Origin of the sequence: Ottowia thiooxydans DSM 14619, assembly GCF_000422885.1 — a bacterium.
GTDB classification, from domain to species: domain Bacteria; phylum Pseudomonadota; class Gammaproteobacteria; order Burkholderiales; family Burkholderiaceae_C; genus Ottowia; species Ottowia thiooxydans.
The window spans coordinates 1-54,735 of record NZ_AUGX01000038.1 but is presented as its reverse complement, the minus strand read 5'-3'; the positions used below and the strand labels follow the sequence as shown (position 1 = coordinate 54,735).

Here is a 54,735-nt window from a genome sequence, read left to right as displayed (position 1 = left end):
CTGTATTCCCGCAAGATCGTGGGTTGGGCCATGTCACACGAGATGCCGGCCACACTGGTGTGCGATGCGTTGGCGATGGCCATCGCGCAGCGTCGCCCTGCTGCAGGACTCATCGTTCATTCCGACAGGGGCAGCCAGTACGCCAGCCGCGAGCATCAGCAGTTGCTGGCACGCCATGGCCTGCGCGCGAGCATGAGCGGCAAGGGCAACTGCTGGGACAACGCCGTGATGGAGCGCTTCTTCCTGAACCTCAAGATGGAACGTGTGTGGCAGCGCGACTACGCCAACCACGCTGAAGCCGCCGCCGACATCTGCGACTACATCGTCGGCTTCTACAACAGCCGCCGTCTGCACTCGAGCCTGGGCTATCTGCCTCCCAATGTCTATGAACGGCACATGGCAGAACGTGCCCTTATCTCGGTGTCCGAAATTACTTGACCAGCACACATCCGGGCCGTCACTGCCGTAAGCACCGGCAATCACCGGGAGGGGAGGCAGACGAGGTATTGCCGGAGCTGCCTGGTGGTCGCGTTTGCGAGCATCTCAGGGTGGAAAAACTCCGTGGATGAATTAAGGTCACTCTAAAACTGGCTTCCCAGCCCTCTATGAGCGGCCGCGATACGAGTTTCTGCCGCAACAAGCTTCTACCGAACCAATCCAGAGCCACGTCCGGTTAAAGCAGCTTAAATGACCGCATTCGGATAAAAACCAAGTCTGTCGACTGGCACTTAGCGCGTCAAGGCTCCCGTTGTTGATCGACCAATGTCAACGAGCCACATCGCCTCTCCGCTTACCCGTATCACGTGATTGAAAGTAGGCGCCGCACAGCCAACCTTTTGCAACCACCGGAATTTCGCCATGGTTCCCAGTGGTTTTACATATGCAATTTGTTTTCTCCGTGACGACCTTGTAGCCCCTGGCATTCTCTTCTTGGATCTTCCGTGAGATCACATTCAGGACAGCTTCGCATGCTGCGGCACGGGTTTCTGCAAATCTGGAGTCTCCGCTCCATGGGGACATCGGCACGTCCCAAGAGGAGAAGTTCCGATGAGAGTCCCGTACATACGGATTGGTTTCCATCACCGGCGGAAATGCTGGTGGAGAAGATTGCTCACCAGGAGCAACTGCCCGTGGGTTTTGTGGATCCGAACGAGCAATCAACTGCAGGCTTTGCTGTCCAGTACCACCACCAGTAACCGGCAGCGACTGCTGGTTTTGTGGTGCAGCGCGAGTAGCCGGCTGCTGGATTGCTTGTTCGGTACGAGTAGCCAGCTGCTGCTTGTCCTGTTCAAGACGAGCCTGCCGCTGTTGTCTATCTTGTTCAGCACGCGCAAGTACCTGCTGATTCTCCTGGCGTGCTCTTTCTGCGGCCAAGGCTGCCCGCTGCTGTTCAGCAAAGCCTTGCTGCGTATTGATGGGCATTGATTGAATGTCTCGAGTTGCGCTCTGTATGCCACCCGCTTGGCCGTTAGTCGCCACGTCAGCAATAAATCCGCCTGCCATACGCAACTTTGCAGCACTTCCAATTCCCTGCGCGCTTCCAATGACGGCTGTACCGATCAAGCCAGCGATGAGCTGGGAGGTATTGCCTGAATTTTGTCGTTCGCGCGCCTCCCGCTGTTCAATGCGGTCTACGCGTTTGCCTCCTCGCCATTCTCCGGCATACCTCTCTCCATCTGCGTAACGCATCTCGCCCCAACCCTCGAGCGCCCCTTTCAAAAAGGTACCTTCGTATCGTTGGCCTGAAGGCCAGGTATGAACTCCCTTTCCGGACTCGTCTCCATCCAGGAATTGCCCCTCATACCGTTGCCCATTTGAGTATGTAAAAACCCCATGCCCATTCCGCTTCTCGTTGAGGTAGTCGCCTTCATGGCGGGCCCCAGATGGCCAAGTGAAAGTGCCTTTTCCCGCTATTTTTCCATTTAAAAATTGACCTTCGTAGCGCCGACCGTCGGCGTACACAAGCAACCCGCGTCCACTCTGGTTGTCATCCAAGAATTCGCCCTCGTAGCGTTGCCCATCCGCCCAGGTTAAAACCCCTTTTCCCGCTCTTTTTTCTTCTAAGAATTGACCTTCGTAACGTTGTCCATTGGGGGAGGCCATCGTTCCCTGGCCGTGCATTTTCCCATCAAGAAAATCGCCCTCGTAGCGGTGACCATCCGGCCAGGTTAAAACCCCTTTTCCCGCTCTTTTTCCTTCTAAGAATTGACCTTCGTAACGTTGTCCATTGGGGTAGGCCATCGTTCCCTGGCCGTGAGCTTTCCCATCAAGAAAATCGCCTTCGTAGCGGTGACCATCCGGCCACGTATGAAGTCCCTTCCCAGTCCGATTTCCATCTAAAAACTGCCCTTCAAAGCGTTGCCCACTCGCCGAAACGAGCACCCCATAGCCGGTTCGCTTGTTGTCAACATAGGCTCCCTCAAAGCGTTGACCATTAGGCGAGGTGACTACGGCGTGCCCGTGGAATTGCTTGTTACGCACGCCTCCTTCGTACCGTACGCCGTTCTCAAAAACATAAATTCCTTTTGAACTGGCTTCGTCATACATGAGCCAGTTGGCCTGGGCGTTTACGCAGAAAACAAGGCCAAGTGCCGGTAAAAGCATATGGACTGCATGAGTGAAGAGGTTTTTAGTCATGTGCTGCGGATGAATTTTCAAAGTGGTTACGAGCTTAAGCTGGCGCCGGATGCCTGTCTATCACCTGTTTGGGTGACATGAATGGCAGTAGAGTGCCGAAATCCCTGATAGAAGAGAGAAGGGCGGTCCGGGATAGCGAGCCACAAGCTCAAGAACGGAGTAAACGAACTTGGCGCGGCCCCAAGGGCCGTCAGAAGCTACCCGACGATGGAAAAAAGCGCAGGTGTAGCTCCGGAGGTGCTTGATGTCGAGAACTATGCGAGACGAGGTGCTCAGCTGGAGAGAACCAAATGACATCGATGATTGATAATTCTTTCTGACGAATGGTTGGCGCCATTTGTCGAAGTCAATCGGTAGATGTGAATCTGAGGATGGAAAAATGTTCTCGCATGTTTTTGTTGGGATCTCTGACTTCGACCGATCGTTGAATTTCTATCGCCAGATTTTTCAGGTATTGGGTTTCAAAGAGCGGTTCTGTGACCCTGAAAAACCATGGGCAGGATGGGAGTCAACTCCCGGTCCACGCCCGCTATTCGTTATTGCCAAACCGTTCAATACCGAAGCACCGAGCCCCGGAAACGGCACCATGGTGGCCTTCATGGCTTCATCGCGAGCTAAAGTCGAGCGAGTGTATGAACTCGCGTTGCTGCTTGGTGCTGCACCCGAAGGCGCTCCAGGACTCCGGCCTGAATACCACGAGCAATATTTCGGCGCGTACTTTCGTGACCTCGATGGGAACAAGCTGTGTGTAGCGTGCCATGTTGCCGCATGAAGCGCAGATGCAGTCGCATCACAGCTTGAGCGTGGCGAACGGCGTCCAAGTTCTGTAGGCCGCGCTTGGTGACATGAAGGAACTTCGCGCAGTCGGCCCTTGACCAGCCCAGGCTGCGATACAACGAACGGAGCTTGCGGCCTTGGCTGGCGCGGGTTTCCCGCACGTGCAGGGGTATCTGCCGTGTTGGTCTTACTTCATACGATGTGTATTATGTTAAGTATCGAGAATGTGGGGATGCTCTCAGCAACCGTCGCGTCCTCTCGTTGACGCCATACCTCATGACCATTGTCCTCTGCAAAGAGCTCAACCTTAGGTCGTGCACATGACATGTCTACATGTGAGATTACAACTTTGCGGCCTATGCGTTGAGTCGCACATGTTGATGTACGGGAGCGCAGCTTCACTCATGTCAGAGCTAACGCCCAACTCTCCGAGCTCATATACCTAGAGATGCCAGCGTGACACGCACCGAGGGAACCCCCTGAAATCTACTTAACCCCCTGAATTTTGGCCAACTAGGGTCTGCAATGAGTGAATTCACGCAAGGTGCAATGAGTAAGGTCGGCTCTTATGAGAACGTGAGAGCCAGTTATGCGTCCACCCTCCTTTGGAGCCTATAGAACAGAGGTTTTTCTTTACTTAAAAAGTTCAGCTATCTCTTCATATCCATTTTTGAGAGCAAGATCCAGCGGCGTAAGGTTGTCCCATGCCTTTAAATCTCTTATCACACCGGAACTTAAGAGAATTTTGACAGCCTCATAATGCCCGTGCCACACCGCGTCATGTAGTGGCGTATAACCGTTAGTAGGCCCTTGTTTATCTTTAATTTCGTCAAAATCCGGAAGTCTACATATCAACTCCAAGATGTCTGCGTGACCGTTATACGCTGCCTTGTGTGCGATGTTGGCGAGCATATATTCGTCGGTTGCTAGGATATCTGCTCCATCCGCCAGCAATTTTTTTAAGAGCGCAATATCCCCATTTCTTCCGGCCACCAATGCAGAAGTATGGTAATCGTTGCCATTGATGCCATTGGGAATCCGAACGTTAATATTTCCACTAGGCTTTGGTGTGACTTCGTCTTCCTCAAAATGGTGTGTTATAAATATATTTCTATTTTTGAAAAATTCATCGAATATTCCGATTATTTCTCTATCGGCCCTATTCTGTGAAGCTTCATCTTTCTCATTGATGAACTCTCGAGCTGTCATTCCGAATAAATTCTTCATTAAAGGATTTATCCTTTTTTGCTCTAACAAAAATTGGACCATTTCCGGATTTCTATACCAAACCGCGACCATTAATGGCGTAAAGCTGTTACTTGCAGCTTGCAAATTGATTAGGGCACCTGCACCGATCAGGAGACGGGCAACTTCGATGTTCCCTCCTTGAGCCGCAAAATGCAAAGGTGACGTCCCAGTAAGGCTATCAAGTAAAAAGGGAGAATCTCCACCCGCGAGGAGTTTTTTTACTTCCTCCGCTTCACCGTTGCCTGCGGCGATCATTAATGGACTTAGATGTTGATTCTGAATTATGTTTTTCATAGTCGAATGACGCTGGGAGATTTATTGTCCAAGAAAAAATGACTGTTATGCCACTCCGCAGGCAATGCAGTACCGGGGCTCGTTGTCCTGAATGTGCTCACGCAGCAACCCCGTGGCAGTGGTGACATCGTCCCCAGCAATTGCGTCCACTAGGATCTGGTGACTTGACACCGCGTTCGAGATGGGCGAACGGTGGCGCAGAGCGTTGAGCTGGTAGCGCAGAAGCTCATATCCGGCACGCAGGTAGTCGTTCTCGCATAACGCCAAAAGCGCCCAATGGAAGTCCATGTCCAACTGCGCCAACGCAGACATATCCTGCGCCTGTTCGGCCGTCCTCATTGACTTCACGAGCACTGCCAATCGCTTGACTAGTGCCTTCGGACGCGCGTGCATGGCTTCTCGTAGTGCTTCCGTTTCTATCATGGCTCGGAATTGGCATAGATGCGCTACTTCTTTAGTGGACAAGCGGAAGACGAAGGTCCCGCGCTGTGGGTGAATCTCCACCAGCCCTTCGGATTTGAGGCGCAGTAGGGCCTCGCGCACAGGCGTTTTGCTCACGTTCATCAATTGCGCAAGCTGCGCCTCTGAGACCTGTTCGCCCAGTTTTAGGTCACCATTGATGATTGCTTCCCGCAGGCGCACACCCACCACGTCGGTTAACAAGCGAGGGCGTTCGAGTTCTAGAGCTTTGCTCATGGAGCGCGGCGCTTCCAAGTCTGTTGAACAGTGCAGAGCAGAAAATTCATCTAGGCAAACTGATATCTGAGATATCTGAGATATCAGATATTTTGACATTCATTCAAAAATGCGTCAACGAGACAAACGAGGAGGCGAAACGCGAGGACAGGATTCTTGACTGCAGTTGTGGTCCTTTGCCAAGCTGCTCATGGTCGTCGCGTTGACAGCCCAGATGTGGCCGGACATGAAACGAGCGTAGCTCGCCTGGATCCAGGAGTCATCGCGCCCGGCTGCGCAATCAGTTTGCGTAGGTCGCTCGAGCCTTTGCCGTGGATGCGGGCCTCCCGTCGACTGACGTGTCGCTAGTTGCAGGCGGCTGGGCTATGACCAATGAGCGGGATCGGGTCAGGCTTGCGTGGTCGGGACGTCATCAATCGGTTGCAGCCAAGCCTCCCGCCCTGCCCCCCACCTTTTGCACTCCACGCCGCAATTTGACTAGGCTTTGGTTGAATTGACGTGGAAGGTCAAGGTTGGCGCACTGAAATCGGAAAACGGTGCGCCCAGGGCCATCTCGCCGCTCGAATGCAGCACGCACTGGTTGCGGCGCAGTTGGGTTTCCGAGCCGTCCTTGCCAGAGAAACGCACCCAGGTTCCGTAGCTGCTGAGGTCGGTCAGCACAAAGGCTCCGTTGATCCACTCAATGCTCGCGTGTTTACGGGAAACACGCTGGTCGCTCACGACAAAGGCGCCACTAGGCGCGCGGCCGATTTCTATCGGCATTTCGCTGTTGGGAAAAGCCTTTTCGGTGTCAAGCCAGGACAGCAGGATCTTGCTTTCCGGCTCCGCTGCTTGGGTTTGACCGAACTCGCTAAGGTTTCCGCGGACGGTCATGAGGTCCGTCGGAACCTCATCATTCCATTCAATTTGGAAGACTGAGTGCGGCTCTGTGATTCCCCGGATATTGATCGTACCCAAGGTACGGTAGCGCACTTGGTCCAGCACCCCTTCACGACCATTCGCGGACACGGTTTCGCGTTCGCCCTGCAATTGGCCAATGACAGATTCGGTGGCCCAGATCGAATTGGAGCCGCTCATGTCTGACAGGCGAGATGCCAAATTAATGGACTCTCCATAAGCATCGTCGCCCATACGTACTACCAAGCCCGAAGCCAAGCCAATCTTCAATCCCATCCGCAACGGTTTCGGCCAAGGCCGAATTCGAGCTGTGTGTTGTTGTTGAAGAAATACGGCAGCGGCGGCAGCCGTGGCCCCATTGTCGAATTCGGCAAGTACGCCATCGCCCAGGAACTTGACTATTCGACCATCATGGGCTTCACACACCCTTCCAATCCACTGCGTGAGCTTGGAGATCACGCCCGCGACCTCTTCATTGCCCAACGCTTGGAAGGCTGCAGTGCTATCAGCGAGATCGATGAAAACGATGGTCTGCAGAGGGTTTTCCATATGCGGCAAGACGGGTTGCGTGGGCGTGGGTTCAGCTACAACAGTCGCTGAACCGCTTAAAAGACGCCCCCTTATATATGCCCAATACTTGGCAATGATGGGGTTGAAACGGAAATTCAACACGCGTGGTCTGAGTCTCTGAGCAGTTTTTCAGTCATCCGTCGTACTTGGGCAACGAATGGATAAGTTAACTGGAAAATTTTTCCTCCACACATCTCGTAGCTGGAGTAGCATTAAGAATTACAAAATTACTTCTAACTACGTTCAATCTTCGCATGAGTTGGGCCGTTACAAATATTTTTGCAGAACTGTATGGAAGGTGGACAGGTCTGCAACCACATTCCAAGCCACTGGCGCAGCGGCAGTCAGATCGGATTGAAGACATCCGACTGACCATGCTTGATATGCTGGGACCAGACGGTGCCAAGGATTTCCCGGGCGTGGTGCGCCGCATTCACCTTAGCGGCGATGCACAGGCCCTCTGGTATGCGCGTGCAGAGCTTATGGCCGCTTTGGCCGGTCTGCATGGCGAGCAGGTTGCCCATACAAAAATGATCAGTCTCTCTGTGTTGTTCGATGGCATGCTGCCCAAAGGAATGATGTCTCGCGCCACCACTTTGCGCATGTAAATTGAACGGGAGAACGTGCCCTTAGTGAGCGTGGTCCCCGTGGACGTGGCCCCAGAGCAAGAGAGCTTCACGGTCTTCCAACAAGAGCTCAACCTTAAGACCTACCGGCAGGAGCACTTTGGTTGGAACGTGGCCAAACGGCAGTCCGGTCAAAACCGGCACTTTCACGTGTCCGCGCAGCCACTCCACCACCTTGGCCAAGCTGTAGCCTTTGTCGTGCGAAGACAATGTGTAGTCAGTGAATTGACCCAGCACGATGGCCTGCTGACGAGCAAGTACCCCAGAGAGCAATAGTTGGCTCAACATTCGCTCTATGCGGTACGGGTGTTCGCCCACATCTTCCAGGAAGAGCACGCCTTTCTTGATATCCGGGAAATACGGTGTACCTAAAAGAGATGTCAATACGGCCAGATTGCCACCCCAGAGCGGAGCCTGCCGCGCCTTGAATCCCTTTAGCGAGAGTTTGGCGGAGTCTGCTGGGAGTCGCCAACCGGTGCCCTCCCCTATGCCGTGGATCAAATCGTCGAAGCAGGCCAGCATGATGTCGTCCGGGCCATCTGGTTCGGATTTACCGCCCTCGCCTGCTTTGTTTGAGCTATCGCCGGTGCCAAAGCCTTCACATAGCGCCGGACCCGCCCAGGTGACTGCGCCCGTCTTGGCCAACAATGCCAGCTGAAAAGCGGTGAAGTCGCTGAAACCCACAAAACGGGTGCCCTTTTCTACAGCCTTGGCGATCTGGCGGTAGGGTAAATCAGGCAGAAGGCGAGCAATGCCAAAGCCGCCTCGGGAGATCAGGGCGACGTCTGCGCCGCTGGCAGCCGCGCGACCGATGGCGGCTAAACGTGTGGCATCGTCGCCCGCGAAGCGCTGCCAGCTATCGAGTGCAGCAGCGTCTATCTCGACTTCGTGACCAAGTGACTGCAAGCGTTTGACGCCGCGCCGAAATGCGCCGCGGTCGCGCACTGCGCCCGAAGGAGAGTAAATATAGATATGAGCCATGACGATCGGTGATTGGTTATTGTTGGAGTTGACTGACTGCAAGCGCCTTGGTGAGGGGCGCTGGCTCCAAATCGACCTTGTTTTCCCAAATTTGGGATGGCCACACCAGGCGAGGCCGACTCTGAGGCAGATGAATATATTAGAAACGAATAAAACCTTGTATTACTGAGGCTTCAGTTTTTCTCGAAATAATCTAGCGCCCGCTCTGCAATGGGTTTGCCCAGTTCCGGCACGAAATGGCCGGCATGCTCGATGACCCAGGGTGCAGGACACCCTTGGATATCGGCACGCAACGCCTGCATTTCCGCGATGCCAATCACTGGATCCTGGCCGCCCACTACCATCAGGCTTTGGCCGGTCCATTGATGGCTCCAGTACTGGCGGGCAACCCGCGATATGACGGCAGCCTCCTCATCCACGGATTCCGGCACCATGGCGGGAAATGCACGTGTGGCGGCCCGGTAGCCAGAGTCCGGGAACGGAGCTTCATAGGCTTTGCGCTCTTGGGCCGAAAGCTGAGGGGTACTGCGTGCCAGAAGGCGCCCAATATCAAAGGCCGGCTTGTTTGCGCACATCCGGCGCCACTCCATGACTCCGGGGGAAAGTGGAGCGTTCGCGGTGCCCAGCATGGTGTTCATGACGAGCAAGCCTTTGTAGCGATCAGGCGCGGCCATAGGCAATGTCAAGCCCAGCAAGCCACCCCAATCTTGGACCACCAAGATGATGTTCTTCAAATCCAGTCTCTCTATCAGCTCTAACAGCACCTGCCGGTGCCACACGAAATTGTGAGCGGATTCGCGCTTGGGTTTGTCGCTCTTGCCGAAACCCGGCATGTCTGGTGCCACTACCCGGTCCCCAGCGGCCGCAAAAACGGCGATCATGTGGCGATAGAGGTAGCTCCAGCTTGGATTCCCATGCAAGCAGAGCCAGGTACGTGGTGCGCTCTTCTCCCCTTCGTCCACGTAATGCATTCTCAGACCCGCCAAGCTGGGCAGGTTGCTCACGTAATGGGGGTGCCATGAGTAACCCGGCAGAGCAGCGAATGCGGTGTCTGGGGTACGCAAAGCGTCTTCACGCAAAGGACTGGGGTTGCTGCGCTTTGGCCGGAAAAACTCACGCAACATGGCGCCGCACTCTGGTGCGAGCACACCACCTGCGAGCTGGGTCTGATGGTTGAGTTGCGGCTCTGCAAACAAATTGAGCACCGAGCCCGCGGCACCGGTTCGAGGGTCTGGTGCGCCGAAAACGACGCGTTTCAGACGGGCGTGCAGCATGGCTCCAGCGCACATTGCGCAAGGCTCCAGCGTGACGTAGAGCTCGCAGTCGTCAAGCCGGTAGTTCCCAAGTTTTAACGCCGCGGCACGCAGTGCTGCGATTTCGGCGTGGGCCGTGGGATCATGGCCTGCAATAGGGGCATTGCTGCCTGTGGCAATCAACTGGCCCTGCCGCACGACCACAGCACCTACGGGGACCTCGCCGCGTGCGCCAGCTTCTTGGGCCGCAGCCAAGGCTTGCCGCATCCAATAAGCGTCGTCCGTGAGCTCCTGCAGGTTATTCATTTCAAGCGAGGAAACATGGACATAAGTGAGCGAGACGGAGGACTATAGAAAACTGGTGCATGGAAAATGCGTTGGAATCCGCATAATCGTAGCGCACACCTCATTTTGAGCGCGAACTGGGGTCCTGGTCGTTTTCATGAGTCCTCGCAGATTTCCGCTTACAGCGATATGCCCGTTCCACTTGACCAAGCTTCACTTTTTTCCGGTGAATTGCCCGCGGAGACGAAACCCGAGGAAGGCCTGCCTGTCTCTGCCAACCCGCCCGTGGAGCGGCGTGCCCGTACGCCGCGGCGCATTGCCGGCGTGCAACCGGCAGAGCCTTCTCCTGATCTCCTGGAATTGGCCAAGAGCTTGCCTTCCCATTTGTGGCTTGGTACCTCGTCCTGGAGTTTTCCTGGTTGGTCCGGGCTGGTCTGGGGCGGACAGTATCCGGATGCCAAGCTATCGAAAGAAGGGCTGCCGGCTTACTCAAAGCACCCTCTTTTGCAAACGGTCAGTCTCGATAGGGCTTTTTATCGGCCCCTGAGCGTAAGCCAATACGCCCAGTATGCGGCGCAGGTTCCTGATGGTTTTCGATTTGTGGTCAAGGCGCCTAGCTTGGTGGCTGATGCTCAGGTTCGATCTGAAACTGGACGCGGAATGACCCTCAATCCGGCATTTCTGAGCCCGGATCTGGCTATTCGAGAGTTTATGGAGCCAGCGTTGGAGGGATTGGGCGCCAAGGTAGGTGCATTGGTCTTTCAGATCAGCCCCCTGCCCCACCAGCTTTTGTCTCGTATACCGGAGGTCATCGAGAAAATTGGGATCATGCTGGCCGCCCTTCCCTGCGTTACGCCAAGGGCTCCAGATGGAGTGGTAGCGATAGAAGTGCGTGATGCCGCATTTCTCACCGCCACCAACGCGCCATTGCTGGCTCGTATGCTCAGGCAAGCCCGCGCCACCAATCCCACCACGTACTGCCTTGGGCTGCATGCCAAGATGCCGCCTATTGAGGATCAGTTGCCCCTATTGCGCGCGCTTTGGCCTGGTCCGCTGGTTTGTCGTTGGAACCTGCATCGCCGCCATGGCGCCTATGGCTACGAGGCAGCCCGGCAAACCTACGAGCCATTCGATAGGCTTGTTGACCCCGATCTCCAGACACGAGAGGCGCTGACCCGCGTGATCAAGGGGACCACGGGTGAGAAGCTGCCGGCGTATATCACTATCAATAACAAGGCAGAAGGTTCTGCGCCGCTCTCGGTGGTTGAGCTTGCTAAAGCGGTGAGAATGAATTCCCATCAGCGCCAATCACCCAGCGCGTGACCAGCACGCAGGCACTTAAGAAGTCGCCTGGCGGAACAGCATATTTCCATATTGGCGCTGGTGCCCGGTCAATACAGGCAGCTTTTCCAGAGTCAATGTGCGATATCAAGTACTTTGAGGCACAGCTTCATGCTCTTTATGTTCGGATGAACTGTATACCCAGGAGCGAATCAGGAAAGTCGGGTAGTACTGGACGGTCAGGTGGCGCTGCATCATCCTCTTCCAACACAGACAAGAGAGCTAAAGGGAGATGACTTTGAATAATTTTCTATTATTAAGTGACTCTGAGCGGAAAAACGCTTTTGCAGGTTTCTTTATTTCAGACTGCTCAATTAGAGATAGGTCAACCTTTTCTTTTTTGCTTGCTCAAGATATCGAGAAATCAGATGAAGGTTTGAAAAGAATTCTTAATTACTTTTCCATGGATTCTGTGGGAGAAAGATTAGACTGGACTGAGTATTACGGATTTAAGGGAGCTCGGTTGGTATCAAGTAAGGTCCCTGTGAATCAAGCAGTTATGACTTCTCGGGAGTGCGATGTCGCTGTGCTTGGAGGGGGAGAAGACCGCATGGAGGACTCGATACCTCAAGGAAAGTCAGGCCATGATTGTGTTCTTTGGGGATGCATGAATCAAAAAAGCATTGATGGCACTATTTATGCGGTAGGGCTCTGGCGTACCGTTGCAAAAAGAGTGGAGGCCAATAAATGGCAGTCTCTAGTTGGTGATCGCAGTACATTGCCACTTCCACAAAATATTGGAAAAAATAATGATGCTGGATTCGACGCAATAGATGGCTTCAATTCAACGGATATCTACTGCGTAGGTGGCAAAGGCGATGCGTGGCGCTATGACGGGCAGCGTTGGTACCAATGTGTGGTCCCCACCAACATGTATTTTCGTAGCGTCTGCTGTGCAGGCGACGGCTATGTCTACATCGGGATGCAGAGCGGATCGGTTATGCGTGGCCGCGAAGACGCTTGGGAGATCATCCACCGCGATGAAATGACCCTGGCGTTCAAAGACATGGTCTGGTACGACGGCAAGGTGTGGTGCACCTCGGACTATGGCCTATGGGTCATCGAGAACGGCAGACTCAAAGAGGCCGATGTGCCGGTAGATGTGAAGGCCTGTTCAGGCAACCTGTCGGTGGGCGATGGCGTGATGCTGCTGGCGGGCATGCACGGAGCCACGGTATACGACGGGCGCGAATGGCAGACCATTCTTTGATCGCGGAGGCGCCTCCTGAATCCCTGCCGACCCTCTGGAAGGACCGGCACTCCAGGAGCACGCGGAGAACGAGCCTCTGCTTATGATTCAATCCACGTGTTTCTCTCCTGAGCATTCACTTTGTCTTTTTTCCCGTCTGTGCGCGCATTCATTGATTTCATCTCTCCGCGAGCGGGTGAACCACCGCTTCGGGCTTCATTCAAATCACCCATCAAGGTACTTGAAGCCACGGAGCTCCACCAAGTCCGAGAGGTAATCGATACCGCACACGCGTATGCGAAGACGGGATCGTGGTGCGTGGGCTTCGTTTGCTATGAGGCGGCAGCGGCGTTTGATGAAGCTTTCGTCACGCACCCCCTCCCCTCTGGTCCGTTGGCGTGGTTCGCTGTGTTCGACGAAGCGGGTTCCTGGGAAGACACCGACAATGACCAGGCAGTGGTTGAATGGCATGCTCCGTTAAAGGCAGATGACGCGCGCGCTGCCATTGACGATATTCACAGGCGCATTGCGGCAGGTGAGGTCTATCAGATTAATCACACCGCGCGCATGCGAGGAACGCTGCGTTCTGGCACTCCACTCGCACTGTTTTCGGCACTACAGCGCGCCCAACCTGGTACTTACGCTGCGTTCATAGATACTGGCGATCAGCAGGTGCTTTCCGTATCACCGGAATTGTTTTTTGATTGGCAACCTGACGAAGATGGGCGGGGCCAAATTCTGGCTCGGCCAATGAAGGGCACCTGCGGGCGTGGCGCCACTCCCCAGGAAGACGAGAAAAATGCCGCAGCTCTCTCTGCCAGCCTCAAGGAACGAGCAGAGAACGTGATGATTGTGGATTTGATCCGCAACGATCTCTCTCGCATTGCAGAGCTCCACAGCGTGAAGGTGCCTCGCCTATTTCACATAGAGGCGCTGCCCACGGTATGGTCAATGACCACAGATGTGGTGGGGTGCACTCGGGCGGGCACTACGCTCACGGACGTTTTTTCAGCGCTTTGCCCGTGCGGCTCTGTCACAGGGGCGCCCAAGGTCCAGGCCATGCGCACGATCCGCGAACTTGAGCCGGATGCTCGCGGCGTTTACTGCGGTGCCATTGGCATAATCCGGCCGGGTGGCGCCACCACCTTTAACGTGGCCATTCGCACTCTGGAACTGAAGGGCCAGGAGGTTCGTTGCGGAATTGGAAGTGGCATCACGATCGATGCCAAGTTCGACGGCGAGTGGAAGGAATGGCATCACAAGGCGGCCTTCGTACAGCGCGCAAGTTCGCCATTTGCACTACTGGAGACTTTGCGCATTGAAGGCGGCGTGGCGCGTCATATGGACGCGCATCTGGACCGTATGGCGACCAGTGCTTCGCATTTTGGCTATCCATGGGATCGGTCACTAGCCGTGCGCGCGCTTTCAGATTTAACCGCCGCACATCCGCAAGGCGTTCGTCGCGTTCGCCTCTTGCTGCATGCTGATGGCAAGCTGGAGGTCGAGGCGCCTGCAATGGCCGATGTGGAAGGACCTGTGCAGGTCCAGCTTGCATCCAAACCTTTGGCAGAGGCATACGGCGAGTTTGTGCGTTTCAAAACCACGCGCCGGGGTCACTACGATGCCTTCGCGCCCGGTCCGGGCGTGTTTGATACGCTGCTTTGGAACGAAGCAGGCGAGCTGACCGAGTTCACTCGAGGTAACGTGGCCGTGAAGCTGGATGGACGCTGGCTGACCCCCCCTTTGAGCAGCGGCTTGTTGCCTGGCGTTGAACGGGCCGTCGCGATCGCATCGGGAAAAATAGAGGAAGGTGTCGTGTGTGTGGAAGACTTGGCACGCGCAGAGTCGGTCGCGTTTTTCAACAGCTTACGTGGGTGGATTCCGGTTCAGTTTGTTAACGAGTAATCAGAGGTTTTTGCGATTTGTGCTCTCCTGACGCGCGCCGCAATCGAAAGCGTTGATACACGGTTGGCACATCAGTAATCGAGTTGTGCCGCATCATGCGTGCGCTAGGGCGCGTGTGGTGGCAAGATCCACGTATGGAACTCAATTCAGATGCTGATCGCGACGCCGCTGTAGACGCCGAAGCGGCCTGGGAATACGCGCTTCAAGTTTATGCAAGGCCAGGTGTGGCTACTGCCTGTCTTCTCTTGCAGAACGAACTGGATCTCGACGTCCTGGTCTTGCTGCATCTCGCCCATGTGTCTAGCCCAATCGGTGCGGCAGCCATCACCTCGTCTGATGTTGAAGCGGCCGATACCTGCGTGCGCAATTGGCGCAACAGTGTGGTTCGCCCGCTGCGTTCGGCGCGGCGTGCCATTGCGAAGGACAACCCCGCGTTGAGCGAGTTGAGAGCCACGATCCAGAAGGCGGAGTTGGCTGCAGAGCGTCATGCGCTGATGCGGCTGGCCGCCCTGCCCTCTGCGACGGACCTGACGCAGACCAAATCGACGGGTGCGAAATCGATTCGCCCCGTCGTTCAGTTCTATGCCGTTCGCGCTGCAAGCGTTCCATTGCTTGGCCGCGCTGATATTGATGACGCCATAGAACTGCTTGATCGGACGCTGTTTCCTTAACAACCTCCTCCAAAGAGCCTCCACAGCAGTATCACGTTAGGTCAGTCTAGGCGTGGTCTCCATATATCCAGAGGAAAGCTCCGGCTGTGGATCGCAGTGGGCGTTGCGCTGACGGCTGCAGGGTGCAAAGCCAATCAATCGCACGCGCTGTTGGGAACATTTGTGACGCCGCAGGCCACAGTTAGCATCCCCTCTCCGAATCCGTAGATGCACACGACGATGGATGTGTAAGGACCTTGGCTGGGCATGAGGTTTTTCCGTTTACGAGAGGGTTTTCCTTAGGTGCGCATGTGCTTGACAAGCGGTTTCTTTCTTATATAGTCCGGACAAATGAGATGGAAACCCACGGAGACACGATGCAAGCTGTAAAGAGTCTTTCGGCCGCAATGGCTGAAGCCCAGGCAAACGATGACTTGTTGAGCATTACGCGCGAGGCTAGTCCCTATCTGGAAATCGCGTCAATTGCCCGGACCACGGACAATGGGCCGATGGTGGTCTTCGAAAACGTGCGTGGCCATGAAGGCCAGCGCATCGTCACCAACGTTTTCAGTGATCGCAAGCGCATTGCGCGCTGGTGCGGTATTGACCCCATCAATCTTCCTGAGCGCCTTGCTGACGCGGCATTGAACCCCATTCCCTCCAGGGAAACTACCAGCGCCGCTTGCCAGCAGAACGTGATTACCAGTGGCATTGACCTGTTCAAGACGTTGCCGCTTACGCAGCAGACATCGGCAGATGCCGGCTATGTGATCACCGGCGGGTTGGCTTTGGTGCGTGATCCGGATACGGGGGCTTTCAACGGCTCGTACCACCGCATGCGCGTGCTTGGTGCGGACCTGACTTGCATCACGATTCAGGCGGGCCGCCATATGCTGGAGATTGCCCGAAAACTGCGCGCTCGCGGTGAGCGGCGCATTCCCATCAGCGTGAACATTGGCGCGGGACCTGCTGTTTTACTCGCATGCTCTGGCAGCACCCAGCAAACCCTCACGCCTCTGGGCTACGACGAGATGGGAATGGCCGGCGCTCTGCAGGGGGAAGCTGTGGAGTTCGTCAAGTGCCGTACACAAGAAGGTGCGTGGAGTCTGGCAGAAGCTGAGTACGTGCTTGAAGGTTATATAGATACCGACCGGTTAGCTTCTGAAGAAGACTCCGGCAAAGACGGTGAAAAAGGGATGATGCCGGAGGCTGGTGGCTATATGGGCCGGGCATGGCGCGTCTGGGAATTCAATGTGACGGCCATTACGCACCGCAACAATCCTGTGTATTGGTTCCCGCTGGCGGTCAACGCCGAGACGACAAACCTTATGGCGTTACCCGCCGAGGCCTCAGTGTTCGATGCCTGCCGCCGCATCAGCCCCCGCGTGTTTGAGAACTGTCATGTGCTCCAGGCCATGCGAGGCTGTCTGGGTGTGGTGATCCGCATCCGGCGAAAGAGCTTTCGGGACGAAGGATTGCAGAACAACCTCGCGTTTGGTGCGCTTTCGGCGCACTCCGATATGGGCTGGGTGATTGCGGTAGACCACGACATCGACATCACCAATGCAGATGATGTCATGTGGGCGGTCATCACACGATCGGACATGAAGGAGGGATTGATGCTCTCCCCGCGAGCCAAGGTGAGTGGCATGCTGGCGGAAGGCGATGCAGCGGGCACCGGGCGTAAGGTGTACATCGACGCAACAGCGTCGTTCAGCAGCTCGGACCGCTACACACGAGGTGTCTTCGAGAACGTGGCCATTGAAGAGTGGATCGGCACGGAAGCGGCCGCCAAACTGCGTGCCAGGCAGCCGGACTATTTGAAATCCCTGCTCTCGCGCAGCTACTGATGCAAACAGAAAATCTGATTTGCGTTGTTCAAGTTGATTGAAAGGCGAACATCATGAGCGATATCTCCAATCCTCCAGGTGCCCCCAAGGCACGCAAGCCCTTCAACTGGGAGAAATTCCAGGCCAACATGGGCTATACCGACGAGCAGGTAGCCGAGTTCCGTGCCGATGAACGTCGACGTCGAGCCGCGGAGGCTCTTCCTGAAGCCAACCGACGCACCGTGGTGGCCACGGTGGTGTCCTCGCATGGCTGCGCTGCGGGCTTCAAGGATGGTGACCGCATTGAAGTGAGTGCGGCGGGTGTGGTCAAGTCCTGCAACATCTGCATTTACGCCGTTGCACCCATGACCATTCATGCAGCGATGGCGCATGACCGCATTGCCGAAGGGCTAGATCCCAATGGCATGTGGTTCAACTCATTCAGCTGCCAAGATGCCGGCTTTTGTAATGGCAGTTGGGGCCAGGTCTGCTTCAAGGTGAGTGTGGAATGACGAACAACACCCGCGCCTCTGGCAAGAAGCGCGTGGTGGTGGGAATCTCCGGTGCAAGCGGCAGTGCCTACGGCATTCGGCTGCTGGAGATTCTGCGCGCCACGCCCGATGTTGAAACCCACCTCGTGGTGAGCCGATCCGCTCGGCAAACGCTGCAACTTGAGACTTCGTTGACCGTGGCCGATGTCGAGGCGATGGCCGACGTTGTGCATTCCAGTGTGGATATCGGTGCGAGCATTTCATCCGGCTCGTTCAAGATTCATGGGATGGTTGTGGCGCCCTGCTCTATCAAGACCATGTCGAATCTTGCGTGGGGCAATACCGGGGAGCTGATTGCGCGGGCGGCAGACGTGGCGCTCAAGGAGCGTCGCCGAGTGGTGCTCATGCTTCGCGAGACACCGCTGCACGTGGGACACATCGAGAGCATGTTGCGTGTATCCCAGGCCGGCGCAATCGTGTTTCCGCCTGTGCCTGCGTTCTACAACCGCCCGCAAACGGTGGCCGACATCGTCGATCACAGCGTCATGCGTTGTCTTGATCTCATAGACATCGAATGCGAGGCCGCACCGCGTTGGGGTGAAACCAGTCGCTCGTTGTTGGCCGCGACGATCCCATCAAGCGCCGGCGCACAAGCGCAATCCCCACAAGGAGCAATGACCCATGACTGATGCAGTGGCTACAGACATCAACTACGCGGATCTGGTAGAGCGGCTGACGCAGCGCCTTCGCCTGCGCACCGCACCGCTGGCCTTGAAGCTATTCGAGACCGTGGATGAGATGAAGGCTATTAAGAGTATTCGGTGGCCAGCTGCCGGGGTGCGGTTCTCGATGTGTCAACTCGTGGGGCAGGCTCGCTGGCTGGGATGGACCATGGGGGCAACGCATGAGAACGTGGCCGCCAACAGCAATTGCGGCGGCGTGATGGGGCTGAATGCACCGGGCGCCAAGTACCTGGATGGCAGCATGTTTCACGGTGTGTGGTTTGCCACTATTGAGGCTTCTCAGAAGCATCAGGCGGAGATGCCGCGTGTGCCGCATGGCAAATATGTGGGCGTTGTGCTGTCGCCACTGGCATCGGGCCGCTTGATTGACCCCGACACAGTACTGATCTACGCAACCCCAGGGCAAATGGTCACGCTCATCAATGCCTTGCAGCACCGTAGTTATGTGCGCTATCAGTTCGGCACTACAGGTGAATCTGCCTGCGCAGACAGCTGGGGTGCGGGGCTGGCAACGCGCGAGCCCAGCATGGCGATTCCGTGTTATGCCGAACGCAAGTTTGGTGGGGTTCAGGACGATGAGATGTTGATAGCGCTACAGGTTTCGCACATACAGGAAATCGTCTTAGGGCTCGAGTGGCTTGCGAGTCACGGAATCCGCTATCCGATACCGCCCTACGGCATTCAGTGTGATCCAGCCATGGCATTTCAGGCGAGTTACGCAGGCAAGCTCTAAGTAACGACAAGCTCAACCACGGAGACAAAAAGTGATGCAAAGACGTCAATTGATTCAAGCTCTGGCCGTAGGTGCTACCGCGCCTGGGCTAGCCTGGGCTCAAGGCTCAGCACAGAACTACCCGGTCAAGCCAGTGCACCTGATCAACCCCTTTTCTGCAGGCGGTGCACTTGATCAGCTCGCTCGTATGCTGGGTCAACATCTAAGCGAAAAGCTTGGTCAACCTGTGGTGGTGGAGAACAGGACCGGAGCAGGCGGCAATATCGGTGCCGAGTATGTGGCCCGTGCTACGCCCGACGGCTATATCCTCGTGATGGCCTCCAGCGCAACGCATGGTATTGCGCCCAGTATGTACGGATCACGCCTGCCGTTTGACGCTCTCAAGGATTTCACGAGCATCTCCGCCACCGTCGTGCAAAAGAATGTACTGGTGTTGAATTCGGCAGTGCCCGTGCGGAATGTGCAGGAGCTGATAGCGCTGGCAAAAGCGCAACCGGGAAAGCTCTCTTTTGGCTCTTCCGGCGCGGGGACCTCACAACACCTTAGCGGAGAGCTGTTCAAGAATCTCGCCAAAGTGGACATGCTGCATGTGCCCTATAAGGGTAGCGCCCTGGCCATGCAGGATCTGATTGGTGGCCAGCTGACGATGATGTTCACCGACATTCCTACCGCCCTGCCCCATATCCGCACCAACAAGCTGCGAGCATTGGGGCTGACGGCGGCACAGCCGTCACCGGCGCTTCCTGACGTTCAACCCCTCGCGCAGCAGGGGTTGCCGGACTTCGATCTGAAGGCCTGGTACGGGGTGATGGGGCCGGCGAAAATGCCGGAGGCCGTCGTGACGCGGCTTAATGCGAGCATTGTGGAATACCTCTCCAACCCGCGCAATCGCGAGAAGCTGCTGAGTATGGGGATGGAGCCCATGCCGCTCGATGCAGCTCAGTCTGGTACGTTCATTGCCGATGAGCTTAAGAAGTGGACTGACGTGGTGAAGATGACCGGCGCTACTGTTTGAAGTGTTTAGGTTGTTGCGGTAGCAGCAAAAAGGCCGACCAGTTGGTTTGACTGATCGGCCTTTGCTTCGTGTGAGACTTTCGTAAAGCCTAATCAATACCGTTCGGGCTGAGCTTGTCGAAGCCTTGCGCTGCACGTCGACAGGCTCACGGTGAACGATGGGAGTTGGGTGTCATGGGATACGAATCCAGTGACGGATTCGTTTCAGCTCACTAAGCCCAGCCCGCTCATTCTGGCTTGAGGCCCGCGGCCTTTACCATCTCGCCAGTGGCTTTGACTTCATCTTGAATGACGTTGGCAAATTCCTCTGGGCTGCGCGTAGGAATTTCGTAACCGCGTTTGGCCATGTCCTCACGGAATTCGGGCTGATTGAGCACAGTGAGTACGTCTTTATTGATTTTGTTGACGATGTCTTTGGGTGTTCCCCGTGGCGCAAAAACGCCGTGCCACGTCGCCACCTTGAAGTAGGGATACCCGGATTCGGCCGAAGTAGGAATGTCCGGATAAGCTGGGTCTCGCTTGTCTGAGTTGTAGTTCAGCACCTTGGTCTTGCCAGAGCGAATCGCCGCATCACCCGATCCCCGCCCTGTAAGCGTGAGCATGGTCTCCCCCGCCATCACCGAGGTGAGCGCCGGGCCCAGCCCCTTGTAAGGAACGTGTGTGATCTGGATGTTCTCGCGTTTGTTGAACAGCTCCATAAGCAGGTGTGGTTGCGAGCCGTTGCCATAGGAGGCGTAGGTCACGCTGCCGGGATCCTTCTTGGCTTGTGCAATGAGCTCTTTCAGTGAGTTCGCGGCCAGTGCTTTGTTGGCGAGTACCACCATATCGATGTCCGCCAACTGCGAAACTGGAATGAAATCCTTGTCCGGGTTGTAGGGCAGGCTCTTGAACAGGTAGCGATTCCCGACGATGGCTCCGTTGGTGGTCACTAAAAGCGTGTAGCCGTCTGGAGCGGCGCGAGCCACACGCTGAGTACCGATGATGGAGCTCGCACCGCTTACGTTCTCGACCACCACCGACTGGCCCCAGATAGAAGCCAACTGCTGCGCTAGCTTGCGCGCCAAAATGTCCGTACCACCGCCAGCTGCGAGCGGCACGACAAAGTTGACCGTTTTCTGGGGGAAAGCAGGATCACTCATTGCTGGAGTGCATAGTGTTCCTGCTGCTACGGCTACGGCTGAGATAAGGGAAAAACGACGCTTCATCTGTGAAATCCTCGTGGGGTTTGCCAGTCGTCCGGAGTCCCCGTACCGGGTCTGGCTTGTCTGATGTAGTTGGGGACCTAACGCGTTCTGATCCGGACAATATAGTTTCCGACAAGCTATGTCAACGCGAATTCACCTAGTGAATTTACCTAGGAAAGTTTGGATTTCTCCCAATTGACAGCTTGAGAGAAAGCTCATATTGTCCGGACATATGCTTAATTACATGAGCTTGTTCGTCGCATGAATGCCATCGATCTCATCTACGAAAAACGCGATGGGGTTGCCTTCATCGCGATCAACCGCCCCGAGCGGCGTAACGCGCTGGGCGACGCCACTACACGGCAGATCGTGGAAGTATGTGAAGACGCCGCGGCGGATACCGCCATCCGGGCCGTTGCCATTACAGGTAGCGGTGATGACGCGTTCTGTTCTGGAGGAGACTTGCAGGACACGTTTCAGCGTGGGGCGGGAAATACTGAGCAGCAATGGAGCGACCGGATTCGACAGGGGCCGAATTTGCTTGCCCAAGTGCTTCAGAACATGCCTAAGCCAGTGGTTGCGAGCATTAACGGCGTTGCGGTGGGCGGAGGCGCGACGATTGCTTTAGCCTGTGACTTGCGCATTGCATCGGACAACGCACGGTTCTGTTTTCCGTTTGTTCGTGTTGGCATCACTCCAGAGTTTGGTTGTTCTTATCTTCTGCAGCGCACGGTGGGCCTGGGGCGCGCGAACGAGTTGCTCATGTTGGGTGAGTTTGTGGACGCTGCCACCGCCGAGCGCTATGGCTTACTCAACCGCGTAGTTCCCAAGGCGGAGCTCGCAAATGCCACGCAGGAGCTGCTGGCTCGGTTGGTGGCTCTGCCCGCGGCTGCACTGTCTCGCATCAAAGCATTGCAGCGATTTGCGCAAACGGCCGATCTGCCATCCACGTTGGAGCAGGAGGCCGTCTCGCTTGGTGCGTCTTTCATTTCCCCAGAGCACCGAGAGGCGGTGAGTCGCTTCCTTGACCGCAAATCATCGCGTTAGCTGAATTCAGCCTGCGTTAGACATTCACTTATCAGGAGACAAACCACATGGAATTTGGATTCACCGAAGAGCAGCAGATGCTGCGCGAGTCAGTGCGCAAGTTCATGAAGCGGGAATGCACGCGGGAGTACATCCGAGACTGCAGCGATAACGACAAGTTTCCGCACGAACTCTACGACAAGATGGCTGCACAGGGATGGATGGGCATCCCCTTCCCAGAGAAATACGGCGGCGCGGGTCTTGGTCCCATGGAACTCGCAATCTTCTTGGAGGAAGCTGGCTACGGATGGTACGGAGCAGGTACCTCGTATTTCACCTCAGTGGTGCTGGGCGCCTACAACATCATGACCTACGGTACTGAGGCGCAAAAGGACGAGTTCCTGCCCAAGGTCGTCGCGGGGAAAACCAAGCTCGCATTTGCGCTGAGTGAGCCCAATGTGGGCTCAGACGCCGCAGCCGTGGAATTGTTTGCCGAGGAGCGCGGTGATCATTTTCTGTTGAATGGGCAAAAAATGTTCACGACCAATGCGCATGTGGCAGATCAGATTGTCACAGTCACGCGCACCATTCGGAAGCCAGAAAAAAAACACAATGGCATCACGATTTTCCTGGTGGATGCCAAATCGCCGGGCATCGAGATCCGTCCGCTCAAGCAGATGGGCCGCTCCGCGACGCACACCAATGAGGTGTTCTTCCGTGACGTCAAAGTGCCGCGCGAGCGCATGATGGGCAAATTGCATGAGGGGTGGGCCAACCTCAACAGCGGGCTAGGCATTGAGCGGCTCAGCGTGGCGATGATGTATGCGGGCACCTCACAGGCGATGATTGATTATGTGTCAGCCTACGCCAAGGGCCGTAAGCAGTTTGGCCAGGCGATTTCCAAATTCCAGGCCGTGCAGCACAAGCTGGCCGATATGCAGATCAAGACCGATGTGGCGCGCTTGCTGGGTTACCGCGTGGCGTGGATGCTGGAGCAGAACATGCCGTGCTTCAAGGAAATGTCCATGGCCAAGCTGTACGCCAGCGAGGCTATGTTCGACATCGCCAACAACGGGGTGCAAGTGATGGGTGGCTATGGTGTGCTCAAGGAGTACGACATGGAGCTGTTCTTCCGTGATTCACGGATTGGCATGATTGGTGCGGGAGCTTCGGAGATTCAGCGCACCATCATTGCCAAGCAGATGGGGCTTTGACTCATGACCGCACCTATATCGGCTCAGGTACAGACGATCAGCCAGGAACTTTGGCAACGACGGGACAACCTGCCTGCACTGCAGTATCACCAGGCCGACATTACCGAAGGCGTACCGGTAGAGCTGGCTGAGGGCATTTTCCTGTTGCGCCTGCCGCTGCCGTTTGCACTCAATCACATCAACCTGTATCTGCTTCGCGAAGCCGATGGTTGGACCTTGATTGACACCGGCATCAGCACACAGACGGCTCGTGATCTTTGGGATTCGGTGTTTGCGTCGCCCTTCTTTACCGCGCACGGGTCATTGAAACGCATCGTGGTGACGCACCATCATCCTGATCATGTGGGCATGGTTGGCTGGATAGCTGAGAAATTCCCTGAAGTTCCGGTGTACATGACGGCTGGAGAGCTTGAAGTGGCGGGACGTTATTCGGACCCAAAGCGCGATGTAGTGGCTGAGCGCACACCGCTGTGGATCGAGCATGGCATACCGGCAGCAGTATCGACAGAGTTGATCAACCACATGCCACGTTATGGCACCCAGGTGTGCGCGCTGCCAATCGGGGTGCGGGTGCTTGATACAAGCCAGCATCTTGAGCTGGGAGGGCGACGCTGGAAGCCCATCATTGGCCGGGGACATTCGCCCGAACATTTAAGTCTGCTGAGCGAGGATGGCAAGGTGCTGATCGGTGGTGATCAGGTGCTCCCGAAGATCACACCCAATATCGCTGTGTGGCCCGGCGGCGATCAGAACCCCCTGTACTCCTACCTGGATACGCTGCGTCGCTTTGAGGATATTCCCGCTTCAACGCTGCTCCTGCCTTCTCACAAACAACCCTTCGTTGGCGTTGCGCGGCGCGTTGAAGAGATTCGGGCGCATCACGAGGAGCGTCTGGGGGTAGTGCTGAGCGCCTGCACCAGGCCCATGTCAGCTTATGAGTTTCTGCCTGCGCTGTTCGGGCGTGAGTTGCGCAATGAACAGATCGGTTTCGGTCTGGGTGAGGCCATCGCGCATTTGAATTATCTGGAGAGCGTAGGACTCTTGGCGTCGGCTGTAGACGCTGCAGGCTTGCGCCGTTTTGAACGCCATTAAGTGAGAATTTCTGTGAACACGATGACCGAAACCGCCCTCCTCCAATCTGCTCTGCATGCGGATAGTGGCAACACGCTTTTTTCACTGTTTCATCCCCGATCGATCGCGTTCATAGGGGCGTCAGAGCGGCCAAATACCCCTGCGTCGCGTGGCCTGCGCAACTGTTTGAGACATGGCTTCAAAGGCCGTTTGTATCCAATCAACCCAAAGTATCCGCAGCTGTTTGGAGTTGCTTGCTATCCGGCACTCGCCGACCTGCCTGAGGTGCCCGAGTTGGTGATGATTGCCCTCAGTGCGGAGATGACTCTGAACGCGGTAGCGGAGTGCAAGGCTGCCGGCGTGAAAACTGTGGTCGTCTGCAGTGCCGGCTGGGAAGAACAGGGGCCGGAGGGCGTTGAACGTGCCCGCCGCCTGCAACAAATCATGGATGGCGCGCAGATGCGCATGCTCGGCCCGAACTGTTTGGGCGCAGGCAACCCCGCTGAAGGGCTTTGCCTTGGCTACAACAGCAGCTTTGAGTCGATGGCTCATGTGCGCAAAGGCCGCGTGGGGCTGGTTACGCAAAGCGGCGCCATGATGGGCGGCCTTTTACTCAATGGCGAAGACGCAGGGGCTGACATAGGCCTCTACGCTCACGTTGGCAATGCCATGGACATTGGCATGGAGGAGCTGGCGCAGTACATGCTTGAAGACCTCGAAATCGACGTGGTGGCTTTGATGATTGAGGGACTGCGCCAACCCAAGCGCTTTGTGGAAGTGGCTCGCCACGCACTTGCAATCGGCAAGCCGCTAGTGGTGTTCAAGGCGGGGGCTTCGGAGTTGGGGCGGCAAGCCGTCATGTCGCACACCGGTGCCTTGGCGGGCTCAGATGAGATTTTTACTGCGGTGTGTCGCGAACAAGGCATCTTGCGGGTTCTGGAAAGCGAAGATCTGCTGTCGACAGCTGCAGCGCTCGCACAGTGGAAAAACAAGCAAAGAGTGGGCCAAGGCGGTTTGCTGGTATTTACGCTCTCAGGCGGCGCAGCTTCGATTCTGGCGGACGAATGCGCGGATGCAGGTGTGCCTGTACCCGAACTTTCTGCCTCCACATTGCAAAAGCTGGCAGCTATCTTGCCAAGCTACGTGAAGGCTTCCAACCCGCTCGATGTGGGCGGGGCGGTGTTCAGTGACCCTGAATTGCCACGTCACGCGCTGGCCATAGCTTTGGAAGACGAGGCCATCGATTCAGTGCTGTGGGTGGGTGTGGGCGCACCTCGTGATGAACGCTCTCAACTTTGGCTGAATCAGGCGCTCGATGTGATTGCCACGAGCGACAAGGCAAGCACCATCATTCCGGTCTCCGGGTATGTACAGGAGGTTGGCTTTGAGCGCGCGCGTGCCATGGGTATTCCCGTCGCTCGCAGCTTGCGTGCATCGGCGCAGCTCAATGGCTTTGCGCGCAAGTTCAACCAACCCAACGGTCCGCAGGGTGTATCTGGCGCCGGCCTTCCCGAATTACCCAACATAGAAGGGCTGATAGATGAGGTGCAGTCAAAGGGGCTTCTCAAATCGCTCGGCATCCCCGTTCCGGAGTCACGTGTAGCTAGCAGCGCTGCAGAGGTGGCAAATTGCGCGCGAGCGCTAGCGGGCACCGTGGTGGTGAAGGGCCTCGCACGCGGGATAGCGCACAAGAGCGAGCATGGCCTGGTGGCGCTCAATCTGGGTACGCCCGAAGCGGCGCAAGCGGCAGCTGAAAAGATGCAGGCGCAGGCACCGGAGCTCGAGTTTCTTGGGTTTCTTGTCGAGCGCATGGCGGCGCGAGGTGTGGAAGTGGTGCTTGGAATCAAACGTGACCCGGCTTTTGGCCCGGTTCTGATGTTCGGTTTGGGCGGCATTTCCGTGGAGCTGTTCAAGGACGTCGCGTTTGGAATGTGCCCCTTGAGTCGCGAAGCGGCGCGTGAGCTCATCGGTCTAACCAAGGCGGCTGCCCTGCTGCGCGGCTCTCGGGGGCAGCCCAAAGCCGACGAGGAGGCTCTGATTGATGCCATGGTGCGCCTATCTCAGTTCGCCGCGTATCATGCGGACAGGCTCGCGGAGATGGATGTCAATCCTGTTATCGTGTTGCCTCAAGGACAAGGTGTGCTAGCGCTCGATGCAATGATTGCGTGTGATGCGGCGCCCTGAAACGGTGCAATCAATCGCGGCCTGGCTCCCATTCTGGTGGGTGTGCGCCCGCATCATCAAATGGGATTGAGATTGGGTAAGCCTATCTACGTCGAGCTGACCGAGACGCTGCAGCGGCAGATCGCGTCTGGAGAATACCCGGTGGGCAGCACCTTGCCGCCGGAGATGACACTGTGCGAGATTCACAGCGTGAGCCGCTTTACGGCACGTGCCGCGCTGGCTGCGTTGCAGCGGCAGGGCCTGGTCTCACGCCGGCCACGCATCGGGAGTGTGGTGATGGCCAGCAATCCCCAAGGCTCCTATAGTGTTCAAACCAATAGCGCCAGTGATATTTTGCGCTTCACCTCGACCTCGGATTTGCATCTGGTTAGCACCGAAGATGTAGTGGCCGATACCATGCTAGCGCGCGAGCTGGGTGGCGAGGTGGGAGAGCTGTGGATCAAGGTTTCAACGTTTCGCGATTCGCCTGATACCAAGGTGGTTGCATCATGGACAGATTTCTATCTGCGCCCCGAACATCGAAGCGTGGTTCCGCTGATCGGCAACAAGCGTGGCTCAGTGTGGCAGTTTCTAAGCGAGTTGCAACAGCGCCCCATTGACCGCATTGAGCAGACCGTGGAAGCTTGCAAACTTCCCAAAGAGGCTGCCGTTGTACTAGGGGTTGCGCCCAAGAGCCCAGCTTTGCGCGCAGTTTATCGGCTGTACGCAGAGGGGCTTTCGGAGGTCTATTACGTAGCCATTAGCCTTTATCCAGAAGGTCGATTCAAACTTTCCCAAACTCTGAGACGAGAGCGATAAGTAGATCAAACCGTCAGAAATCGCGGAGGTTCTGGATGTTAACGAGGACATGGCAGTAGCCCAGAGATGCGTTAGCCTTCACTACTTCGCGCCAAGCTGGGTGAGAGTCACCTGCAAATTCTCAAGCTAGAAAATGCAATCCATATTTTTCTTCGTTGCTCTGGGCGCCATTCTTGCGGGATTTGTGCAGGGCCTTTCCGGATTTGCCTTTGGCATGGTGGCCATGTCGATCTGGGCCTGGGTTCTAGAGCCACAACTGGCCGCAGCGCTCACCGTGTTTGGCGCATTGACTGGTCAGATCCTGGCCGCCTTCAGCGTGCGGCGAGGTTTCAGCTGGCGGTTGCTGATGCCCTTTGTTCTGGGCGGCTTGATGGGAATCCCGCTTGGAGTTATGTTACTGCCCCATCTGGATATGGTGTGGTTCAAGGCGGTTCTGGGCACTTTGATGGTGTTTTGGGGTTCGGCCATGCTTTTGACCAAGCATCTACCCAAGATCTCCTCTGGGGGGCGGCTGGCTGATGGTGCAGTAGGGATGGTGGGCGGCGTGCTGGGCGGCCTGGGCGGATTTACGGGTACCGTGCCTACTTTATGGTGCACGCTGCGGGGATTTCCCAAGGATACGCAGCGGATCGTGATCCAGAACTTCAACTTGTCCATGCTGCTAGTGACCATGGGCACCTACCTGGTTGCCGGCATCGTGAAGGTCGAGATGCTCCCAATGTTTGGCATCGTCGCCGCTGCCATGCTGGTACCTACGCTGCTCGGCACCCGTCTCTATATCGGAATTTCAGAGGCCCGCTTCCGGCAGATTGTTTTGGGACTGATCACCGCATCTGGCATTGCCCTCCTCGCTTCTGCGCTTCCGATGCTCGTAAAAAGATATGCAGCTTGAGCAGGCCGATCTACGTGCAGGACTCACTTGGGATCTTGCTGCTTCTCACGGTCCGCCGCAGGTTCAACGCGCGGCAACGCAGCAAGAATAAGCAGGGTGAGCACGGTGGCCAGCACCGCCGTAGATTCCCGCCCCAACCCGCATGCAACGCCAATAGCGGCTGTCATCCAGATGCCGGCTGCCGTGGTCAACCCTTCCACTTGCTTTTCGGATTGCCGCTTGATGATGGCGCCTGCGCCTAAAAACCCGATACCTGTGACCACGCCTTGAATCACTCGGCTCATGTCTGCGATCTGCAGACCACCTAACCCCGGAGCCAGTATCAGGAGTGCGGCGCCCATGGCCACCAACATATGCGTGCGAAGCCCCGCGGCCTTGCCCTTGTGTTCTCTTTCATAGCCGAGCGCACCACCCAGTAACGCCGCCAGGAGGAGGCGCGTTAATACTCGGGTGATTTCGGACACATCGGTAATCCCAGCAAATTCCGATGACAAAACTCCAATGATTTCATTCCACATGGTTTGCTTTCAGACGGCGCCTACGCTGCCAAAAATGGATAGGACAATGCCTGCGATGTAGCCCAAGTTCAAGGCTGAAGAGAGAAATCGGTAGTTATTGAACACGCGCGACCAACCCCGAGTCTTCGGCAAATACCCAGACACGACTTAATGGTGAGTGGCTGGCCTGGCCCCCCGTGAAGACCGAAAAGGCAGGAAGGACAAGACGCCTATCGTCGTGTAGGAGGGCTGGAAGAGCTCGCTTCCATCCGGCTGCACGAAATACGGGATGTACGTGACCGTGCACATTGAGGGAAATCGACGCCTGAAGATCTTCGGGGCGCAGGGGTTCATGGCTGAGTACGACATTGCCCACGGTGAGCTCGCGTACGACTTCATCAAACTGCCACTCTGCGGGATTGAGCGCCCTGTCATGGTTACCGCGCGTGAGAATGAGGTGAACGTCTCGATTGGCGTGGCGAAACTGGGCCCATTCAGCGCGCGTGTCTTCTCCAATGACTCTACCGTGAACGAAATCTCCCAGAATGACCAGTGATTCCGGCTGAAGTTCGTCCAGCAGTTGCTGTAAGCGAGCCAGATCGTGTCGCTGTGCCAAGTGGGGAACAGAGATGCCAAAAGCTCTGAAGGTGTCGCTCTTGCCAAGATGGAGGTCTGCAATCATCAACATGCGCTCAGCCGGCCAATACAAGGCTCGCCCCGGGACGGCACTGAACTGGTGACCCGCCAGATCGATGGTGATCGCGGTTTGTTGGAGGGGATCACTCATGCGGCTTTCCTCCGGGAGATCATGTTTTTTCCCTGACTAGCGGGTGCGGCGTCGTCTTCCATTTGCGCCGCAGCGCGCTTGACCTTCTCCGTCCAGGTTTCATTGGAAATTTGTCCTCGGAAGCTTTCCGCCCAGAGACCGAACGAGAAAGGCGTGTGTTTCTGTGGCCAGGTTTGCACGCGTTCGAGCTGGGTGATGCGGCCTAGTATTTCTCGCAGTGTGGGGAGGTGCAGTTCCTGATTGAGGGCCTCTTGCCTGGCCTCGAGAAGCAAAATGTGGTCTGGATCGTACTTGCTCAACACATCAAATAGCAGGCCTGCGGACACTTGCAGCTGTCGATTGGGTACGCGCGAGCCGGGTATCCGAGCCGTGACAAGGCCCGCGATTTGGGCAATTTCCTTGAAACGCTTGCGCGCTAACTCGCTGAAATTGACGGCCTCTTGAAGATCCGTTTGGAGGCCCTGAGGACTCAGCAATTCAGTCCAGTTGAAACTAGATTCATCGATGGGAAGCTGAGGTTGCAACATGAAACCGATCTCGTTGCAGGTCCAGAAGAATGTGTTGCTCCCAAGTGTTGCCAGCCGGGTGGCTAGGAGCAGCGCCAGTCCTTCGTGCACGACGCGGCCAGCAAAAGGGTAAACAAACAGGCCCGGGACCTTCGCCGCGGAGCGGCGGGCAGATGCCTTTGACTGGCCTCCCCCCACGTGCTCGATCAGCAGTTGGGTTTCCTGCGGAACCCGCGAGCGCTGCTGTTGCAATTGGATTAGTGGCAAAAGATGCCGGAGTTCTGGCGTCTGGATGCGGTGGTTAGCGTCGTCGCCGTCCCGCACGGTCTGGGCCATCAGCCCTTGCATTCGCTCTCCTACCCGCAAGGACATGGCCATCAGGGATCCCGCCCAAGCGGGTGTGTGGGTGCCTATGCTGGCTGAGCGGCGCACCCACGCTGTGGTGCCTTCAACTCGTACAAACTGCAGGCTACGCCCGGCAAAATTGAAAACGTCGCCGGGCTGCAGCCGGGCAATGAAGTTCTCTTCTATGGAGCCAAGCCTCGTGCCCCGCAAGTAACGCACGCTGATCGCAGATTGCGTGACGATAGTGCCAATCCCCATTCGATGCCGACGTGTCACCACCTGATTGGCAGCGGCGTAGCGCCCTTCGGTGCCAAGCTTTAGCCGTTCATACTGCGGATAGGCCACCAGTGAATTGCTGCCCCGCGTGAGAAAGTCAATCACAGCGTTCCATTGCTCCATGGTCATCGCTTCGAACGCGGCCGAGGATTTGACCTCTTCCATGAGCGCCTCTGCTTCGAAGCCACCCGACAGCGCCATCGACATCACGTGCTGGCTTAATACGTCAAAACACAAGGTCAAGGGGGTTCGGCTTTCATAAACCCGCTGCTGAGCCAATTCCCGCGTCGCCGCGAATTCGCACAGGTCCATGGCTTGGGTGGCCACACCGTCTATATGAATCGCCGCGCCTGGCCGGTGCTTGGCGCGCCCTGCCCGCTGAACCGTTCTAGCCACTGAACGCGCACCACCAATCTGAATTACACGGTCAACTGCCGGGAAATCTACGCCCAGATCAAGGCTGCTCGTAGCCACCACACAACGCAACTGGCCGCTTCTCAGGCCATCTTCCACGCCTTGGCGAACGTGGTGGTCGAGTGAGCTGTGATGGACGGCCAACGTGTCAGCGTGCTCCGGCCATATGGAGCTAAGCGCAGTAAACCAAAGTTCCGCCTGTGAACGCGTGTTGGTAAAAATGATGCTGGTGCTTGTGGATAGAACAAGCTTCGCAACTTCACCGAGATTGGCTAGGCCCAAATGTCCTGCCCAAGGCAAACGCATATTGGCCGCCGGCAAGATCGAATGAAGATGAAACGGCTTTGGCCGTGTATCTTCAATGATCACCATTTGAGCCTCGGATCTCTCTCGAACCAACACCTGCAATGCTTGGTCCAGATTGCCGATGGTGGCGGAAAGTCCCCAAATCTGCATTTCTGGCGCAAGCACGCGAAGTCGCGCGAGGTTGAGCTGAAGGAGCACGCCCCGTTTGCTGGGAAGAAGCTCGTGCCACTCGTCAACCACCACGCTTTGCACCCCTGAAAATTGCTCAACACTGCGTTCATGACTGAGCAGAATGGCCAGTGATTCAGGCGTTGTGATCAGCAACTGTGCGCCACCGGTTTGCGACAATCTCTTGTCCTTGGCGCTCGCGTCTCCGGTACGCAGGGCTACACGCCACGCTGGCAGAAGATCTTGCACGGGCTTCGTAATACGTTCGCGGGTGTCACTGGCAAGGGCGCGAAGAGGAGTGATCCAGAGCATGCGAAATCCGGGCTCTTTCTTCTCTTCTTGCGCACCTGAAGCCATCGCCGCGATGATGGGGCCGCCGAGCGCGGCCAGTGTTTTTCCACTGCCGGTGGGAGCGCTGATCAGGCCGCTTTGGCCCCGCGCATGTGCATCCCACGCTTGCTGTTGGAACCGGGCCGCGGAGATGCCTTGAGTGCTCAGCCACGTTCGCCAAGCGCGCCGGGCAGCCACCATATCTTGGCGGCGACGCGGCACGGCGCGTTGAATGGATGCAGGCATAGCCTGGCGCGGACTCATTCTCGGCACAACGCGTAAAGTGCGGTGATGCGATCAGCCTGCTCTGCCGATTTGTCTACCCTCTGGCGGAGGATACGGGGGAAACGAACAGCCACGCCGGATTTATGGCGGGCCGAGCGATTCACGGCCTCGAAGGCCAGCTCGAATACGAGTTCAGGATTCACGGAGCGAACGGGGCCGAAGCGTTCAATAGTGTGGCTGCGAATCCATTTGTCGAGTTTGAGGATCTCCGCATCCGTTAAACCGGAGTAGGCCTTGGCTATTGGCACCAAGGCGCCCTCTTCACTCCAGACTGCAAATGTGTAATCGGTGTGCAGCGTGCTTCGCCGGCCGCTACCGCTCTGGGCATAGATGAGTACAGCATCGATAGTGAAGGGATCGAGCTTCCATTTCCACCAATCTCCGCGCTTACGCCCTTCCTGGTAGGGGGAACTCAGGGCCTTGAGCATGAGCCCTTCGGCGTTTTGTTCTGGTGATTTGGCGCGGATTTGATCCAGCTCTGCCCAACCGCTAAATTCAATCGCTGGAGACAAGTCCAGTAACGGGGTTTCATCTCCGCTTCGGGAAATGATGCGCTCCAACTCAGCTCTCCGCTCGTGCAGCGCCCTGCCCCGCCAGTCTTGGCCATTCGATTCGAGCAAATCGTAAAAAAGGATTTGGACAGGTGTTCCCCTCAACAGCTTGGCCGAGGGCGTGCGCTTTTGAATGCGTTTTTGCAAGGCTATGAAGGGGCGCGGCAGCTTGGTAACTTCATCCCAGGCGAGTAGTTCGCCATCAAGAACAACCCCAGGTGGTAAACGCAAGGCCTGTGATTCCAGTTCAGGGAATCGCCCATCCAAACGCTCTTCGCCGCGGGACCACAGGTAAGGCGAATGGCCTTCGCGGTGTACGAGCTGCACCCTAATGCCATCCCACTTCCATTCGGCTTGCCAGTCCTTGGGGTCGCCAAGTGCCTGCGGCTCCGATGGCAGGGGTGATGCTAGAAAGAACGGATACGGCTTATCGAGTAGCTGTGCAGATACCGCCGTGGCCATGAGCATTTCATACGACCGCGCAGAGGGCTCCCACTCACCCACCATACGATGGGCCATATCTGCCGTGGAAATACCTGACAACCTGGCAAGACTCACCTGTAGGGTGCGGCGCGAAACGCCTACTCGCAACGCGCCGGTGAGCAACTTGTTGAAGACAAACCGAGACTCGCTATCCAAGCGCAACCAAGCCGCCTGTATGGCGTGTTTTCTGACTTCGGGGGTTTGGCCAGCAAGGGGAAGCAGGAATCGTTCAATCCAGTCGTCGAGAGCGCTGGAGCTATCTGGAATGCTCCACGTGGTATCAAAAGGGTGCACTATTTCTGGAGGCGGAGCGTACTTATCCTGAGCGGCGACTAACAGCGCAAGGGTTTCAGCCAAGTCTCCCACTTGGCGGTAGCTTTCATCCACCAGCCATAGCGGCAGCGACGTCAGCTCACTCGCCCATGCGCGTAATTCCGTGGTCTTGGCCACCCGATGACGGCCCGCGTTCACCTTGCCTCCGCCAAGTACATGAACGGCCCAACCGGCCTCCGCACTGCTGACGGTGGCGAAATACGACTGCAGCGCATCTTCTCGAGAGCGGGTGCCTGAGGATCGGTCAAGCGTTTGGTACAGCTCGGTGAAGCGATTCACGCTGACACCTCCGCATCTGCCAACTCTTCCTCGTCCCCGTAGGCTGTTCGCAAGCGCTCGGCACTCAGGCCCAACTCGCGTTCGAGGTAGGGAATCAGCGCATCTGTGTTGCCATGCGTCGCAAGAATGCGCTGTGCCCCTGATTCACGAACGGTGGCAATCAGGGATCGCCAGTCTGCGTGGTCTGAAATCACGAAGCCCCTCTGCAGATTGCGCCTGCGGCGGTTCCCGCGCAACTGCATCCATCCCGAGGCAAGCGCTTGCTCGAAATGGCGAAAACGCCGAGTCCAGGCCGAATCCTGAGCGGAGGGTGGCGCAAGCACCAAGCGACCTGAAAAATCAGTGGCTTCTGGAAGATCGAGCACCATTTCGGTGGCTGCGAGCCGAATGCCCGCTTGCCGATAGATTTCCACTCCCCGCGCCATGGCGCCGTGCAGCAATACTGGCTGCGCCGTATGCCCCTCCAGTTCGGCCAGAATTCTCTGAGATTTACCAAGGCCGTACGCGTACAGGATGGCGGCTTTCCCCTGGGCTTCGCATTGGGCGCGCCATTGGAGAATTTTCGCGATCTCGTCTTTGATGTCCGGCCATGCGTAGACAGGAAATGCAAAAGTGGCTTCACAGATGAAGACATTGCATGTCACTACCTCAAAGGGAGCGCAGGTGGGGTCTGTGTCTCGCTTGAAATCGCCGGTGAACACCCAGACCTCACCCTGATGCTCTACCCGAACTTGTGCTGAACCCAGGATGTGGCCTGCAGGGTGCAAGGAGACGCATACATCGCCAAAGTAACGCCTCTCACCATACTCCATGGTGCGTATGTTTTGCGTGCCGAGGCGCCAACGCAAGATACCTTCACTCTCTTGCGCACACCAATATTCGTCCATGCCAGCGTGAGCATGGTCTCCATGACCGTGAGTCACAAACGTGCGGTGCACAGGCTTCCATGCGTCTATGAAGAAATCTCCTGCAGCACAGTAAAGGCCCCGGTCAGTCAACGCAATCAACTCCGCCATCGCAAATCCATAAGCTTCGACATGCGTGCATTTTCGGGATGAATCCCCTCGTGCGACGTAAGCGGAAGCCGCGTTCGGTGTTTCGTTGAAGGTCTCTTAAGGCTGGTCTTTATCTCATTACAGCGTTTTCAGTGTTTTTCTTACAAGCTCAAGTCTCAGAAGGCTGGACCATTGAAACTGCTATTCCATAACGAAATCAACAACCCACTTGGAAAAGAGCGCTGGCCGGAGTTTTTATAGGCCGAGCCTTCAGCGCTTCAGGAAAAACTATGACGACTCAAACAATTCAAACCGAAGCAAAAGCCAAAGCAAAAGCAGTTGCCAGGGCTAAAAAACTCGTTCCTGATTTGTCTGTGCGGCTAGGAAGTACGCCTGCCACGAAGTTTCGCGGCAATCCTGACATTTTTGGGCGCCTCGTGGAAGACCACGATATGCACCGGGCGCTTTTCTCCATGATTGAAGAGACCTCGGGCACCTCACCTGAACGAAAGAAGCTTTTCAAGGAGTTGGTACGGGATATCAAAGCCCATGCTTCTGCTGAGGAGCAGGCGCTCTGGTCCACGGTCATGCGAAACCCCAAGACCACTGAGGATGCGAGGCACGCCGTCAGCGAACACAAGGAGCTGGATGAAATGGCGGCTGATCTCGCGGCCCGCGATATGGCTTCACCCGCATGGTTGCGTCGTTTCAAGAAGATGAAAGACGAGTATCTGCATCACATCCGAGAAGAGGAGCAAGAGCAGTTTCTTGCCGCTCAAAAACATCTCTCCAGCAGTGACGTGACGCACATGAAGCGGGTTTTCAACGCTCGAAAACTCGAGGAGAAAGCCAGTGTCAAGATCGAGAAGAAGATCAAGCTCAAATAACTTGACTTGGCCGCATAGCGTTTTATGGACCAGAGCGCACAAGCTGATTCAGGTAGATCCAAGAACGTGTTCATAATCTTTTAGGCCTAAAAAAGGTCATGAGCGCGTTCTAAAAGCCTGTCAGTCCAGCAAGCCCGGGGGCAGGAGGTCCTTCTTGCGATAAATGGTGTTGCGCGATATTCCCAAGGCCTTCGCAACCGCAGAGACATTCCCCTTGTGCTCCCGTAGGGCTTGCGCCATGGTTTGCAGAGCGATGTCTTGCAGGCGCTGGCCCTCCATGGAGCGATGCGGGTGCACTGCTTCTTTAGCCGTTTGGGGTGAATCTGGTAGCCGCGCCGGGATTAGATGCGCTCTCGTTGGAACGTCCGATGAAGGGCTTTCAACCTCTTCCAGGAAATCGTCAGGAAGGTGCTGTCGCTCTATACAACCTTCGCGTCCGACCATGACAACCGCCGTTCGCAGCAGGTTGTGCAATTGGCGGAAGTTGCCGGGCCAGTGATAGCTTTTGAACATGCCCAAGACTTCGTCAGCGATACCGGGACGCTCGCCACCCTCAGACAAGGCGTCCAGAAGCCTGCGCATCACGAATTCGAAATCGGTGCGTTCGCGCAGCGCCGGCAGCTTGACCACCAGGCCATTGAGCCTGTAATACAGATCTTCGCGGAAGTCGCCTTCCGCGATCATGCCCTTCGGGTTTTTGTGGGTTGCGCTGATCACCGCCAAATCGACCTCGATTTCCCTGCCTGATCCTAGTGGGCTGATCTTGCGTTCCTGTAGCACGCGCAGCAGCCGAGCCTGGAGGTGCTTGGGCATATCGCCGATCTCATCAAGGAAAAGCGTTCCTCCGCTGGCTTGCTGGATTTTTCCCGCTGAACCCTTCTTGCGCGCACCGGTGAAAGCGCCCTCCTCGTAGCCAAACAGTTCGGCTTCGATCAGGGTGTCTGGGATGGAGGCACAGTTGACCGACACAAAAGGCCCGCTGCTTCGCGCGGAGTCGCTATGGATGGCTTGTGCCAGCAGATCCTTACCGGTTCCGGTCTCTCCCAGGATCATGATGGGAATGTCGCGCCCCGAAAGCATGCGTAGCTTGCGGATGACGGCAGACAATTGGGGATCTCCGGTGTCGAGATACTGGAGAGAAGAAAAACGCGGTTTTCGCGCGGGTGACAACGGTGCCACTGTCCCCTGCTGAGAATGAGCCTCCGGCTGACGCGGTGCCGCCCAGGAAGCTTCTCGCTCCACCTGAGCTCGGCACCAAACGCTCACGCCGTTGTACATGCAAAACTGCTTAGGTGAGGATATCGTGCCCCAGAATTGTTCTAGCAGTGCTGAAACAGGCAGGCCAAACAGCGAAGAGAATGTGTGGGCTTTAAGCGCCGCGAAAGGCAAGCCCAATTGAAACTGGGCGCTGCGGTTAGCTGATAGAAAACGGCCATCTGGTGAAAAAGCGGCAATGCCTTCCACCAACGTACCCAGAAACTCCGGCCGCGCGTGGAAATGCAACCGGATGGCCCGTGGGAATACCCCCGCGAACATGTGGTTTTCTATCATCTGCGCCGACATCCGCACCAGTGCCAGTGTGTGTTGGTGATAGCCCCTGCGGTCGCCAGAGACATCCAGCGCGCCAACGACCTGCCCGTAAGGGTCATAGATGGGCGCGCACGAGCAGGTCAGAAAACGGTTGGCCTCCAGGTAATGCTGATCACCATGAACAGTCAGGGCTTCGCCTTCGGTGAGTGCGGTGCCTACAGCGTTAGTGCCTTTCCCGCGTTCCGACCAATCCATTCCTGGTGTCAGAGCTACCCGCTGAGCTTTTTCAAGAAAATCGTTATCTCCCAGCGAGTGAAGGATCATTCCTGAGGCTGAAGTCAGCAGCACCATGCTGTGGGTGTTGGCAATCTGGCCATACAGCGTCTCCATGACGGGAGCGGCGTGCTGGAAAAGAAAGTGGTTTTCCTCCAGTTCGCTGCGCAGTAAAGCTGTGTTGGGGCTGGCGAAGTCAGGGACATCGGAGCTACCCAGGCCGTGCGCGCGAGAACGCTCGTGTGCCTGCGGGATATAGGCGTCAGCGCCGCCCTCACCACCAGGGCTTGCCTGCAAAGCGGCAGATTGGCCGTGAACCTGGCTCTGAACTCCCGCGTATATGTAGTCCCCTGCTGCATGGGACGAAGCTCTCCAGCGATCCGCCTTGGAAGGTACGGCCGCGTCGTGCGAAGCGCTATGCAATGGAGCCTTGTCTTGATCCATTTTGGTTTCCTGAATCGGCGCGAAACCGTTCAAAAGTGATCTAACCCTGTGTGTCTCACACTATCACACTTGCGCAGGCTGTGAACTAAATTGCTCGCGGCTCCTCGTAATTGGCATCGGCTTGAGCGATGGAGTAGACACATCATTTCGTATTTGCCGCTGGGCAGGTGTCACATCCTGGCACAAAAACCTCTGCTCCAAAGTGGGACACATTGTTCCATCTTGGAATGTCGAAAGTAAGTCATTTCATCCCGAAGGTCCCTCGGTTTTGCAGTACCTGCGAGCAGTTTCCCCTGCAGGGCCTTGGGAGTGCATAGCTTGGCATCCGACTTGCGGTGGATCTGACTGTGCGGACATTTTTCAGGTTCCACAAGTTCCCCCTATCACCAACAAGGAGACCTCCATGGCAATCTACGCAGCTCCCGGCCAAGCCGGCGCGAAAGTCGACTACAAAGCCCGTTATGACAACTTTATCGGCGGCAAGTTTGTGCCACCGTTGAAAGGGCAATACTTTGACGTCATTACGCCTATCAGTGGCAAGGTTTATACCCAGGCCGCTCGTTCAGGCGCTGAAGATATCGAGTTGGCACTGGACGCCGCCCACAAGGCCGCAGAGGCCTGGGGGAAAACACCGGCGGCCGACCGCGCCAACGTGCTGCTGAAGATTGCCGACCGGATTGAGCAGAATCTGGAGGTGTTGGCTTATGCCGAGACGGTGGACAACGGAAAGGCCATCCGCGAGACCCTGGCTGCTGATATTCCCCTTACCGTAGATCACTTCCGGTACTTCGCCGGCGCACTGCGTGCGCAAGAAGGCGGCATCAGCGAACTCGATGAAAACACGGTGGCCTACCACTTTCACGAGCCTTTGGGCGTGGTGGGGCAGATCATTCCATGGAACTTCCCTATCCTGATGGCGGCCTGGAAGTTGGCACCTGCGCTCGCCGCTGGTAACGCGGTGGTACTGAAACCTGCCGAGTCGACACCGATTTCCATTTTGGTTCTGGCTGAGCTGATCAACGATCTGCTACCTCCCGGCGTGCTTAATATCGTCAACGGTTTCGGGCGCGAGGCAGGCATGCCGCTGGCGCAGAGCAAGCGCATCGCCAAGATTGCCTTCACTGGGTCCACCAGCACCGGCCGAGTCATCGCGCAGGCTGCTGCCAACAACCTGGTTCCCGCAACCCTGGAACTCGGCGGTAAGTCGCCTAACATCTTCTTTGCCGATGTCATGGACAAAGATGACGCCTTCCTGGATAAAGCCATTGAAGGTTTGGTGCTGTTCGCCTTCAACCAGGGCGAAGTCTGCACTTGCCCTAGCCGTGCGCTGATCCAGGAAAGCATCTACGACAAGTTCATGGAACGGGTGCTCAAGCGCGTGGCCGCTATCAAGCACGCCAACCCCTTGGACTCCGACAGCATGATGGGCGCGCAAGCCAGCAAAGAGCAACTCACCAAAATCCTGTCTTACCTGGAATTGGGCAAGCAGGAAGGCGCGGAGGTGCTCATCGGCGGCGCACAGGCCAAGCTAGGCGGCGATCTGGACGGCGGTTACTACGTGCAGCCCACCCTGTTCAAGGGCCACAACAAGATGCGCATCTTCCAGGAAGAGATCTTTGGCCCGGTGCTCGCCGTAACCACCTTCAAAGACGAAGCTGAGGCACTGGAGATTGCCAACGACACACTCTATGGGTTGGGTGCCGGCGTGTGGAGTCGCAATGGCAATGTGGCTTACCGCATGGGCCGAGCCATCAAAGCGGGCCGCGTGTGGACCAACTGCTATCACGCCTATCCGGCTCACGCTGCCTTCGGCGGCTACAAGGAATCAGGCATTGGCCGCGAAAACCATAAGATGATGCTGAACCACTATCAGCAGACCAAAAACCTGCTGGTGAGCTACAGCGAGAACAAACTGGGCTTCTTCTAAGCTGGCGCTCCCGTCTGTATCTGCAAGGGGCGAAGTGATTCGCCCTTTTTTTCCTTGGTTTTGCAAGTGGAGGTCGTCTTATGGTCGAACGCGTCATTGCCACCCCAGCCGCCTTGGCACTCATCGAAGAGATGAAGGCGCTACATGGCGAGATCATGTTTCATCAGTCCGGCGGTTGCTGCGACAACAGCGCCGCCAACTGCTATTTGCCCACCGATTTGACTATTGGTACCCAGGACATCAAACTAGGCGAAGTGGGCCAAGTGCCGTTTTATATTGGCAAGCTTCAATATGAGTACTGGAAGCACACGCAGCTCATTTTGGATGTCATAGAAGGCAGTGGCGGCACCTTTTCTCTAGAGGGAAATACAGGCAAGGCGTTTCATACCCGCTCACGCTTGTTCTCCGATGAAGAATGGGCGGAGATCGAAGCCGTGGTTGAGCGAGATCTAGCCTAGAGGAATCTCTGCAAAACCCCTCAGAGCCCGGATGGACGGCCCACCGGCTCGCTGCCCCCTGGACGTTCAAGCCGCCCGACACCTCGGTTGCGTCGTTTCGTGAGCCGGCAGCGAAAACGCTCAAAATCAAGCCATTGATTCAAGCCTCATGAAATACAAAATCAAGCCAATTCTTCAGTGAATCAGCTTCACTTTCCTTGATTGATAAATTCAAAATGAAAGCGCCGTTATTAAATACCAGGGAAAGAACCTCTTTTGAATAAAATTCAAAAGAATTCAATTTATCTATATCCCCATTGTAGTCAATACTCAGTTCCCAATCATAATCATCGCAGGGATCTCCGCCATTGATCTGAGAAGATGGCCTGGTAAGTATTATGTAATTTGGAGGATCGGCGGAAGTATCTGAGGCAAGTGAAAGTACAGCACAGTAGTCCTCAATATAAAATTTTATGGACCTTGCATTGAAATTTATAGTTTCAGTACTTCTCATCTCATTCGCGATCAATTTTCGTAGTTTGGCTGTGCGCCCCAACTCCCGATTTTCCTTGACAGCAAGGAAGTGGTTGAGCCGCCCCCCGTTCTATGCCACCTGAGTGATGCATGTGCACTCTCCTGTGGCGGTATCGTGGAAGACGTACACCGCTGCTTCATCGTGAAAGTAATTCGGAACGGAGAGTTGGCCGAAAAATATCAGCGGGCCGTGCGTTCCGATGGGCCATGCGGGCGATTGAATCCATCGAGGTGGACGACCGCAACACTTGAATAGTTCGAGCAGACGCGACCGAAGCCACGCTTTCAACTCCGCTCCGTGAAGCGGCGGGGCCGTGGCAAGCACTGATTCCAAAAACGTCGCGTCCAGGTCGAGCCAGCGGGGCTGAGCGGCCTGAATCAGTTCGTACGTTTGACTCCGCTCCTTCGACGGTGTGAATGACGTGCCTCGTTCAACAAGCCATTCACAGACCGCAACATGCGCGTCAAGTACCTCGCCGGGATCGTCGTACTTCAGCGAGATCAAGTAGTGATAGAGCGTGGTGCCGTCTTGAAAATGCCCTGGCGCGGATGCGGCACTGAGAAGAGTCTCGAGAGACCGATCGTTGTAGACGCAGTCTTCGAACGCGGTCGCTGACAATGATCCCGATGCGAAGTCGATGAGGGTCTGCTGCGGATCCGCCATGGGCTAGTTGCCTGGGGGAATTTGGGTAAGACGGTATACCGATGCCGGCGGAAGATTGGCGAGTGTTCCACCAAGCCATCGCGCCTGGATGCCAAGGCGATTCAGCAGCTTTCGAGGCACAGGGCACTGAGGGCCATAGGTGAATTGGTAGAAGGCGCCGTCTGGTCTCATTTTGCGGAATGCGCCAGTCAAGATGGCCGCCGCCTTGAGCGGAGGCATCGCCAAAAGAGGCAATCCACTGACGACCGCTCCGGCCGGCCTTCCGTCAAAGATGTTCGCGGTGCGCAGCCGAGCGGCATCCATGCGAAGCGTGCACGCTCTCGGGTAATGCAAATGAAGCGCTTCGGCAAACTCAGCGCCGAACTCGATCAACGCCAGATCCTCTTGCTTGACGCCCCGTTCGATCAACGCGCGGGTAAACGCGCCGGTTCCTGGGCCGAGTTCAATCACAGGCCCGGTGTCATGCGAAATTTCAGAGGTAATGAGTTGGGCGAGTGCTTTTCCTGAGGGTGCGACAGCTGCCACACGCAGGGGGTTTTTGAGCCATGCTTGAAAGAACTCGAACGCTTCGGCCATACGTTATTGCTTGGTGGGTAGGTATTTTTGACACATTTTCAGTGCATCCGAATGACGCGGGCAGCGCCGCTTCCTGGATGCATTGAAGGTGTCCCCTTGTCCATGTTAGCGCAGCTACAGCTGGAATTGGTGAGGTCAATCGTTACGGTGTTGTGCCGCCTCTGAAAAACTCCACGCAACAGACCGATTGTTATCAGCGGTCTGGCATTCCCGGGGGTTGGCGCAGGCTTCTTCAACCAAGTATTGCGCCCTATTGAGTCAACCTCGTGAATTTTCAGTCTGCCGAAGAAGCTACTAATCGCAGGGTCAGAGCATCTCCTGAGCCTGATAGGCCGCAAAAAGCGTATCGCGCAGATGCTCGGCCGCCTCGCCTACGGCGCAGACGGCATCGGGATCCAGCGACTGGTTATTCAGGTACTGAAGGCACAAGGTGGCCGGCCATGGCATGAAAGGTGTCAAGCCGGCGGCGATGAAGCCTTGTGCCATCGCCTGCTCGCAAGCCGAGGGCGTAGCCGGATCGCTCAAATCGAGGCTCAGGTAGATCACGGCCACCTGCGCCCGGCACAGACGCCTGAGCACCCTGCGCAGATGCGGAGAGAAATCCTCCCCCGTGCGGCGCAACGTGAGGAAAGCCGAGTTCAATGTATCTTCAGCCTGCACGAGGAGGTCTGTATCTCCTTGCGGTGTACTTCCTTCGATGGGTTGAAGCTGCAACGGCAATCCGATGTCCGCGGCGCGAGGCAGCACCAGGGCTTGTACGCTTAAGGGCACATACGCCTTCACCGGCTCGACGGGGCGCAGCAACTTGCAGGCGTAGTACACACTGCCTCGTTGCGCCCCCGCCTTCTCACCGATGCTGCGAAAACGCAGGCTGGCCGGTGTGTAGGCCAGCATCAATGCCGTAGGCAGGTACCCCAGTCGACCAAAGGTCTTTTGAGTAAAAGGGTGGGCGGTGACTGCGTGCACAAACGCTGCGCGTTCGGGGCGCTGCGCCAGGGCGTCGGTGGCGATTGACAGCAATCGTCCCAGCAGGCCGCCGCCACGCTGATCGGGGGAGACCACCGCAGAACCGACCTCCAATGTATCGTCGTCGCGATGACTCTTCATGAAGGCAATGTGGCCAACGGGGAGGTTTTCATCGCCTTCTGAGCCCGGAGTAACGGCGACCCAGGAGGTCAGCCGCCCATCTTGCACGCGTGCCAGGATGCGCTCAGCAATGTACATATCCGGGTTGACGTAGGAATACCCGTAGCTCCGGTATACGAGACGGGCGAGGTGAATGGCATCGTTCGTTTCCAGTGGCCGGACTTCAATGGCGTCGAGTGGCGCACCGACATTATTTTCCAGGATGGCGGCCGGCGCGACGAACAGGCTGCCGGTCCTGTCGTTAGCGCCGGTCTCGTCTGTAGCGGCATTCAGCTCTGCTTCCGGCAGAAACCATTGCAATTCCACATGGTGGCCGAGAGATCCGTGGTTATGCACCTGGCAATGATCAGCCATCTTCTGCATGAGAAACGCTGCCAAGCCCGCGAGGTTGTCGTCAGCGGACTCGGGCTGCTGCGGGCTGTAGCTCGGCAGCAAGCTCATGTCATAGGGAAGACCGTGGTCGGAAAGTCTCAGGTGCAGCGCGTGTCCATCCCATTCAACGTTGACTTCCAGCGTCCGGTCAGCGTCCTCACTATTGTCCTGGCTCAAACGCAGAATAGTGGTCAAGGCTTCGTCGCAGGCAGCCCGCATGTGGATAAGCACGACTTTCGCAAAGCGGTGAGCCTGAGCTTGCGACAGCAGCAGTGCTTGAATGGCGCCTAGCGCGCCAGGCTCGGAAGGAACTGTCAGGCGGGCCCAGGCGCAGGGTTCGTCAGCCATGGCGGTGATCCACCACGCGAAGCAACTTACCAGTACGTGCGTTGGTGTGGAGATCAGATGCTGTAACCCACTGCACAGTCAACCCGTGTACCAACTGCTGGTCTTGCAGATCTCTGTACATGGGTCTGGCTGCATACACCCGATCGATCACTCGTCGAGTGTCTTCAATCGTCCGCTCTTGTGGTCTCTCGACGGCGATACGCAGGCAACAAGCGTCGAGCCGCTCGTGATGCTCAATCACCATTTGAAAGTCCCTGAAACCCAATGGCATTTCGCTGTGCTCCAAGTCGGTGAGGGCTTGGCGCATGTCATCCACATACAGGCTCATGGGGCCGACGCGAGCGCCCTCTTCCGTGCGGCCGAGCAATCGAAAGCGTCGAGATGGTGTGCCCACGGGATCCAGCCATTCTCCCCGGTCACCTACCGGATAGCGAATGATGGGCATGAGCCGGCGCGCCAGGTTGGTCAGCACGATCCGGCCCGTGCGGCCAGGAACGTCGATGGGCTCGCCAGTGGCGTCATCGATCAACTCCATCACGGTACTGTCATCGAAGCAGTGATGCACCCCCGGCTCAGCCCCGGGGCTGGCCCAGCCCAGCTCGCCGTAGTCCACTCCGGCCACTCCAATGGAGCGTACTTGACAGCCTGGAAAGACCGCCTGCACGGCGGCGATCTGGTCGGCGAACATGGGTTCGCCCCCAAACAGGAATGTTGTCAGTTTCAGGCGTGCCTTGTCTTCTGGCGTCAGGCGCTCAAGGAGTTTCATCAGTGTGGTGGGCACACCGGCCAGAACGTCGATATCGAACTGACGCCACGCCGCGATGATTTCGTCCAGATCATCGCCCGCGAGCGGGTAGCAGATACTGATCCCCGCCGCTTCTATGGACCGTGTGATGAACAGGAACGAGGCGTATAGCTTGCCGGCGTAAAACAGGTTGCCAATCCGTTGGCCGGGTTGCAGGCCAGCACGGCGCATACCTTGTCCAAAGGCTTTGGTGAACGCACGCCATTCTTCATACGTGAAGACTGAGTACTTGGGATGGCCGGTCGTTCCTCCGCTCTTGAAGGTAATCCCCTCCGTGATGGGCGCCGTCAGTACCGTGTTCCCTTGCACGGTGTTGGCAGCCCAGAATGCCTGGCTGTCAAGCACTGGGTAGTCATCAAGTCTTGCCGCATCTTGCGGTACCTGAGCATAGAAGTCGCGGTAAAACGGGGAATGTGTGCGAACAAATCGCAACACGGATAAAAGCTGCTCAGAAGCGGGTTCACGGGTAGCCGGGGTCGTCATGGTTAGGTTGTTTTTCACTCAGGCCTGATGCCTGTGATCGCATACATGAATGAGCTTGCCACTGGCCTCATTGCGTACGAACTGGTCGTTGGGAACGGGGACGATGTTCAATTCGAACGGTAGCGCGTTTTCAGTCACGCACTGAAGGGGCTCGTAATGCTGAAACAGCTCCTCACTGAGGGCTTGGCTGAGATTGGTGTCCCATTGCGTTCCAACCCAGATATCCAGCACGGTACGGGCGCCGGCACTGCGCAGATGCAGTTGAACCGCACCCGCGTAGGCAAAACTCTTGCTCAGCACGTCGGCAAAATGGCGGTAGTTCATCAGAGGCCCGGCTTTGAACACGTCGCCCAGGCGACCTAGAAGTTCGAAGCGTGGCTCTTGACGGCCACAAGCGCAGGGCCCATCTACCCAACGACCGAGATCACCGATCTCGTAGCGCTCAATGCGGGGCGCGCTGCGCATCAATGGCGTGAACAACAGTCGACCTACGGCATTGCCCTGTACGGGCACATCGCGATCCATCTCCACGATTTCCAGAGTTTGCAAGCGGGTGTGCAGGTGGTGCACCGTGCCGGATTCGTGGAGGCACTGGTAGCCCATTGGTCCGGCATCATTGGAGCCATAGGCGGCGGAACGAACCAGGGACACGCCGCATTCATCGGTGAGGAAGCGTTCTTGGGCAACAGACAAAGGCTCGCCCCCGTAGAAGATCTTCTTCACACCACCCCAGGCGCGTAAGCGCTCGCCTTGCTCCGTAAAAAGAGCCAACAGATGCGGAGGCACACCAACCAGTGTGTTGACCTCGTGCTCGATGATCTGAGTGGCGATCAGGTCGTAATCAGGCAGCAGGCCCATGGGCAGTTGTAGAACGCGCAGATGCTCAAGAATGGTCCAGAAGCTGACAAAACCTCCATACAGATGGCCAGCCGCGAAAAGATTCATCACCCGGTCTTGCCTTGGATCCAGGCCCGCGGCCACCATGCCATCTGCAGTGGCTTCCATCTGCGAGTGATAGTCCGCCCAGCGGAAGCTCGAGTATGCGACCTTGCCGCTGGAGCCACCGCTTCGCACAATGAGGCCTGCGTGAGGGTCGCGCTCCTGAGCAGTTTGGCCCAGAGCCTGGAAGCCGCTCTTGTCTAGCACCGGCGCTGAAGGCGGGGGCACTAGTTGAGGTGGCTCCAGGGCGTCCAGATGGCCAAAATAATGTAATGCTTCGGGCCCGTCAAACGAGACACGCCGAGTGAGTTGCTGCAAGGCGTAGACCCCGTCGTGCGGGGCGCACGTATAACTGTCAATCATCTCGCCCGGACGAGTGATGCGGCTAACGCCCGCGGAGAAAAGCACGCGAGAAAGCGTTCCTGCCCCAGACAGGCCGGTCGCCAGTCCGCAAGTCTGCAGCCAGGCCCTGAACGGTCGCAGCAGACCCGCCAGTTGCTCGCGCCGTATCGGTTTCAGCCAGATCGTGCGAAACAACGGAGAGGGCCGCAAGCCAGAGCGAGTGTCCAGGACGATGCGCCATTGGCCATGGGGGTCCTCAATGACCTCTGTGAGACCCAGCGGTTGCTCGCAACGCGCGACACTTAGCACGGTTGTGATTTCAGCTTGCTCGGCCATGTCAGGGTGCCGGCCGGGTACCGTGGGTGAGACTCGGGCCAGGATGGTGGCCAGTCGCCGAGCCACATCGCGAAGGCCAGCTTCGTCTGTTTCCACCAGCAAGTTTTGCGGACTGGAGCATGCTTGCTGATCCAGGCGGCACACGTCACGGGCGAAGGCTTCCAGCACCGTGTCATCGTCTACGCAGTCGGCGGCAAGGTAGCCAAAGGAGAGCTTGTGCCCCCACACCACGAGGCGCGTGTGAGATGGCACCATGGCACGCACGGCAGCTACAGCCTTTTCTCCACCCCATACAGAGACTACATCGGCGTAAGTGAACAGTTGCCGCAAAGTTTGTTGCTCACTTGACGATAGACGCAAGACCGCCAGATAGTCAGCCAACCGACCAGAGGTGTCGTTGGCGACAAGCGCCGAGGCAAACAGCCCGGCAACCCGGCCGTCGCGCGTGCTGGTCTTGACCACGTTGACGTTGCCAGCCATGAGCCCTTCCACCAGACCCATAGCAGCGGTCGTGAACACATTGGACGGCGCGACGTGGACTACGCACCCACAGGGCGCCCAAGCTTCGTATTGGCGCTCCGGATACCGACGCCGCAGCGTACCGGGGTGTTCGTTGCCCAGTTCGGTGCGGAGTTTCTCCTCCATGGCCTCCTTGCGCAGCATCGAAGCCATGCCTTGAAGCATGGCGTCTGCGTCAGCTGCGCCTCGTCCATCACTGGCCTCACGCAAAAGGGCTTCATAACAGCCTCGGCGTTCCTGCATTTGCAGTCCAACACTGTCACACGCCGTCAGGAGGGCATGCAGGGGAAAGGTGCGAGGCAAAGTGGCGTCAATATGCGCTGGCAACGCGTTCAGGGCGTTCGGGAGATCTGGGGCGTGGAGCCAGCGGCCAAACCAATAGTGCGCAGCGTCCGACGTATCGGTTTCCAAAACGGAGGTATTCATGGAGTCGGCGATCATCATGACGACGGCAGCAGTTCCGCGGCAGCAGCTGCGCAACTCTTGTTGGATGAAGTTCCGGCGCGCCCTAGCACCTCGAACCAAGGCATCGGGTTACCGCAGCTACAGGCGCTGCCTGGATGGCGTATCGCCAGATCGCCCATGACGACACTGTGCGCTGGTACGGAGGTAATGTAGGGCGAGAGAAAAGACAGGAACCCGGGCTGTCCGTCTGGCACCGGGGCGAGTGTTCGCGGATCGCGCACCAGTACACGTGACCATATAGGTGCGTGCAAGTGATGCTGTGTGCAGCCAACGTAAGGAATGCTGTGCTCTACGGCGCCAAAGGTCTCGACGATACGCTCTGACGAAATACCCAGCCAATGCGTGATGTCTCGATGGAGTTGTTCCTTTGAAATAGCTTGGTCCGCATGGCCTTTCCATCCCCCACCAAAGATCACACAACTTCCAGCAGGCAATTGCAGTGGCGGCATTCCCGTGCGCTGCATGCGTTGCAGCGCGAAATGCAGAAAGGCCGGAAACCCGATGATGCGTGCGGGCCGCTCTCGGTCTTCCGCGTAGTCGCGCAATGTAGCAAGAGCGCCAAAGGCATCGAATTCATGCTGCCCCTGACCGACCGTCCGCAGCGACCAGAACACTTTGGCCGGCGGTGCGTAACGCATCAGGTACTGATTGGTGTTGGAGGTTCCTACGCGCAGGCCATCTATGGGTTCATAGGCGTTGACGAGGTAATTGGCTGGCGCCTCGCTGGTCACGCCGCGCGCTTGCATCACGTCATCCACCATGCGTCTCGCATTGCCTATAGTGAACGCATCGAAAAACATCTGCGACTTCTGGCCCGTCGTACCGGAGGATGTGAGGTTCAACACCACATCCGATTCAGGCACAGAGAGCACTTCATGCTGCTTGAAGAAGTTGGCGTGAACTGGGGGCAGTGCGATCACGTCGGCCAACGTGGCCATCCGCTCCACCTGCACACCACATGCCTCCAGCAGTCCGCGATACCAGGGCGAACGATCACGATGCCAGAGCGTTACATCGCGCATGGCTTCAACGAAGTCTGTCTCAGACTGCGCATCGGCAAAATAAGGTGCGGTTTGCGCGCAAAAGCGCTCTACGCTTTTCGGTATCTCTTTGCCGCCGTTTACGGCTGCACTGCAGTCAATTCTCAAGCTGACCTCCTGGCGGAAGTTTCAACTGGCTACAGAAGTTTCTTAAAACTCCTTACTAGCCTCCTTATTCATGATAAGTGAAATTGAGGCTATAACTATTAAAGCGATAACGGTTTACTTCCTAAGTATTATTTTTGGCATATGGTGAATTTTCACTACGTTCCTGCCGGGTTACCCACCAAGCGGATGCAATGATCAGCAAGCCACCGGCCCACCCTAACGAGGTCATTCGCTCGCCCAGCCAGAAGACCGCGATCAACGCGCCCCATACCGGCTCGCTCCCCATTAACAAGGCCACCTGCGTAGGGCTGGTGCGGGCCGCGGCGTGGTTCTGAACGAAAAACGCGAACAAGGTACAGAGCAGGACCAGGAAAGCCATGGCTGACCAAAACGACGCAGTCCGCGGTAACCGAGGCCAGGTGGTGCCATGCACGGCGAACATCAAGAGTGCGGACCCAAGTGTCATCACGCCCATCTGCACCGCTGTCATGGTGAGCGCCGTCAGGCCATGCCTTTGGCTGGCACGCCGCGTCAGACACACCATGACACCACGCAGAAACGCTGCGAGCACGATCAAGCCATCGCCCCACTTCAGCCCGGCAGATTCACCGTGCTGGAACGCCAGCAGCCCTGCCCCCATCAGCGAAAGGCCGGCCGCGACCATCACCTTGGCGCCGGGCCTCTCCTTAAGCAGCCACCACTCGCAAACGGGTGTGAAGGCAACACACAGGCTGACCAATAACGCTGCGTTGGACGCTGTGGTCAGTGATACGCCAAACGTTTCGCAGACGAAAATGGCGAGCAGATTGACGCCAAGGATCGATGCACCAGCCAGCGCCACCGGCCACGAAGGCACAGCCAGACCTCTCAGAGCAGGTAGCAACAGTACAAATGTCAATCCAAAGCGCATCACCAGGAACTGCAGTACCGGCATCTGATCGGTCGCGAGTTTGGCTGCGCTGTAACTACCGCCCCAGATCACTGCCACAAGGAGCAGCAGCCCATCCACAGGATTCAAAAAAAGCGAGGTTCTCCGGCCATTTGAATTCGCGGAGTTGGAGGAGCTAGACATGATTTTCCCCATAAACGTTTGTGAACACGTTCTTGGTCATGAACAGGCTCTTGGACAGCTGATTGTTCGTGTCCCCGTCAGAGTTGAATAGACTTGGCGCATGAACAGGAGTTGTGCACCTTGAGAACAGATGATTTCCTGGAGGTCATGCACGAGCTGGTTGCGTTCGTTCGTGTGGCGGAGTTGGGGAGCTTTTCGGCTGCTGCGCGTCGGCACGGCCAAACCCCGTCCGCTGTCAGCCGGCAGATCACACGCCTGGAAAGCGTCCTGGGTGTTTCGCTGTTGCAGCGAACCACTCGGCAGTTGCACCTGACTGAGGCAGGCATGGAGGTGCTCGAATGCGGGCGCGAGATGGTAGCTGCTGCCCAGGCCAGCATGCGAGTGGCTGAAGGCCACATGGGAACACCCAGAGGGTTGATTCGTCTCAGCGCACCCAAAGCCTTCGCCCGCCACGTGCTTCATCAGCCTTTGCTGGACTTCCTACAGCGTTATTCCGAGATAGACGTGCACCTCATGGTCGTAGACCGGGTGGTGGACCCTGTGCGTGAAGGCATTGACCTTGCCATCCGCCTGACCGACGACCCGCCGCAAGGCATGGTGGCACGCGCACTGATGCCGGTGCACCAATTCTTGCTGGCGAGTCCGGCCTACTTGGCGTCTCACGAGCGTATTCAAACGCCGGAGGACTTGATGAACCACAGTTGCTTGTCGCTCGGCGAGCAGGAGAACGACAGCCGCTGGCGCTTCGTTCGCGGCAATGACCAAGTGGAGATATCGGTAGCCGGGCGCTACACCTTGAATCACAGCGAGATGCGTCTGGCGGCCGTTGAACGGGGCTTGGGCGTGGGCTGCGTACAGGACTTCGTGGCGCGTGATGCATTGGCGGCTGGGCGAGTGGTTCGGCTACTGCCTGAGTGGACCTTCGATACCAACTACCAAGGCGTGGCCTACCTGTTGTTTTCCGCCTCTCGCTACACCACACCCAAGATGCGCGCGCTAATCGATCATCTCGTGAACGCCCTGCGGCCAGAGGGCTAGGAGCGTGCCAGCAGAAAACGTGCGAAGCCGCGAGAGCTTCTATCGCACGCCCATATGCCGCTATGGCGACAACTCAGGCTGTTGTCGGACGTGGCGCGAGCTTGGCTTCCCGAATTGGAAGATGGATGAGCGCAGCTCCTACCGCGAGAACAATGTCGATGTACCAAACCCAGTCATAGCTGCCAGTAGCCTGGAAGATCTGCCCTCCCAAATAGGCACCGGCAAAGCCGCCTATCTGGTGTGCGAGCATCAGCACGCCAAACAGCATGGCCATGTTGGCGGGGCCGAACATCTTGGCCACCAACCCTGCCGTTGGGGGTACCGTAGATAGGTAGGTGACGCCCATGACGGCCGCAAATATCAGCATGACAGCTGGCGTCTTTGGTGCGAACAGGAATGCCAGTACCGCCAAACCACGAACCGCGTAGAGCAGCGACAGAAGCGATTTCATGCGCCAGCGCCCTACTCCCCAGCCCATCGCAAGGCTGCCGACAATATTGAACAAACCCACGATGGCCAGCGACCAACCGGCAATGGCTGGCGGCAAACCGCACGCCTCCACCACCCCTGGAAGATGCGTGGCCAGGAAGGCGACGTGGAACCCACACACCATGAAGCCCAGCGCAAGAAAGCCGTAGCTCGGTGTTGCCAGTGCCTGGCTCAGGGCTTCGCGTGCAGTGAGCGCCTTTTTGCCAGATGCCGCTGCTGCCGCAGCCGCCATGGCTTTGGAGTTGCCCTTGAGCATCCAGATGGCCGGCAGCGCGAGAAGGACCAGCAAACCCAGCCATTGCATGGATGCGGCCCAGCCGAGGCTTGCTGTCAAGCCTATAGCGATTGGGGCCATCGTGAATTGCCCGAATGATCCACCGGCGTTCACTATGCCTGACGCCATGCCCCGCTTTTCAGCCGGTACCAGCCGGGCGGTTGCCGCCATCAACACCGACGGCCCAGCCATGCCAGCCCCCCCGGCAGCCAGCACACCAATAGCCAGGATCAGGCCGAATGTGGAGGTCATGAGCGGCGTGATCACCGTGCCGAGGGCGACCAGTAAAACGCCTATGAAAATGACACGCCCCGTGCCAATTCGGTCAGCCACCGCACCCGCGAATGGTTGCGTCAGCCCCCACCAGAGTTGCCCGAAGGCAAACGCCAGGCTGATATTGCCAATGCCCAAGCCGGTAGAGGTGTTCAAGGCCGACAGGTACAAGCCCATCGTGTTGCGCACCCCCATCGACAGCGCATAAGTGCCGGCCGCTGCAATCAGCACGAGCCATATTGCATTGCGCGAAATCCTGGACTTTGCTGGCGAGGCGTGACTAGATTGGCTCATCGTGATCTTCCGAAAAATTTCTCTACCTGGGTGCTTGCTACACAGGCTAAGCTGCCCTGGTTGAATTGCCCTTGGGGGCAAAAATCAAGACCCGGCTTCACCAAAATTGGCTAGGATGCCTTTGGACGTCTTTGCACCACAAGATTTCCCACCGAGGTCTGCACGACGTGCCCATCCTGGTTCAGCGTGTTTGTGCGAACCTTCACCAAGCCTTGCTCCGGACGAGACTGGGACGGCCGGACCTCCAGAACTTCGCTTTCGACGCGCAGTTCGTCACCGGGCCGTACAGGCCGAGGCCATCGCAACTCGTCAAAGCCTGCCCCAACGATGCCTCCCGCCGGTTTGAATTCGCTCTCCACCAGCAAACGCATGGTGATTGCCGCGGTATGCCAGCCACTGGCCGCGAGTCCGCGAAAGATCGAAGCAGTTGCAGCCGCCTCATCCAGGTGAAAAGGCTGCGGATCGAACTCAGAGGCAAAGGTCTTGACTCGACTCTCTTCTACGCGAATGCGCGTGGAGCCGCCCAATCGCTGGCCAGGTGTGAAGTCTTCCAGGTAAAGAGTGCTCATGAGAAATCCGTTAGTTAAAGTAATGCGAAACCGCGTGCTACGGGAAATTCAGAACAACATCAGCCTTTGCTATCGCCCCCGCCGGAAGCCGATGGAGGAACGTCGAAAACGAGGCACGTCGTCGTGGCGTGGGCATACAACTTCCCATCTGCACCAACAATGCGAGCTTCTGAAGTGGCTACTTGACGGCCAGGGTGGATGACCTTGCCTTCAGCGCGCACAAACGGAACCCGATCGTGCAGTGGGCGCACGATGTTCACCTTCAACTCCAGAGTGGTGTAACCCTTGCCTGCGGGCAGCGTCGTGTGAACTGCACACCCTAACGCCGAATCAAGCAGTGTGGCGAACCAGCCACCGTGCACCGAACCCAATGGGTTGTAATGCCGGCGCTTTGGCCGGCCTTGGAACACAGCGAAGCCAGGTTCCATGTGGATAGGCAAGAAGTCCAGAGTCTCCCCAATGGGCGGAGGCGGCAGATCGCCTGCAAAGATTGCCTCAAAGATTTCCATGCCCGAGAGACCCATAGGGTTCACTTTGGGTTTGGCGTCAACCGAAGCCAAACGCGCACGGACACGCGCCTCATCCGCTTCCCAAAGTGCGACAACCTGTTCGACATCCATATGCGCTCCCTTCATGATTAATATTGTATATGCAATAGTTGCAGGTACAATGTATCACATGAATAGCGCCCTCAAGCCACAAGGTTGTACCAACCTGAAGCTACGTCAGCTCACCCGTTTGGCCACGCGGCACTACGACCAGTACGTCGCGGCCACTGGACTTAAGAACACGCAATATGCTTTGTTGTCGCATGTCGTCGGGCTTGGTCCAATCGAACCTGGTGAATTGGCCAGACGCATGCAGATGGACGCTTCCACGCTGACGCGCAATCTTCAGCCGCTTTCTGCGCAGGGGCTGCTGGAGGTGCGCGCAGGTAAGGATGCGCGCAGCCGGCTTGTGGAAGCGACTGATGCAGGACGGGCTAAAAAAATCGAAGCTCAGCGTGGGTGGAAGGCCGCGCAATTGGCGCTTAACGAGCGCCTGGGGGCGGACCGGGTGGTGGCCTTGCATGAGTTGCTGGATTTTTGCATTGGCTGCCTTGATGAATCTGTTGATCAGGCAGTGGCGGCTGATCAGCCGGGCTGACGTTTTCGAGGTATCAATTGGCGCTCTGCTCTTCTATGCCGTTGGCGTTGGCAGAGTCACTGGATAGTGAGCAGGTTTTAAAATTCACCCACTCCAGCCAGGAATTTATCGTTCCCCGACAGGGGGAACGACTAGCTACACGAAGGCCGAGCGCAGCAATGGCCCGAGTGGGTATCCACCCCTTGAGGCCGTGCCGAGGAGCGCAGGGCAAGGGGCGGGCAAGAGCACTGAAAGATGCTCTTGCTTCGTGAACTAGCTTGCGGCAGCTGTTTGAACGTAGTGAGCGAAGCGAAAGAAGAGAGTTCTGCCGCACCGCCCCTTG

At 56.9% G+C, this 54,735-nt stretch carries 47 protein-coding genes; 23 read left to right on the top strand and 24 right to left on the bottom strand.

The genetic code is table 11. The features are described from left to right. On the top strand, positions 1–438 hold a 438-nt coding region (locus G518_RS36415), incomplete at its 5' end, for an IS3 family transposase (protein WP_036595642.1). 327 nt (positions 439–765) lie between these two features. On the opposite strand, the gene G518_RS38710 is transcribed toward G518_RS36415, so the two are convergent. Continuing rightward, positions 766–2,637 carry a hypothetical protein gene (locus G518_RS38710; RefSeq protein WP_051237272.1) on the bottom strand — a complete coding sequence of 624 codons (1,872 nt, stop codon included), beginning with the start codon at positions 2,635–2,637 and terminating at the stop codon, positions 766–768. Between the two features lie 379 nt (positions 2,638–3,016). Between G518_RS38710 and G518_RS0122305 the strand changes: the two genes are divergently transcribed. After that, entirely contained in the window at positions 3,017–3,409 is a 393-nt protein-coding gene (locus G518_RS0122305; protein WP_028604431.1) for a VOC family protein, read from the top strand. A gap of 638 nt (positions 3,410–4,047) precedes the next feature. Here the strand turns inward: G518_RS0122305 and G518_RS0122300 are convergent. The 3 genes from G518_RS0122300 to G518_RS0122290 all read right to left on the bottom strand — a co-directional run bounded on the left by G518_RS0122300 (position 4,048) and on the right by G518_RS0122290 (position 7,098). Next, positions 4,048–4,917, bottom strand: coding sequence for an ankyrin repeat domain-containing protein (locus tag G518_RS0122300; protein WP_028604430.1), 870 nt, complete (start codon positions 4,915–4,917; stop codon positions 4,048–4,050). A gap of 84 nt (positions 4,918–5,001) precedes the next feature. Beyond that, positions 5,002–5,652, bottom strand: a complete 651-nt coding sequence (locus G518_RS0122295; protein ID WP_028604429.1) for a GntR family transcriptional regulator — start codon at positions 5,650–5,652, stop codon at positions 5,002–5,004. Positions 5,653–6,129: 477 nt separating this feature from the next. Beyond that, on the bottom strand, positions 6,130–7,098 hold the full coding sequence (locus tag G518_RS0122290) for an FHA domain-containing protein (protein WP_036595641.1): 969 nt from the start codon (positions 7,096–7,098) through the stop codon (positions 6,130–6,132). 275 nt (positions 7,099–7,373) lie between these two features. Between G518_RS0122290 and G518_RS0122285 the strand changes: the two genes are divergently transcribed. After that, positions 7,374–7,727 (top strand): hypothetical protein, encoded by a 354-nt coding sequence (locus G518_RS0122285; RefSeq protein ID WP_028604427.1) that lies wholly within the window; start codon positions 7,374–7,376, stop codon positions 7,725–7,727. 21 nt (positions 7,728–7,748) lie between these two features. Here G518_RS0122285 and G518_RS0122280 read toward each other — a convergent pair whose 3' ends face one another. Together G518_RS0122280 and tadA are read right to left on the bottom strand one after the other, a co-directional pair. Next, entirely contained in the window at positions 7,749–8,726 is a 978-nt protein-coding gene (locus tag G518_RS0122280; protein WP_028604426.1) for an LD-carboxypeptidase, read from the bottom strand. A 173-nt stretch (positions 8,727–8,899) separates the two neighbouring features. Next, positions 8,900–10,285, bottom strand: coding sequence for a tRNA adenosine(34) deaminase TadA (gene tadA, locus G518_RS0122270; protein WP_036595639.1), 1,386 nt, complete (start codon positions 10,283–10,285; stop codon positions 8,900–8,902). Positions 10,286–10,453: 168 nt separating this feature from the next. Here tadA and G518_RS0122265 point away from each other — a divergent pair, with 168 nt between their 5' ends. The 9 genes from G518_RS0122265 to G518_RS0122225 all read left to right on the top strand — a co-directional run bounded on the left by G518_RS0122265 (position 10,454) and on the right by G518_RS0122225 (position 20,160). After that, positions 10,454–11,587, top strand: coding sequence for a DUF72 domain-containing protein (locus tag G518_RS0122265; protein WP_028604424.1), 1,134 nt, complete (start codon positions 10,454–10,456; stop codon positions 11,585–11,587). 256 nt (positions 11,588–11,843) lie between these two features. Next, a complete protein-coding gene (locus G518_RS40115; protein WP_156909500.1) occupies positions 11,844–12,815 on the top strand; it encodes a beta propeller repeat protein in 972 nt (323 codons plus the stop codon). A 120-nt stretch (positions 12,816–12,935) separates the two neighbouring features. Further along, positions 12,936–14,699: a chorismate-binding protein gene (locus G518_RS0122255; RefSeq protein WP_028604423.1), complete on the top strand. Its 1,764-nt coding sequence runs from the start codon at positions 12,936–12,938 to the stop codon at positions 14,697–14,699. 134 nt (positions 14,700–14,833) lie between these two features. Further along, complete coding sequence (locus tag G518_RS38705; RefSeq protein ID WP_051237270.1) at positions 14,834–15,370, top strand: TIGR02444 family protein; 537 nt, start codon at positions 14,834–14,836, stop codon at positions 15,368–15,370. Positions 15,371–15,726: 356 nt separating this feature from the next. Then, the gene (locus G518_RS0122245; protein WP_028604422.1) at positions 15,727–17,199 is read left to right on the top strand and encodes a UbiD family decarboxylase; all 1,473 of its coding nucleotides are present in this window, start codon (positions 15,727–15,729) and stop codon (positions 17,197–17,199) included. Positions 17,200–17,252: 53 nt separating this feature from the next. Further along, on the top strand, positions 17,253–17,690 hold the full coding sequence (locus G518_RS0122240; RefSeq protein ID WP_028604421.1) for a hypothetical protein: 438 nt from the start codon (positions 17,253–17,255) through the stop codon (positions 17,688–17,690). Further along, positions 17,687–18,358: a UbiX family flavin prenyltransferase gene (locus G518_RS36395; protein ID WP_051237269.1), complete on the top strand. Its 672-nt coding sequence runs from the start codon at positions 17,687–17,689 to the stop codon at positions 18,356–18,358. Before G518_RS0122240 ends, G518_RS36395 begins: the two co-directional genes overlap by 4 nt. After that, positions 18,351–19,145: a DUF169 domain-containing protein gene (locus G518_RS0122230; RefSeq protein ID WP_036595636.1), complete on the top strand. Its 795-nt coding sequence runs from the start codon at positions 18,351–18,353 to the stop codon at positions 19,143–19,145. Before G518_RS36395 ends, G518_RS0122230 begins: the two co-directional genes overlap by 8 nt. A 34-nt stretch (positions 19,146–19,179) precedes the next feature. Further along, complete coding sequence (locus tag G518_RS0122225; RefSeq protein WP_028604419.1) at positions 19,180–20,160, top strand: Bug family tripartite tricarboxylate transporter substrate binding protein; 981 nt, start codon at positions 19,180–19,182, stop codon at positions 20,158–20,160. 226 nt (positions 20,161–20,386) lie between these two features. On the opposite strand, the gene G518_RS0122220 is transcribed toward G518_RS0122225, so the two are convergent. After that, positions 20,387–21,364, bottom strand: a complete 978-nt coding sequence (locus tag G518_RS0122220; protein ID WP_028604418.1) for a Bug family tripartite tricarboxylate transporter substrate binding protein — start codon at positions 21,362–21,364, stop codon at positions 20,387–20,389. Positions 21,365–21,604: 240 nt separating this feature from the next. On the opposite strand from G518_RS0122220, the gene G518_RS0122215 reads away from it, so the two are divergent. The 6 genes from G518_RS0122215 (at position 21,605) to G518_RS0122190 (ending at position 28,528) form a co-directional block, all read left to right on the top strand. Continuing rightward, positions 21,605–22,390, top strand: coding sequence for an enoyl-CoA hydratase/isomerase family protein (locus tag G518_RS0122215; RefSeq protein WP_028604417.1), 786 nt, complete (start codon positions 21,605–21,607; stop codon positions 22,388–22,390). Between the two features lie 47 nt (positions 22,391–22,437). Beyond that, positions 22,438–23,583 carry an acyl-CoA dehydrogenase family protein gene (locus G518_RS0122210; RefSeq protein WP_028604416.1) on the top strand — a complete coding sequence of 382 codons (1,146 nt, stop codon included), beginning with the start codon at positions 22,438–22,440 and terminating at the stop codon, positions 23,581–23,583. A gap of 3 nt (positions 23,584–23,586) precedes the next feature. Further along, the gene (locus tag G518_RS36390; protein WP_051237267.1) at positions 23,587–24,675 is read left to right on the top strand and encodes an MBL fold metallo-hydrolase; all 1,089 of its coding nucleotides are present in this window, start codon (positions 23,587–23,589) and stop codon (positions 24,673–24,675) included. A 21-nt stretch (positions 24,676–24,696) separates the two neighbouring features. Further along, positions 24,697–26,838: an acetate--CoA ligase family protein gene (locus G518_RS0122200; RefSeq protein ID WP_028604415.1), complete on the top strand. Its 2,142-nt coding sequence runs from the start codon at positions 24,697–24,699 to the stop codon at positions 26,836–26,838. Positions 26,839–26,898: 60 nt separating this feature from the next. Then, positions 26,899–27,636 carry a GntR family transcriptional regulator gene (locus tag G518_RS0122195; RefSeq protein WP_156909499.1) on the top strand — a complete coding sequence of 246 codons (738 nt, stop codon included), beginning with the start codon at positions 26,899–26,901 and terminating at the stop codon, positions 27,634–27,636. Positions 27,637–27,769: 133 nt separating this feature from the next. Continuing rightward, positions 27,770–28,528, top strand: a complete 759-nt coding sequence (locus G518_RS0122190) for a sulfite exporter TauE/SafE family protein (RefSeq protein ID WP_028604413.1) — start codon at positions 27,770–27,772, stop codon at positions 28,526–28,528. A gap of 23 nt (positions 28,529–28,551) precedes the next feature. On the opposite strand, the gene G518_RS0122185 is transcribed toward G518_RS0122190, so the two are convergent. The 5 genes from G518_RS0122185 to G518_RS0122165 all read right to left on the bottom strand — a co-directional run bounded on the left by G518_RS0122185 (position 28,552) and on the right by G518_RS0122165 (position 35,104). Further along, a complete protein-coding gene (locus G518_RS0122185; protein WP_028604412.1) occupies positions 28,552–29,046 on the bottom strand; it encodes an MgtC/SapB family protein in 495 nt (164 codons plus the stop codon). Positions 29,047–29,140: 94 nt separating this feature from the next. Then, positions 29,141–29,812 (bottom strand): ligase-associated DNA damage response endonuclease PdeM, encoded by a 672-nt coding sequence (gene pdeM / locus G518_RS36385; protein ID WP_051237265.1) that lies wholly within the window; start codon positions 29,810–29,812, stop codon positions 29,141–29,143. After that, the gene (locus G518_RS36380; protein ID WP_051237263.1) at positions 29,809–32,403 is read right to left on the bottom strand and encodes a ligase-associated DNA damage response DEXH box helicase; all 2,595 of its coding nucleotides are present in this window, start codon (positions 32,401–32,403) and stop codon (positions 29,809–29,811) included. Before G518_RS36380 ends, pdeM begins: the two co-directional genes overlap by 4 nt. Before the next feature lie 14 nt (positions 32,404–32,417). Continuing rightward, entirely contained in the window at positions 32,418–34,088 is a 1,671-nt protein-coding gene (locus G518_RS0122170) for an ATP-dependent DNA ligase (RefSeq protein WP_028604411.1), read from the bottom strand. Continuing rightward, complete coding sequence (locus tag G518_RS0122165) at positions 34,085–35,104, bottom strand: ligase-associated DNA damage response exonuclease (protein WP_028604410.1); 1,020 nt, start codon at positions 35,102–35,104, stop codon at positions 34,085–34,087. Before G518_RS0122165 ends, G518_RS0122170 begins: the two co-directional genes overlap by 4 nt. A 269-nt stretch (positions 35,105–35,373) precedes the next feature. On the opposite strand from G518_RS0122165, the gene G518_RS36375 reads away from it, so the two are divergent. Then, positions 35,374–35,970 carry a hemerythrin domain-containing protein gene (locus G518_RS36375; protein ID WP_028604409.1) on the top strand — a complete coding sequence of 199 codons (597 nt, stop codon included), beginning with the start codon at positions 35,374–35,376 and terminating at the stop codon, positions 35,968–35,970. A 120-nt stretch (positions 35,971–36,090) separates the two neighbouring features. On the opposite strand, the gene G518_RS36370 is transcribed toward G518_RS36375, so the two are convergent. Beyond that, on the bottom strand, positions 36,091–38,217 hold the full coding sequence (locus G518_RS36370) for a sigma-54-dependent Fis family transcriptional regulator (protein WP_051237261.1): 2,127 nt from the start codon (positions 38,215–38,217) through the stop codon (positions 36,091–36,093). Positions 38,218–38,620: 403 nt separating this feature from the next. Here G518_RS36370 and adh point away from each other — a divergent pair, with 403 nt between their 5' ends. Together adh and G518_RS0122145 are read left to right on the top strand one after the other, a co-directional pair. Next, the gene (gene adh / locus G518_RS0122150) at positions 38,621–40,144 is read left to right on the top strand and encodes an aldehyde dehydrogenase (RefSeq protein ID WP_028604408.1); all 1,524 of its coding nucleotides are present in this window, start codon (positions 38,621–38,623) and stop codon (positions 40,142–40,144) included. Positions 40,145–40,224: 80 nt separating this feature from the next. Next, positions 40,225–40,602, top strand: a complete 378-nt coding sequence (locus G518_RS0122145; RefSeq protein WP_028604407.1) for a DUF779 domain-containing protein — start codon at positions 40,225–40,227, stop codon at positions 40,600–40,602. Between the two features lie 139 nt (positions 40,603–40,741). Here G518_RS0122145 and G518_RS0122140 read toward each other — a convergent pair whose 3' ends face one another. The 8 genes from G518_RS0122140 to G518_RS36350 all read right to left on the bottom strand — a co-directional run bounded on the left by G518_RS0122140 (position 40,742) and on the right by G518_RS36350 (position 50,330). Further along, on the bottom strand, positions 40,742–41,095 hold the full coding sequence (locus tag G518_RS0122140) for a hypothetical protein (RefSeq protein ID WP_156909498.1): 354 nt from the start codon (positions 41,093–41,095) through the stop codon (positions 40,742–40,744). A gap of 90 nt (positions 41,096–41,185) precedes the next feature. Continuing rightward, on the bottom strand, positions 41,186–41,779 hold the full coding sequence (locus G518_RS36365) for a hypothetical protein (RefSeq protein ID WP_051237259.1): 594 nt from the start codon (positions 41,777–41,779) through the stop codon (positions 41,186–41,188). A 3-nt stretch (positions 41,780–41,782) separates the two neighbouring features. Then, positions 41,783–42,355: a class I SAM-dependent methyltransferase gene (locus tag G518_RS0122130; protein WP_028604405.1), complete on the bottom strand. Its 573-nt coding sequence runs from the start codon at positions 42,353–42,355 to the stop codon at positions 41,783–41,785. 306 nt (positions 42,356–42,661) lie between these two features. After that, positions 42,662–44,221, bottom strand: a complete 1,560-nt coding sequence (locus G518_RS0122125; RefSeq protein WP_028604404.1) for an ATP-binding protein — start codon at positions 44,219–44,221, stop codon at positions 42,662–42,664. Further along, entirely contained in the window at positions 44,214–45,509 is a 1,296-nt protein-coding gene (locus G518_RS0122120) for a phenylacetate--CoA ligase family protein (RefSeq protein WP_036595650.1), read from the bottom strand. The genes G518_RS0122125 and G518_RS0122120 overlap by 8 nt, the downstream gene beginning before the upstream one ends. An 18-nt stretch (positions 45,510–45,527) precedes the next feature. Beyond that, entirely contained in the window at positions 45,528–48,071 is a 2,544-nt protein-coding gene (locus G518_RS36360) for an acyl-CoA reductase (protein ID WP_169457990.1), read from the bottom strand. Between the two features lie 14 nt (positions 48,072–48,085). Continuing rightward, a complete protein-coding gene (locus G518_RS36355; protein WP_051237255.1) occupies positions 48,086–49,258 on the bottom strand; it encodes a LuxE/PaaK family acyltransferase in 1,173 nt (390 codons plus the stop codon). Between the two features lie 121 nt (positions 49,259–49,379). Beyond that, a complete protein-coding gene (locus tag G518_RS36350; RefSeq protein WP_051237274.1) occupies positions 49,380–50,330 on the bottom strand; it encodes a DMT family transporter in 951 nt (316 codons plus the stop codon). 120 nt (positions 50,331–50,450) lie between these two features. Between G518_RS36350 and G518_RS0122100 the strand changes: the two genes are divergently transcribed. Then, on the top strand, positions 50,451–51,368 hold the full coding sequence (locus G518_RS0122100; RefSeq protein WP_028604402.1) for a LysR family transcriptional regulator: 918 nt from the start codon (positions 50,451–50,453) through the stop codon (positions 51,366–51,368). Between the two features lie 73 nt (positions 51,369–51,441). Here G518_RS0122100 and G518_RS0122095 read toward each other — a convergent pair whose 3' ends face one another. The 3 genes from G518_RS0122095 to G518_RS36345 all read right to left on the bottom strand — a co-directional run bounded on the left by G518_RS0122095 (position 51,442) and on the right by G518_RS36345 (position 53,887). Beyond that, positions 51,442–52,698, bottom strand: a complete 1,257-nt coding sequence (locus G518_RS0122095; RefSeq protein WP_036595631.1) for an MFS transporter — start codon at positions 52,696–52,698, stop codon at positions 51,442–51,444. Positions 52,699–52,808: 110 nt separating this feature from the next. After that, complete coding sequence (locus G518_RS0122090) at positions 52,809–53,267, bottom strand: MaoC family dehydratase (protein WP_028604400.1); 459 nt, start codon at positions 53,265–53,267, stop codon at positions 52,809–52,811. A 59-nt stretch (positions 53,268–53,326) separates the two neighbouring features. Continuing rightward, positions 53,327–53,887: a PaaI family thioesterase gene (locus G518_RS36345; protein ID WP_036595629.1), complete on the bottom strand. Its 561-nt coding sequence runs from the start codon at positions 53,885–53,887 to the stop codon at positions 53,327–53,329. A 58-nt stretch (positions 53,888–53,945) separates the two neighbouring features. Between G518_RS36345 and G518_RS0122080 the strand changes: the two genes are divergently transcribed. Next, on the top strand, positions 53,946–54,413 hold the full coding sequence (locus G518_RS0122080) for a MarR family winged helix-turn-helix transcriptional regulator (protein ID WP_028604399.1): 468 nt from the start codon (positions 53,946–53,948) through the stop codon (positions 54,411–54,413). Positions 54,414–54,735: the final 322 nt, after the last annotated feature.

What these genes read in the sequence shown, in the direction of transcription:
- G518_RS38710 (WP_051237272.1), bottom strand. Translation starts at nt 2,637, where the DNA reads ATGACTAAAAACCTCTTCACTCATGCAGTCCATATGCTTTTACCGGCA.
- G518_RS0122305 (WP_028604431.1), top strand. Translation starts at nt 3,017, where the DNA reads ATGTTCTCGCATGTTTTTGTTGGGATCTCTGACTTCGACCGATCGTTG.
- G518_RS0122300 (WP_028604430.1), bottom strand. Translation starts at nt 4,917, where the DNA reads ATGATCGCCGCAGGCAACGGTGAAGCGGAGGAAGTAAAAAAACTCCTC.
- G518_RS0122295 (WP_028604429.1), bottom strand. Translation starts at nt 5,652, where the DNA reads ATGAGCAAAGCTCTAGAACTCGAACGCCCTCGCTTGTTAACCGACGTG.
- G518_RS0122290 (WP_036595641.1), bottom strand. Translation starts at nt 7,098, where the DNA reads ATGGAAAACCCTCTGCAGACCATCGTTTTCATCGATCTCGCTGATAGC.
- G518_RS0122285 (WP_028604427.1), top strand. Translation starts at nt 7,374, where the DNA reads ATGAGTTGGGCCGTTACAAATATTTTTGCAGAACTGTATGGAAGGTGG.
- G518_RS0122280 (WP_028604426.1), bottom strand. Translation starts at nt 8,726, where the DNA reads ATGGCTCATATCTATATTTACTCTCCTTCGGGCGCAGTGCGCGACCGC.
- tadA (WP_036595639.1), bottom strand. Translation starts at nt 10,285, where the DNA reads ATGAATAACCTGCAGGAGCTCACGGACGACGCTTATTGGATGCGGCAA.
- G518_RS0122265 (WP_028604424.1), top strand. Translation starts at nt 10,454, where the DNA reads ATGCCCGTTCCACTTGACCAAGCTTCACTTTTTTCCGGTGAATTGCCC.
- G518_RS38705 (WP_051237270.1), top strand. Translation starts at nt 14,834, where the DNA reads ATGGAACTCAATTCAGATGCTGATCGCGACGCCGCTGTAGACGCCGAA.
- G518_RS0122245 (WP_028604422.1), top strand. Translation starts at nt 15,727, where the DNA reads ATGCAAGCTGTAAAGAGTCTTTCGGCCGCAATGGCTGAAGCCCAGGCA.
- G518_RS0122240 (WP_028604421.1), top strand. Translation starts at nt 17,253, where the DNA reads ATGAGCGATATCTCCAATCCTCCAGGTGCCCCCAAGGCACGCAAGCCC.
- G518_RS36395 (WP_051237269.1), top strand. Translation starts at nt 17,687, where the DNA reads ATGACGAACAACACCCGCGCCTCTGGCAAGAAGCGCGTGGTGGTGGGA.
- G518_RS0122230 (WP_036595636.1), top strand. Translation starts at nt 18,351, where the DNA reads ATGACTGATGCAGTGGCTACAGACATCAACTACGCGGATCTGGTAGAG.
- G518_RS0122225 (WP_028604419.1), top strand. Translation starts at nt 19,180, where the DNA reads ATGCAAAGACGTCAATTGATTCAAGCTCTGGCCGTAGGTGCTACCGCG.
- G518_RS0122220 (WP_028604418.1), bottom strand. Translation starts at nt 21,364, where the DNA reads ATGAAGCGTCGTTTTTCCCTTATCTCAGCCGTAGCCGTAGCAGCAGGA.
- G518_RS0122215 (WP_028604417.1), top strand. Translation starts at nt 21,605, where the DNA reads ATGAATGCCATCGATCTCATCTACGAAAAACGCGATGGGGTTGCCTTC.
- G518_RS0122210 (WP_028604416.1), top strand. Translation starts at nt 22,438, where the DNA reads ATGGAATTTGGATTCACCGAAGAGCAGCAGATGCTGCGCGAGTCAGTG.
- G518_RS36390 (WP_051237267.1), top strand. Translation starts at nt 23,587, where the DNA reads ATGACCGCACCTATATCGGCTCAGGTACAGACGATCAGCCAGGAACTT.
- G518_RS0122200 (WP_028604415.1), top strand. Translation starts at nt 24,697, where the DNA reads ATGACCGAAACCGCCCTCCTCCAATCTGCTCTGCATGCGGATAGTGGC.
- G518_RS0122195 (WP_156909499.1), top strand. Translation starts at nt 26,899, where the DNA reads ATGGGATTGAGATTGGGTAAGCCTATCTACGTCGAGCTGACCGAGACG.
- G518_RS0122190 (WP_028604413.1), top strand. Translation starts at nt 27,770, where the DNA reads ATGCAATCCATATTTTTCTTCGTTGCTCTGGGCGCCATTCTTGCGGGA.
- G518_RS0122185 (WP_028604412.1), bottom strand. Translation starts at nt 29,046, where the DNA reads ATGTGGAATGAAATCATTGGAGTTTTGTCATCGGAATTTGCTGGGATT.
- pdeM (WP_051237265.1), bottom strand. Translation starts at nt 29,812, where the DNA reads ATGAGTGATCCCCTCCAACAAACCGCGATCACCATCGATCTGGCGGGT.
- G518_RS36380 (WP_051237263.1), bottom strand. Translation starts at nt 32,403, where the DNA reads ATGCCTGCATCCATTCAACGCGCCGTGCCGCGTCGCCGCCAAGATATG.
- G518_RS0122165 (WP_028604410.1), bottom strand. Translation starts at nt 35,104, where the DNA reads ATGGCGGAGTTGATTGCGTTGACTGACCGGGGCCTTTACTGTGCTGCA.
- G518_RS36375 (WP_028604409.1), top strand. Translation starts at nt 35,374, where the DNA reads ATGACGACTCAAACAATTCAAACCGAAGCAAAAGCCAAAGCAAAAGCA.
- G518_RS36370 (WP_051237261.1), bottom strand. Translation starts at nt 38,217, where the DNA reads ATGGATCAAGACAAGGCTCCATTGCATAGCGCTTCGCACGACGCGGCC.
- adh (WP_028604408.1), top strand. Translation starts at nt 38,621, where the DNA reads ATGGCAATCTACGCAGCTCCCGGCCAAGCCGGCGCGAAAGTCGACTAC.
- G518_RS0122145 (WP_028604407.1), top strand. Translation starts at nt 40,225, where the DNA reads ATGGTCGAACGCGTCATTGCCACCCCAGCCGCCTTGGCACTCATCGAA.
- G518_RS0122140 (WP_156909498.1), bottom strand. Translation starts at nt 41,095, where the DNA reads ATGAGAAGTACTGAAACTATAAATTTCAATGCAAGGTCCATAAAATTT.
- G518_RS36365 (WP_051237259.1), bottom strand. Translation starts at nt 41,779, where the DNA reads ATGGCGGATCCGCAGCAGACCCTCATCGACTTCGCATCGGGATCATTG.
- G518_RS0122130 (WP_028604405.1), bottom strand. Translation starts at nt 42,355, where the DNA reads ATGGCCGAAGCGTTCGAGTTCTTTCAAGCATGGCTCAAAAACCCCCTG.
- G518_RS0122125 (WP_028604404.1), bottom strand. Translation starts at nt 44,221, where the DNA reads ATGGCTGACGAACCCTGCGCCTGGGCCCGCCTGACAGTTCCTTCCGAG.
- G518_RS0122120 (WP_036595650.1), bottom strand. Translation starts at nt 45,509, where the DNA reads ATGACGACCCCGGCTACCCGTGAACCCGCTTCTGAGCAGCTTTTATCC.
- G518_RS36360 (WP_169457990.1), bottom strand. Translation starts at nt 48,071, where the DNA reads ATGAATACCTCCGTTTTGGAAACCGATACGTCGGACGCTGCGCACTAT.
- G518_RS36350 (WP_051237274.1), bottom strand. Translation starts at nt 50,330, where the DNA reads ATGTCTAGCTCCTCCAACTCCGCGAATTCAAATGGCCGGAGAACCTCG.
- G518_RS0122095 (WP_036595631.1), bottom strand. Translation starts at nt 52,698, where the DNA reads ATGAGCCAATCTAGTCACGCCTCGCCAGCAAAGTCCAGGATTTCGCGC.
- G518_RS0122090 (WP_028604400.1), bottom strand. Translation starts at nt 53,267, where the DNA reads ATGAGCACTCTTTACCTGGAAGACTTCACACCTGGCCAGCGATTGGGC.
- G518_RS36345 (WP_036595629.1), bottom strand. Translation starts at nt 53,887, where the DNA reads ATGGATGTCGAACAGGTTGTCGCACTTTGGGAAGCGGATGAGGCGCGT.
- G518_RS0122080 (WP_028604399.1), top strand. Translation starts at nt 53,946, where the DNA reads ATGAATAGCGCCCTCAAGCCACAAGGTTGTACCAACCTGAAGCTACGT.